Below are 57,020 nucleotides of genomic sequence, written 5' to 3'. Positions count from 1 at the left end.
TCCGTCTTGTGGAGGATGTCCGGTGACACGATCTTCAGTACCACGGGGAGGCCGATCTCCTCCGCCTGTGCGACGGCCTCCTCTGCGGTGGTGGCCAGCCGTTCCGCCGGGGTCGGGATCCCGTAGGCCTCGCACACCTGGCGGCCTTCCGGCGCGGTGAGCGAGGTTCGCCCCTCGGCGGCGACCTTCTCGAGGATCTTCTCGACGATCTCTTTGTCTGCCATGCGTTCTCCTCAGATCACGCCGGCCGCGCGCAGCCGGTCCAGGTCGTCCGCGCCGTAGCCGAGTTCGCCGAAGACCTCGGCGTTGTGCTCGCCGAGCAGCGGCGAGCGTTCGACCTCGACCGGCGAATCCGACAGTTTCAGCGGGCAGCCCACGGTCTTGAAGGCACCGCGTTCGGGATGGTCGACTTCGACGACCGAGCCGAGCTCGGCCAAGGTGGCGTCCTCGGCGAGCTCCCTGGTGGACAGGATCGGACCGCAGGGGATGTTGTGGGCGTTGAGCGCCTCCATCACCTCCCATTTGGTGTGCTTCTCGGTCCACTCCTCGATCATCGAGAATGCCTTGTCCAATTTGGACAGACGCGCCTCCGGGGTGGCCCAGTCCGGATCCTCGGCCAGTTCGGGTTTGCCGATCAGCCGGGTGATCGGCTGCCAGCCGACCGGCTGGATGATCACGTAGATGTAGTCGTTCGGTCCGCCCGGCGCGCATTTCACCGCCCAGCCCGGCTGACCACCACCGGACGCGTTGCCCGAACGCGGGACCTCGTCGCCGAAGACGTCGTTCGGATACTCGTTGAGCGGGCCGTGCGCGAGCCGTTGCTGGTCACGGAGCTTGACCCGGCAGAGGTTCAGCACGGCGTCCTGCATCGCGACCTGGACCCGCTGCCCGCGACCGGTGTTCGTCCGCTGGTAGAGCGCGGCCAGGATCGCGGCGACCAGGTGGATCCCCGTGCCCGAGTCCCCGATCTGCGCGCCGGTCGCGGTCGGCGGGCCGTCCTCGAAGCCGGTGGTGCTCATCGCGCCGCCCATCGCCTGCGCGATGACCTCGTAGGCCTTGAAGTCCGCGTACCGGCCGGGCCCGAAGCCCTTGATCGAGGCGTAGATCAGCCGCGGGTTCAGCTCCGCCAGCCGTTCCCACGGGTAGCCGAACCGGTCGACCACGCCGGGCCCGAAGTTCTCCACCAGGACGTCCACACTGGACACGAGCTGGTCGAAGACCTGCTTTCCCTGCTCGCTCTTCATGTTCAGGGTGATGCTGCGTTTGTTGGCGTTGAGCATCGTGAAGTAGAGGCTGTCCACCCCGGGCAGGTCCCGGAGCTGGCCGCGGGTGATGTCGCCGCGGCCGGGGGTCTCCAGTTTGATCACGTCCGCGCCGAGCCAGGCCAGGATCTGCGTGGACGAGGGTCCTGATTGGACATGCGTCATGTCGAGGACGCGGACGCCGTCGAGTGCCTTTCCCATCGGTGATCCCTCCCGGCTACTTGTACATGGTCTGGTTCATGGTTCCGGGCGCGTACACGTCCGGGTCGATCCAAACGTTGATCAGCGAAGGCTTTCCGGACTCGCGGGCCCGCAGCAGCGCCGGGCCGATGTCTGCGGGGTCGCGCACGGCCTCGCCGTGCCCGCCGAGCATCCGGGCGAATTCGTCGTAGGGGACGTCGCCGAGTGTGTTGCCGACACGTTCCCGGCCGAGGCCGTACTTCGCCGCCTGGCCGTACCGGATCTGGTTCATCGAGGAGTTGTTGCCGACGATGCCGACGAACGGCAGGTTGAAACGCACCAAGGTTTCGAAGTCCCAGCCGGTCAGGCTGAACGCGCCGTCGCCGAAGAGGGCGACGACCTCCTTCTCCGGCCGCGCGTGCTTCGCGGCGAGGACGAACGGGATCCCGACGCCGAGTGTGCCGAGCGGCCCGGGGTCCATCCAATGTCCCGGCGACTTCGGCTGGACGACCTGGCCGGAGAACGTCACGATGTCGCCGCCGTCGCCGATGTAGAGCGAATCCTCGGTGAGGAATTCGTTGATCTCGTGCACCAGCCGGTACGGGTGGATCGGGCTCGCGTCGGAATGCTGCAGCGGCAGGCGCTTCTGTTTCGCCTTCGCCTCCACGTCCTGCAGTTCTTCCAACCAGACCTTGCGCGCGACGGCACCGTTGTCGACTCGCCCGGTGGCCGCCTCCGCGACCGCGGCCAGCACTTGACCCGCGTCGCCGACGATGCCGAGGTCGACGTCCCGGTTCTTCCCGACGGTGCGGTAGTCGAGGTCGATCTGCACGACGGTCGCGTCCGGCGAGAGCCGTTTGCCGTAGCCCATCCGGAAGTCGAACGGCGTGCCGACGATGACGATCACGTCGGCGTTGTCGAAGGCGTACCGGCGCGAGAGCTGGAAGTGGTGCGGATCGCCGGGCGGCAGCGTGCCGCGGCCGGCGCCGTTCATGTACGCCGGGATGTTCAGCCCGTGCACCAGCTCGGTCGCCGGTCCGGTGGCACGGGTCGTCCACACCTGGCTGCCGAGCAGGATGGCCGGCTTCTTCGCGTGGACCAGCAGGTCCGCGAGTTTCTCGATGTCGGCCGGGTCGCCGGCGTTCCGGGTGGACGCCCGGTAGCGGCCCTCGGTGGGGATCCGCGCCTTGTCCACCGGGACCTTCGCGTCGAGGACGTCCCTGGGAATCTCCAAAAAGGACGGACCGGGCGCGCCGTGGTAGCACTCGCGGAACGCCATCGAGACCAGATCCGCGACCCGCGCGGTATGCGGGACGGTCGCGGAGAACTTGGTGATCGGCGCCATCATGTCGACGTGCGGGAGATCCTGCAGTGAGCCCATCTTGTGCTGCGTCAGCGCTCCTTGCCCGCCGATGAGCAGCATGGGGCTCTCGGCGCGCAGCGCGTTCGCGACACCGGTGACGGCGTCCGTGGTCCCCGGCCCCGCGGTGACGACCGCGCAGCCGGGACGGCCGGTGATCCGCGCGTAGCCGTCGGCCGCGTGCGCCGCGACCTGCTCGTGCCGGACGTCGATGACTTCGATGCCCTCGTCGACGCAGCCGTCGTAGATGTCGATGATGTGCCCGCCGCACAACGTGAAGATCGTGTCGACGCCCTCCGCCTTGAGCGCCTTGGCCACCAGGTGGCCGCCGGAGATCAGGTCCGGGGCGGGTTCGGAACCGTTGGTGGTGGCCTTCGTCGCGGTGTCCCCCGCAGCGGTGCCGGTCGTTGGCGCCATCGTTCAACTCCTCTTTCTCGCACGCCGGACCTCTCTGATCCGTGCGCTCGTTTCCGGATCTGCTCCGTCCGCCCGCCCCTGCTCGAAGCCCCTGGTCGCGGCAGACTGTAGATTGCATACCGTATGAGGTAGGCATATAGTTACTCTTCGAACGCTCCGGTGTCCAGGGCCGCAAGCAGGTTTTCCCGGCCGCCCCCGGGGCTCGTCCTCTTCCGCGGAGAAAGGACTTCACGTGGACCTTTTCGAGCACGAGGCACGGGATCTCTTCGAGCGGCACGGCGTCCCGGTCCCCCGGGGAAAGGTCGCCACCACACCGGAATCCGCGAGGGCGGTCGCCGCCGAACTGGGTGGATCCGTCGTGGTCAAGGCACAGGTGAAGACCGGCGGACGCGGTAAAGCCGGCGGTGTGAAAGTCGTCCACTCCCCCGACGACGCCGAACAGGCCGCCGAGGACATCCTCGGCATGGACATCACGGGACACCTCGTCCACCAGGTGCTCGTCACCGAAGCCAGCGCGATCGCCGAGGAGTACTACCTCTCCTTCCTGCTCGACCGGGCCGCCCGGACCTTCCTCGCGATGGCGTCGGCCGAAGGCGGGATGGACATCGAGACGGTCGCGGCCACGAAACCCGGGGCGCTGGCCCGGATCCCCGTCGATCCGCTGACCGGTGTGGACACCGCCCTGGCGAACCGGATCGTCAAAGCCGCCGGGCTGCCCACCGCCGCCGCGGACGCGGTGTGTGCACTGTGGACGGTCTTCACCGAGGAAGACGCCACGCTCGTCGAGGTCAACCCGCTCGTGCTGACCACGGACGGGACGGTCGTCGCGGTCGACGGGAAGGTCACCCTCGACGCCAACGCCGCGTTCCGGCAGCCGTCCCACGCCGGGTTCGTCGATTCGCCGGACGAGAACCCGCTCGAACGCAGGGCCAGGGAGGCCGGGCTCAACTACGTCAAACTGGACGGCGACATCGGCGTGATCGGCAACGGCGCCGGCCTGGTGATGTCCACTTTGGACGTCGTGGCCGCGGCCGCGGCGGAAGCGGGCGCCCGAGGGCCCGCGAACTTCCTCGACATCGGCGGCGGCGCGTCGGCCGAGATCATGGCGGCCGGGCTCGGCGTCATCCTGGACGACGAACAGGTGCGCAGCGTCTTCGTCAACGTCTTCGGCGGGATCACCGCTTGCGACGCCGTCGCCGCCGGGATCGTCCGCGCGCTCGCCCTGCTAGGCGACCGCGCGGCCAAACCGCTCGTGGTGCGGCTCGACGGCAACAACGTCGCCGAAGGCAGGCGGATCCTCGTCGAGGCAGCGCATCCCCTGGTGACCCTGGTGGACACGATGGACGACGCCGCTTCCGCGGTGGCGAAACTGGCGGCCGCGGAACCGGAGGCGTGAGATGGCGATCTTCCTCGACGAGCACAGCAAGGTCGTCGTCGCGGGCATGACCGGCGCCGAAGGGCGCAAGCACACCGCGCGCATGCTGGCCGCGGGTACGAACGTCGTCGGCGGGATCAACCCGCGCAAAGCCGGACAGGACGTCCTGCTCTCCGGGCGCGCTCTGCCGGTGTTCGGCAGTACCGCCGAGGCCGTCGCGGCGACCGGCGCGGACGTCTCGGTGCTCTTCGTCCCGCCGCCCGCGGTGAAGGACGCCGTCATCGAGGCCGTCGACGCCTGCGTCGGGATGGCGGTCGTCATCACCGAAGGGGTTCCGGTGCACGACGCGGCCGCTTTCTGGGCACACGCGAAGGAAAGCCCGACACGGGTGATCGGGCCGAACTGCCCGGGTGTGATCAGCCCCGGCCGGTCCAACGCCGGCATCATCCCGGACGGGATCACGAAACCCGGCAGGATCGGGCTGGTCTCGAAATCCGGCACGCTGACCTATCAGTTGATGCACGAACTGCGCGAACACGGGTTTTCGACCTGCGTCGGCATCGGCGGCGACCCGATCATCGGCACCACGCACATCGACGTCGTCGAGGCGTTCGAAAAGGACTCCGAGACCGACGTGATCGTGCTCATCGGCGAGATCGGCGGCGACGCCGAGGAACGGGCCGCCGAGTACATCCGGGCGAGGGTGAGCAAACCCGTCGTCGGCTACATCGCCGGATTCACCGCGCCGGCGGGCAAGACGATGGGACACGCCGGCGCGATCGTGTCCGGGACCGGCGGAACGGCCGAAGCGAAGAAGAAGGCGCTGGAGGCGGCCGGGATCCAGGTCGGCCGCACGCCGAGCGAGACCGCGGCGATCGTCCGGGAAACCCTCCTCCGGTGAGCGAGATCGACGCGCTGCTGGTGAACGCGCGCGCCTACAAGGAAACCGTGGGCGACGCAACGAGGCGGCCGCGGCGGCGGATCGCCGTCGTGGCCTGCATGGACGCGCGGATCAGCGTGTACCGGCTGCTCGGGCTCCGCGAGGGCGAGGCACACGTCATCCGGAACGCGGGCGGCGCGGTGACCGAGGACGCGATCCGGTCCCTGACCGTGAGCCAGCGTCTGCTCGGCACCCGCGAGATCGTGCTCATCCACCATCACGACTGCGGGATGCGGATGTTCACCGACACCGATTTCGCCCGCCAGATCGAGGCGAGCACGGGGATCCGGCCGCCGTGGGCGGCGGAGACGTTCACCGACTCCGCTCAGGACGTCCGGCAGTGCATCGCACGGCTTCGGACGTCGCCGTTCCTGCTCCACACCGCGTCGGTACGCGGGTTCGTGTACGACGAGCGGACGGGGAAGCTCTCCGAAGTTTCCTAGGCGATGGACAAGCCGAGGCGATCCGGGCGGCTGTAGACGTTCATCGACGTGCCCCGCAGGAACCCCACCAACGTCAGGCCCATCTCCGCGGCGAGGTCCACGGCCAGCGACGACGGCGCGGAAACCGCCGCCAGCACCGGGATCCCGGCCATGACCGCCTTCTGCACCAGCTCGAACGACGCCCGTCCGCTGACCATCAGCACCGTCCCGGACAGCGGGAGCCTCCCCTGGCGTGCCGCCCAGCCGACCACCTTGTCGACGGCGTTGTGCCTGCCGACGTCTTCCCGCAGGCACAGCAGCTCCCCGGTCGCGCTGAACAGACCCGCCGCGTGGAGCCCGCCGGTGCGGTCGAAGACCAGTTGCGCGGCGCGGAGTCGATCCGGCAGTTCGGCCACTGTGGACGGTGAGATCACCAGAGCGTCGCCGTCCACCGGCCAGGTCGCGGTCGTCCGCACGGCATCGAGGCTCGCCTTGCCGCAGAGTCCACACGACGACGTGGTGTAGAAGTTGCGCTCCAAGGAGGCGTCGGGTGGAGCGACGCCGTCGGCGAGGACGACGTCCAGCACGTTGTAGGTGTTGGACCCGTCGGCCGTCGCGCCCGCGCAGTACCGGATCGACCGGATGTCATCGCTCGACCGTGAAACCCCTTCGCCCACCAGGAAACCGGCCGCGAGATCGAAGTCGTGACCGGGAGTGCGCATCGTGATCGTCAAGGGTTTGCCGCCGACGCGGATCTCCAGCGGTTCTTCGACGGTCAGCGTGTCCGGTCGGGCACCGGGCACGCCCTCCACGACGCGGACCACCCGCCGCCTGCTCGTCACCCGACCCATCAGCGGATCGCGGGCAGCAGTGATTTCGGCCGTCCCGGCTGGGAAAGCCGTCCGCCGAGCAGAGCACCGAGAACGCTCAGCGCGCCCGCGACGGCGAACGCGCCGAGATAGCCGTGGGTGGACACGACGAACGCGGCGAGGCCGACTCCGAGCAGTGCCCCGACGGCTTTGGCGGAGTACAGCACCCCGAAGTTCTGCAGCGCGGACTCCTCGCCGAAGTAGTCGCGGACCAGGGACACCAGCAGCGAGTAGCAACTCCCGTTGCCGAGCCCCGCCAACGCGGCACCGGCGACAAGCCCCACGGCGTTGTGGCCCGCGTAGAGCAGGACGAACTGGGCGATCCCGCCCGTGGCCAAGGCCAGGCGCAGGATCCGGCGGCGGCCGAGCCGGTCGGAGAGTCCGCCGAGCAGGACCCGTCCGGCGCCGGTCACCCCGGCGAGCACCGCGAGCGCGACGGCGGCCAGTACCGGCCCGCCTCCTTGCGCCGCGACGAACGTCGCGAGATAAGCGACGTCGAAGAGCAGGACCGCGGCGGCCAGCACGACGATGAGGTACATCGCCACCGCGGTCGGGCACCGGAGCACCTCCGACGGCCGGTACTCGCGCAGGGCGGGCCGGTTGACCGCGACGCCGCGATTGCGCACCTTGTCGGCCGCCCACACGCGCGGATCCGGGTGTTCCGGCCACCATCGGGGCGGCGGATCACGCAGCAGCACCGCGGTGCTCGCGATCATCATCAGCACGGCCACCGCGACGACGTCCAGGAGCGGCCGCCGAGTGGCCTCCGTCAGCCAGAAACCCCCGGCCAGCACGAAAACCACGCTCCCATAGGCGAAAGCCCCGCTGACGGCGCCGACCCTGGCCGGGACGCGATCGGGGAACCAGTTCATCACCGTGCCGACGCAGGTCGCGTAGACGACGCCTGTCCCGATCCCGCCGAGCACCGAGTAGCCGATGAACATCGTGAGCAGAGTGCTCGCGTGCCCCAAGGTGAACATGCCGGTGGAACAGAGCACCCCGCCGATGATCACCGCCACCGCGGGCGGGAACATCCCGCGCTCACGCAGCCTGGCGACCGGATACACCACGCACGCCTGGCACACCGTCCAGAGCGCGAAGGACACGACCACTTCCGGGAACGTCCATCCGTAGGTGGCCATCAGGACCGGCGCGACGACACCGAAGCCGTACTGCTGGATCCCGGCGGCGAACATCGCGGTCCAGCTCAGCCACGACATCCACGACCGCGGCTTGCCGAGCAGGTCCACGTCGCTTTCGCCGACGCGATACCGGCGGCCGTAGTGGTCTCGCAGAATTCGAGGATCGGGCATGGGTCCCACCCCGCTCACGGCAGATTGTATACAGTATGTAGTTTGGTTATAGCACTCGCCCCGCCGGAAGTCCACGAATTGTCGGACCCCCTCGTTAGCGTCGGCCGTCATGGACACCACGCCCTTCCGAGCCCGGATCCCGGAGGCCGATCTCGAAGACCTCCGCGGCCGGCTCCGTCGCGCCCGCTGGCCCGAGGAGGAGACCGTCGACGACTGGTCACAAGGCGTTCCCGCCGCTTACCTGCGCGAATTGTGCTCGTACTGGGCCGATTCGTACGACTGGCGAGCCGCGGAGTCCAGACTCAACGCGTTCCCCCAGTTCCGAGCCGAGATCGACGGGCTCGGCATCCACTACCTGCACGTCCGCTCCCCGCATCCCGGCGCGCTGCCGCTGATCCTCACCCATGGCTGGCCGGGTTCGGTCTTCGAGTTCCTCGACGTGCTCGGCCCGCTCACCGATCCGGTCGCCCACGGCGGGGACGCGGCGGACGCCTTCCACGTCGTCGTCCCGTCGCTGCCCGGGTACGGCTTCAGCGACAAACCCGCCCGCGCCGGCTGGTCGATCCAGCGCATCGCCGACGCGTGGATCCACCTCATGGACGGTCTGGGCTACGAGCGCTTCGGCGCCCAGGGTGGCGATTGGGGCACCAGCATCACCACGCTCATGGGGCGGAAGGCGCCCGAGCGGCTGGCGGGAATCCACCTCTCCCCGCCGCTGGCCGCGCCGGATCCGGCGACGTTCGGCGAACTGACCGAGTCGGAACGGAAATCGCTCGACGACCTCGAAGGCGCCAAGGCGGACGGTTCTGGTTACGCGATCCAGCAGGCGACGAGGCCGCAGACGATCGGTTACGCCCTGGCCGACTCGCCGGTCGCGTTGTGCGCGTGGATCGTCGAGAAGTTCCAGGCGTGGACCGATTGCGACGGCCATCCGGAGAACGCGCTGAGCCGGGACGCGATGCTCGACGACATCACGCTGTACTGGCTGACCGGCACCGGCGCCTCGTCCGCCCGCCTGTACTGGGAGAGTTTCGCCGAGGTGTCGGGCTGGTTCTCCGAATCCACTGTGGACACGATCGCCGTGCCGACGGGCTGTTCGGTCTTCCCGCGCGAGATCCCGCGTCCGTCCCGCCGGTGGGCCGAACGCCGGTTCACAGACATCCGGTACTGGAACGAACCGGACCGGGGCGGCCACTTCGGGGCGTTCGAGCAGCCCGGCGTCTTCACCGAGGAGGTGCGTTCGTTCTTCCGGCTCGTGCGGTGACCGTTGACTGTGACACCGTGTCAGGCTGTCTGGTGGGAGGACCATGTTCGGTATCGGAGACTTCGCCAAGCACGGCCGGGTGTCGGTCCGGATGCTGCGTCACTACGACGCCATCGGGCTGCTGCGGCCCGCCCACGTCGACCCGTTCAGCGGCTACCGGTCCTACACCGGCGAGCAGCTGGCCAGGCTCAACCGGGTGATCGCGCTCAAGGACCTCGGCTTCACGCTCACCCAGGTGCAGGAGATCCTCGACGCGGAGATCGGCGTCGACGAGTTGCGCGGAATGCTGCGGCTGCGGCGTGCCGAACTCGAAGCGGCCATCGCGGCCGACGAGGCCCGGCTCAAGGCCGTCGAAGCGAGGCTCCGGTCGATCGAAAGCGAGGGAACCATGCCTTCCGAAGACGTCGTCGTCAAAAGCCTGCCCGCGGTGCGCGTCGCCGAGCTCACCGGGACGGCGGGCGGATACGTGAACGAGGAGATCGGGCCCGTCGTGCAAGGGCTCTACAAGCAACTGTTCGGTGCGCTCGGCCCGATCACGCCGTCCGGACCGCTCATCGCCTACTACGAGGACGACCCCGACGGCGAACGGGTGCTGATCCACGCCGCCGTCCCGATCTCGGCCGAAACCGACGGCACCGAAGGCTTCTCGACCGTCCGCCTCGCCGAAGTCGCGACCGCGGCGACGATCCTGCACCGCGGCTCGATGGAGACCGTGCTTTCCAGCTACCAGGCGCTGGCGAAATGGGTCGACGCGCACGGTTACCGCGCGAACGGCCCGGCGCGGGAGTTCTACCTCGAGTGCCCGGACGACGGGGACCAGTGGGTCACCGAGCTGCAGCAGCCGATCACCAAGGCCTGACCAGGTCGTGGAGTGCCCGCGCCTCGTGAGTGGCAAGGACGGTTGGGTCAGGAGTCGTCCATGATCACCCGTGTCGTCCACGCACGACCGCTGGGTGCCGGCCTTGACCGGGTTGCGAAAGCCACTTTCGCAACGTTGAAGGTTGCGAAAGTGGCTTTCGCAACGTCGGCCGTGGCCGGGCCCATACCTCCCTGGCGATCGTGTCGCGAAAGCCACTTTCGCGACGTCTGATGTCCCGAAAGTGGCTTTCGCGACACACCTCCCGAACCCTCACGAACCGAAGCGTGGGACCGACACAGCCGGAAGCCGGTAGGCGGCCAAGACACCCTCGGTTATTGAGCGGTAAGGCAAAGGGGTCGGTGGTGGGTGAAGGCTCCCTTCACCGCGTCTAACGCGGTGAAGGGAGCCTTCACCCCGGTCACTCGCTCGCGCCGACGACTTCGCCGCTGGCGCCCGTGTCGCGAAAGAGCGCGGTGACCCCCTACGCCACATTTGACTTACCCCTCAAGCGAACCGTCACGAGGCCGCGAGGAAATCGGTCACCGCGGCCCGGAATTCACCAGGCGCCTCAAGCCAAGGCACGTGCCCGACCCCGTCGAACCGCACCCGGGTCACCGAAGGCAACGCCTGCTCCAGCGAGTCGACGGCCCACCGTGGCCGGGTGTCCGCCATCCCGTCCACGATCAGCGTCGGCACCCGCAGCGACCGGCAGGCCGCGACGAGTTCCGCCTCCGGCACCGTCCGCATCTCCTCGCTCAGCGCCGCGTTCGCCTCGTAGTTGACCGGAAACCAAGGCGTGGCCATCGCTTCGGCGTGGCGCTCGCCGTCGGTCACGAAATCGGCGGTCCATTGCCGTACCGCGCGTTCGCGGCCTTCCCCGCGGAGCTCCTCCCCCAGCACCCGCTCGAAGTTCCGTTTGAACTCCGCGTGCCATTCGTGCCCGAGGCCAACACCCGACACGTAGACGAGCGCGCTCACTCGTTCCGGATGTGCGAGCGCGTACAGGAGGGCGAGGTGCGCACCCCACGAATGCCCGAGGACCGGGACGCGATCCAGGCCATGCCATTCCCGGACGGCGTCAACGTCGGCGACCATCCGTTCGAGTGTGTACGGGCCGCGTGCTTCCGAACGCCCGGCACCACGCTGATCCCATCGGATCAACCGGAATCGCGGACCGAGGTCGAGGGTGCCGAACATGTCCCACAGGCCGGGCCCGCCGTGGCAGCACAGGATCGGCTCACCCCGGCCGGTCGCCGAGGTCCACAGTTCACATCCGTCGTCGGTGATCACCACGGGATTATCCGATGGGCGACGGCGCCTTGATTGGCTATCTTCCGCGGCATGACGACCTACACGCCACCGCAGCGGGCGGCCACCCTCGCCGACGCGCCCGCCATCTCGGCGCTGATGCGGGCCTCGGTGCTGGAGTTGTTCCCCCGGTTCTACGACGAGCGGCAGACCCTCAGCGCGGCCGAACATATCGCGAGCCTCGATCTGCGGTTGATCGAAGACGGCACCTACTTCGTCCACGAGGCCGACGGCGAGATCGTCGCCTGCGGGGGTTGGAGCAGGCGCAACAGAACGCACGCCGGCGCGGGCGACGCGGCGGACGACGACCGCCCTCTCGATCCGGCCATCGAACCGGCGCGGGTGCGCGCCATGTTCGTCCGCGCCGACTGGACCCGGCGCGGGCTCGGGCGCGCGATCCTCGAGTCCTGCCGTCTCGCGGCGAAGGCAGAGGGCTTCAGCTCGCTCACCCTGACGGCGACGCTGCCCGGCGTCCCGCTGTACCTCGCGTTCGGCTTCACCGAGGTCGAACGGGTGACGGTGACGACGCCCGACGGCGTGGACGTGCCGGGCGCCGTGATGGCCAGGGACATCGACGAGCCGGATAGCATCGAAGCATGATTTCCGGGGCCACCGCACTCTCGTTCGTCTTGATCTGCCTGCTCGGGGCGATGGCGCCGGGCCCGGATTTCCTGGTGGTGACCCGCAGCGCGATCCTCGGCGGGCGCAAGGCCGGCATCTCCGCCGGACTCGGCATCGCGCTCGGCGTCTTCGTCTGGGTGGTCGCGATCGCGCTCGGGGTCGCGGCGATCCTCACCGCTTCGGCGATCGCGTTCACCGTGGTGAAACTGATCGGCGCCGCGTATCTGATCTTTCTCGGCGTCAAGGCGTGGCTGGCGGTGCGCCGCGGCGACTACAGCGAACTCAAGGACAAGGTCGCACCGGTCATCGCGCCCAAGGAGGCGTTCCGGCAGGGACTGCTCACCAACCTGCTCAACCCGAAGGTCGCGATGTTCTTCCTCGCGCTCATCCCCCAGTTCCTCCCGCATTCGGCCTCGACCGCGCAGACCCTGCAGCTCGCCGTGCTGGCCACCACCGTGGCCGTCGTCTGGACGTTCGTCCTCGCGACGCTGGTCGGTTCGCTGCGGCGATTCTTCAGCTCCGGCCGCGTCCGGCGCATGATGGACGCGGTGATGGGCACCTTCCTGGTCGGACTCGGCATCCGGGTCGCGGTCCAGAACTGACGAAGGCGCCCATCACCCGGCGTCAGAGCGCTTCGGCGGCGAGACGCGTCCCTTCGACGCGGGCGGCGATCTTGGCGAACGCGATGTCCCGCGACGTCGAGGTGTCGTCGGCGAACGGGGAGAACCCACAGTCGTCACAGGTGCCCAGCCGCTCCGGCGGGAGGTATCGCGCCGCCTGCAGAACCCTGTCCCGGACCTCCTCGGCGGTTTCGACCCGCGGGTCGATCGGGTCGGTCACGCCGACGAAGACCCGCTGGTCCGGCCCCGCATGCTCGGCGATCACGCGCAACGCCCGTTCGGGATCCGCCTCACTGGCGAGCTGGACGTAGACGTTGCCGACCTTCAGCTGGAACAGCGTCGGCAGCAGTCCTGCGTAATCGACATCGAGGCTGTGCACGGAGTCCTGGTCTCCACCGGGACAGGTGTGCACGCCGATCTTCTTCCGCTCCTCGTCGGAGAAGCGGTCCAGAACCGCGTTGTTCAAGTCCACAAAGGACTGGAGCAGGCCGCCCGACGGATCGAGCTTCAGCGACAACCTGGCCTCGGTGAAGTCGATCTGCACGCTGTCCGCGCCCGCGTCGAGACTGCGGCGGATATCGGCCTCCGCTTCGTTCACCAGGTCGGCGATGAACTGTTCTTTGTCATATCCCGCCAATTCCTCACCGGGATAGACGAGACTGATCGCCGAAGCCGCGATCACCGCCTGCTTCACCGGTTTGGTCGCATACTTCTTCGCCTCACGCAGATAAGAGTCGGCGTAGGCCTGATAGCGGAACGGTCCGGCGGTGAGCCTCGGGAGCTGCCGGGTGTGCCCGTCGGCGAACGGGATCACGACACCGTCCGGAGCCAGCGAAGTCAGGCCCGCCAAGGGATACGTGGCGAAGCTCGGCTTGCCCTGTTCTCCGTCGGTGATGACCGGGGAGCCGGTCTCCTCCAGGCGCTTGATGGTGTCCACGAGAGCTTTTTCGTGCAACTCGCCGAGTCCGTCGGCGTCGAGCCGCCCTGCCGCGTGCTCGCCGAGCGCCTCGACGAGATAGCCGGGCCGGGGAATGCTGCCGATCGGTTCGGTGGGGATGGTCATCGCTCAGGTCCTCCCAGATGGCGCAAGCGCGGCCACCCTGGCCACAGGCGCAGAAGCTACCGAGATCTCCCTTCCGTGACGATCTTTTCCCGTGCCGAAACCCCTAATGGCGCAACCATTCGATCGAAATCGACCTTGCTTTCGCCCGTGCGTATAGGTCGTTATACGAACGAGAGTGAAATTCGATGCTTATCCAGCCTCGCTCCTGGGTATTCCGTCGTTGTCGACGGCCGGGGCGCGCCGAAGGAGAAACCGATGCTGAGCCATCACGATCGGCAAGAGCTGGAGAAGATCGAGCGCTGGTTCGAGCTCACCGAACCGGCGCTGGCCGCCCGGCTCCGCGCAGGCAGGCCCGCCCGGCCCCCACTCCTCCGGCTCGCCGTCCTCCTGAGCCTCGACATCACCGCGAGCCTGTTGATGCTGCTCGGCTTGATGCTGAACAGCCCGGCCCTACTGCTGACCGGGATGATCACCGTGACCACGGCGGTGATCGTCCATCTGTCCCGGTTCGGGCGCGACTGATCGTCTTCCCCACCGCCGGTAGAGTCCGGGCGAAACGTCCGGTTCACTGGGAGGAAGACGTATGCGGTTCATGATCATCATCAAGTCGGACGAAGATTCCGAAGCCGGGAAGATGCCGCCGATGGAGGCCTTGACCGCCATGGCGAAGTTCAACCAGGAGATGCTCGACGCCGGAGTACTGGTGGGCGGCGAAGGGCTGCAGGAGAGTTCGAAGGGCGCGCGGGTCACGCTCAGCGCTGCCGGGGCGACCGTCACCGACGGCCCGTTCACCGAGGCCAAGGAACTCGTCGGCGGCTTCTGGATCGTCGATGTCCCGTCGCGCGCCGAAGCGATCGAGTGGGCGAAGCGCTGCCCCACTCCCCCGACCGGCGACACCGTGCTCGAGGTCCGCAAGATCCTCGAAGCCGAGGATTTCGGTGAGAACTTCACGCCCGAACTGCAGGAGAACGAGCAGCGGATGCGCGACGAGATCGCGGAACGGGCCTAAGGTCGGCTCATGGCCGGCCGGGAGTGGGTGCTTCACGTCGACCTCGACCAGTTCATCGCCGCGGTCGAGGTCTCCCGGCGGCCTGAGCTGCGCGGTAAGCCCGTGGTCGTCGGCGGCACGGGCGATCCGTCCGAACGGGCCGTGGTGGCGACGGCGTCATACGAGGCGCGGGAGTTCGGCATCCGGTCCGGGATGCCGTTGCGAACCGCCGCGAAACGCTGCCCCGACGCGATCTTTCTCGCCACGGACGCGCCCGCGTACCAGGAAGTCTCCGATCGCGTGATGGCGACACTGCGGGAATTCCCGGTGGTCGTCGAAGTGCTCGGCTGGGACGAAGCGTTCCTCGGCGTCACCACCGCCGATCCCGAAGCGCTCGCCGCCGACATCCGGCGGGAGGTGGCCGACGAGACCGGGCTCTCCTGTTCGGTCGGCATCGGGGACAACAAGCTGCGCGCCAAACTCGCCACCGGCTTCGCCAAACCGGCGGGGATCTTCCGTCTCGTCCAGGACAACTGGTGGGAGGTCATGGCCGAAGAGCCGACGGACGCGCTCTGGGGCATCGGCAGCAAGACCACGAAGAAGCTCGCCGAGGCCGGCTATCACACCGTGCTGGAACTGGCGGGCGCCGATCCGGCGGACCTCGCGGCCCGGTTCGGCCCGAAGCTCGGCCCGTGGTACCGCATCCTCGCCGGCGGGCTCGGCGACGCCGAGGTCACCGCGACGCCCTATGTCGCACGGTCCCGTAGCCGCGAGACGACTTTTCAGCAGAACATCACCGATCCCGAAGTGATGTCCGCGGAGATCGCCGCGCTGGCGAAACGGGTCTCAGAAGACGTCGCCGAGGAAGGCAGGCCCGCCGCCAGGGTCGCGGTCAAGGTCCGGTTCGCGCCGTTCCAGACCCATACGCACAGCATGACCCTGCCCGCGCGAACCTCGGATCCCGCCGAGATCGAGAAGGCGGCGCTGGCCGTCCTCGGCATGTTCGACCTCGGCAGGCCGGTCCGGCTGCTGGGCGTGCGCGCCGAATTCCTCTCGGCTGCGGAGCGATCCGCGTCGCCTTGACAGCGCTCGCGGCGCTTTGCCATTCTGGTTCCGGGTCGAGAGGCGCTGCGACGGAATTCTTCCGCCACGCTCGGCCCGCCGCGACAGACGTAAGGGCGCCTCCCACTGTGGAGGTGCCTTTCTTGCGTCAGAACCCTTTTCCGGCCTTCGAGGCCGTGCGCTGAACCCCCGTACTGACACCGTCTTTCCCGCCACCGGCGAGAAGGACCGCTCCGCCCTGCCTTCCTCGATGAATGGAGAACCAGTGAGCCCCACCCTGTCCAAGGTCAACGGGATCGAATTCGCCGTCGCCGACCTTTCCCTCGCCGAGGCCGGCCGCAAGCAGCTGCGCCTCGCCGAGGTCGAGATGCCCGGCTTGATGGCGCTGCGCCGCGAATACGCCGACTCGCAGCCGCTGAAGGGCGCCCGGGTCGCCGGTTCGCTGCACATGACCGTCCAGACCGCCGTGCTGATCGAGACGCTCGTCGCATTGGGCGCCGAGGTGCGCTGGGTGTCCTGCAACATCTTCTCCACGCAGGACGAGGCCGCCGCGGCCGTCGTCGTCGGCCCGGAAGGCACCGTCGAGAACCCCTCGGGCTCCTCGGTGTTCGCGTGGAAGGGCGAGACGCTCGCCGAATACTGGTGGTGCACCGACCAGCTCTTCGACTTCGGTGACGGCCGCGTCCCGAACATGGTCCTTGACGACGGCGGCGACGCGACCCTGCTGATCCACAAGGGCGTCGAGTTCGAGGCGGCGGGCGCCGTCCCGCAGGCGACCGAGGAGGACGGCGAAGAGTACGGCCTCGTCCTGGAGACCCTGCGCGAGAGCCTCGGCCGCGACACCGGCCGGTTCACCCGTATCGCCAAGGAGGTCCGCGGGGTCACCGAGGAGACCACCAACGGCGTCAAGCGGCTCTACAAGCTCGCCAAGGAAGGCGAGCTGCTCTTCCCGGCGATGAACGTGAACGACTCGGTGACGAAGTCGAAGTTCGACAACAAGTACGGCATCCGCCACTCGCTCATCGACGGTCTCAACCGCGGCACCGACGTGATGATCGCGGGCAAGGTCGCGGTCGTCTGCGGCTACGGCGACGTCGGCAAGGGCGCGGTGGAATCGCTGCGCGGCCAGGGCGCCCGTGTGGTCGTCACCGAGATCGACCCGATCTGCGCGCTGCAGGCGGCGATGGAGGGCCTCGACGTCGTGGAACTCGACGACGTCGTCGAGCGCGGCGACATCTTCATCACCACCACCGGCAACTTCGACATCATCATGGCCGACCAGATGGCCAAGATGAAGCACAACGCGATCGTCGCGAACGTCGGCCACTTCGACAACGAGATCGACATGGCGGGCCTCGCGAAGATCCCGGGCATCCAGAAGATCGAGGTCAAGCCGCAGGTGCACGAGTGGGTCTTCCCCGCGACGGCGGACCGCGAGGCGCACTCGATCATCGTGCTCTCCGAGGGCAGGCTGATGAACCTCGGGAACGCGACCGGCCACCCGAGCTTCGTGATGTCGAACTCCTTCACCAACCAGACGATCGCGCAGATCGAGCTGTTCACGAAGCCCGGCGAGTACGCCACCGACGTCCACGTGCTGCCGAAGCACCTCGACGAGAAGGTGGCCCGCCTGCATCTGGACGCGCTGGGTGTCCGGCTGACCAAGCTGACCAAGCGCCAGGCCGAGTACATCGGCGTGGACGTCGAGGGTCCGTACAAGCTGGACCACTACCGGTACTGAGTGCTTCACGCCACAGCGGCCCTTGCTCGCTGAAGTACATGAAGGCCCCCTTCCTTGCGTCTAGCGCAAGGAAGGGGGCCTTCATGTACTCGGGCAGGCGCGGGGGCACTTGAAGCCGTTAGGCCGAATGCGTGAAAACTTCGGCCGGATGGACCTGTTTCTCGCGATTTCGGGGCGGGAATCCCTTGCGTAGCCACACCCCGGCAGCACTCGGGCCGGGCGACTACGAAGGAGAAGGTGTTCCCGTGATCATTCTCGGCGTCATCCTGATTGTCGTCGGTGTCATCGCCAGCATTCCCGTCCTGTACTCGATCGGGATCGCGCTGGCGGTCATCGGCATCATCCTGGCCGTTCTCGGGAACACCGGGAAGGCCATCGGCGGTCGCGCCCACTGGTACTGAGCACCGAACCGAAACCGGTACCGAGCCCCCCGGTGCCGGCGCTGAAACAGCCCGGGCACCCGGCGTTCCCCTCACGCCGGGTGCCCGGGCTGTTTCCGTCCTCCGTCGGCCGGGTATCCGCACCGGACAAGGAGAAGGAGGGAGAGCCGATGGCAGGAACAGACCCGCGCCCGTACTTGACGGAGGCGCGTTATCCGTGCGGACGCGACGAACTCCTGCGGGCCGCCGCCGCGGCTGGCGCGGGCGACGAGGTGCTCGGCCCACTGGGTGCCCTTCCCGCGCGTGACTACGCGGACGGAGACGGGGTCTGGGACGCGGTGTGCGCCTGCGACGGCGCTTCGATCCACGACACCGCGAAGGAAGCACCGTGACATGAACCCGTGACATGAAGGGGTCCCCCGGCTCCGAGGGGGAGGGAGAGCCGGAGGACCCCGTCATAGTTAACACATTCCCGGCCGCGATGTACACGAACGCCTACACCTTCGAGTGGCAATCGGTCTCGATCACCCGAATCGGGCCGGATTGGTGTATTGGCCGCCGGTCAAGAAGCCCGCAGCAGCGCCTGGGCCGAAACCTCCGCGCACGAGCAGCCACCGTCGACGTCGAAGCAGTCGATCGTCAGCGTGTGCCGCGCGAAGTCGAAGTCGACGCAGCCGTCTTCGCTGCATTCGGTGAAGCCACCGTCGAGGTGGACCACCAGGGTGCCGTGGCAGTGGTCGAGTCCGACGGCGCAGAACGCGCACTCCATGCTCATACCGCCTCCCGCGCTCAGGAAAGTTCTCCTCGATTGCCTTACTACCACCGAGGGACGACAGATCCTGGCATACGCGCGGCGTGTCGCGGCACCCGGCGGGGTGACACCGGGCACAACAGTCCACAAAGGAGGGTCAGGCACTCTTCGGGGTTCGCTTGCCGGACGCGGGTTTCTTCGCCGCGGTGGCCTTCTTGGCCGTCGACGGCTTCCGGCTCTTCTTCGCCTCGCTCACACTGGCCTGCAAGGCCTCCATGAGGTCGACGACGTCGGCCTTCGCGCCGACGGCCTTCGGCTTGGTCGTCTCGTTCCCCGCGGCCTTGGCCTCGATCATGGCCTCCAGCGCCTCACGGTAGGAGTCCGTGTACTTGTCCTGTTCGAACACCGGCTCCGACAGCGAGTCGATCAGCGAGCCCGCCATCGTCAGTTCCTGCGGCCGCACCTGCGGCGGATCGTCGTGCAGGAAACCGAAATCCGGGACGCGGACCTCGTCGGGCCACAACATCGTCGTCATCGTCAGGACGTCGCTGTGCACCCGCAGGATCGCGAGCGTCTCCCGCTGCCGGATGGCGACCTTCGCGACCGCCACGTGGCTCGCCTTCTGCAGCGCGTCACGCAGGACCACGTACGGTTTGACGGCGTTCTTCTGCGGTTCGAGGTAGTAGGTCTTGTCGAACTGGATCGGGTCGATGGACTCCAGCGGCACGAACTCGAGCACGTCGATCGCCCGCGACGACGCCAGCGGCAGTTCGGACATGTCCTCGTCGGTGAGCACGACCATCTCGCCGTCGGGCAGTTCGTACCCCTTGGCGATCTCGGCGTAGGGCACTTCCTCGCCGTCGATCGTGCAGAACCGCTTGTACTGGATTCGGCCGCCGTCGGCCTCGTGCACCTGGCGCAACGAGACGTTCTTGTTCTCCGTGGCCGCGTAGAGCTGGATCGGGATGCTCACCAGCCCGAAGGACACCGAGCCCTTCCACATCGAACGCATCGAGCCGCACCTCCGCTGCCGTCACCGACCGTACTCACGCACGGTGACAACGGTAGCCCGAAACGGCGCACCGCGACAGTCCCGCACACTCGGACGCGGGACTGTCGCACTACCGGAATCAGGCCTCGGCCAGGTACTTCTCCGCCTTCGCGGGATCGAGGAACCAGTGCTGGAAGTCGGTCGGATCGGAGAACCCGTTCGCGAACCGCTTCGCCACGGCGGGGTTCTCCCCCGCCGCGCCGATGATCTGGAGCACGTGCGGGGGCGGCGGCTGCAGCATCGCGTTCGTCCAGGTCGTGACGTGCTGGGCGTACTCCCAGTACTTCTCGAACGACGCGGTCATCCACTCCTCGTCGAACGGCTTGTCCCCGCGTTCGAGGATCGAGTCCAGATAGGACGCCGCGCAGTGACTCGCGTTGTTGGAGCCCTGGCCGGTGATCGGGTCGTTGGCCACCACGACGTCGGCCATGCCGAGCACCGCGGTCCCCGAGCCCAGCTTGCCGACCGCGTTCCGCACGACCGGCGTGTACCCGCCCGCCAGCGTCGCCTTGTCGTCGGTCAGCACGGCATTCCGCGAACGCTCGTACTCCCACGGGAGGAACTGCTTCATCAGCGACAGGATCCGGTCGAGATGCTGCTGGGGCGTCGGCCTGTCGTCCCAGCAGTCGAGCGGGCCGCCGGGAATCCCTTCGAAGAACAGGATGTCGCAGTTCCCGCTCAGCGTGTACGCGGGGATCATGAACAGTTCACCCACACCGGGGATGATGTTGAACCGCACCGCCGCCTTGTCCGGGTGCTCGGGCCGGCGCTCCAGCCCGTGGACGTACGCGAGCGAAAGCGCGCGCTGGGGTTCGGTGTACGGCGAACGCTCCGGGATCCGGTCGAACAGCTGGACCAGTTCGCCCTTGCCCGCCGCGATGACCACCAGGTCGTACAGCTTCGCCAGCGGAGCCAGATCCGAGGTGGTGACGCCGTGGATGACGACCTTGCCGCCGCGGTCCTCCACCAGTTCCAGCCAGGCCGCCATCTTCACCCGCTGGTCGACAGACTGCGCGTAGTGCTCCAGCGGCCCGAACCAGTCCAGCACCCGGCTGGAGTCCGGGCCGGCGATGGAAACGCCGAGTCCCTCGACCTTGACGGTCTCGTCCTCCCACAGGTTCAGCTTGTGGTCCCGCTCGTGCTGCAAAGCCGAATGGAACATGCACTGGGTCGACATCACCTTGCCGGAGCGGATCTCGTCCGGCGTCCGCGCCGACATCACCGTGACGTCGTAGTCGTGGGACAGCAGGCTCAAGGCCAGCTGCAACCCTGACTGCCCGGCACCGACGATCAGAACCTTGCGCATCCTCTGCGTTCCTCCCAGAACCGTTCAGCCAAGTGAGGCAAATTCCCGCCCTGGCCCGGAGACCACGGCGAGGGACAACGTGTGCGACACCAGTTCCTGCAGCGTCGCGACCGCCGACTTCGGGTCGCGGGCGTCGCAGGTGACCAGCGGGATGTCCGGGGAGAGCGCCAGCGCGTCGCGGACCTCTTCGAGGTCGTGCACCGGCATCCCCTCGAACTGGTTGACCGCGACGATGAACGGCAGCTCCGAATCGTTCTCGAAGTAGTTGATCGCGGCGAACGACTGGTCGATCCGGCTGGTGTCGACCAGCACGACGGCACCGAGCGCGCCGCGCGAAAGGTCGTCCCAGAGGAACCAGAACCGGGCCTGGCCGGGTGTGCCGAACAGGTACAGGAGCAGGTCTTCACGCAGGGTGATCCGGCCGAAGTCCATCGCGACCGTGGTGGTGGATTTGGTTCCGGGTGGCACCAGCTCGTCGACCCCGGCCCCGGCCTCGGTCATCCAGGCTTCGTTGCTCAGGGGCGGGACCTCGGAGACGGAGCCGACGAACGTCGTCTTGCCCACGCCGAATCCACCGGCGACCACGATCTTGGCGGAGATCGCCAGCAGATCGGCGTCAGACCGGGAGGCGCTTGAGTCCATCGAGGATCCTCTCGAGCACGTTCGTATCGTGGTTGTAGGCGTGGGCCGTCGGGTGCACGAAGACGGCGCCCTGGGTGGCGAGGTCGCCGATGAGCACCCGGACCACACCCAGTGGCAGATCCAGTCCCACCGAAAGCTCGGCGATCGACGAGCGTTCGCGGGCGCGCTCGTACAGCGAGCGCGATTCGGGCATCAGCGCCTCGGCCAGCGACGGGTCGTAACGCGGGACCGAGATCAGGGTCTCCACCAGCAGCAGCTGGCTGCTCTTGGTCCGGCCGCCGGTCAGCGCGTACGGCCGGATTCTGCGGCTGCGCATCTTGACGGGCCGGTCCGGAGATTGGTCGCTGGACACGGTCATCCCTTCCTTCTCCGGATTCTCAGGCCTGCGGCCGTCGGGCGGTCAGGACCTGCCGGAGCCCCGCTCGCACCTCGGGGGTGAGGGCGTGACCGGCGTTGGTGATGAACTGGGTCATCTCGTAGGCGACGACCTTCATGTCGCAGTCCGGTTCGGTGAGCACCGCGAGCCCCGCTTCGGCACCGATCCCCATGAACAGGAAGTACCCGCGGGTCAGCCGGATGATGATCTGCTCGCAGTTGCCCTTGCCGAACAGCGCGGCGCTGTTGCCCGCGAGGCTGAGCAGGCCGCTCGCGATGGCGGCGAGCTGCTCGGCGTCGTCACTGGACACCGATTCCGACGCGGTCAAAGGGAAACCGTCGACGGACATGATCAGCGCGTGGCTGGCGCCGTGCACCTTGCGCACGAAGTCGTCGAGCAGCCACGTGAAATCCGTGGTCGCGTCCTGGGCGGTCACTGGGTGTTTCCTCCGGTCTCACGCTCGTGCCGGTCGTCGAGAGCGGCACGCTCGCCGTCGGTGAAGGCATCGAGGTCGGCCAGCAGCGCCTCGTGCCCGTCCGCCGCGTCGGCGGGCGGGGTGGTCGGCGGGGCCGGTTCGTCGGGCAAAGTCCTGATACTGCGGGAAACCCGGCGCGGAAGACCGCTGGCCGTGGTGCCGCCGTCGGCGGGCGGCTGGAAGGCCGAGCGCGGACGCGGGCTGGGCTTCCGTTCGGGTTCCGGCTCCACCGAGGGGGCCGGGCGGCGCCTCGGCAGCCCGGACGGCGTCGCGACCGGCCCGCCCACGGGCGCGCCGTTGGTGATCCTGGCCTGCGGCAGCACGACGGTCTGCGAACCGGACCACTGCTTCTCGGCCAGTTCCGAGACCACCGGGACCGGCAGCAGCACGGTGGCGACCGTGCCGTGCGGGGTGCGGCGGTCGAGTTTGACGGTGATCTCGTGGCGGTCGGCGAGCCTGCCGACGACCGCGAGTCCCATATGCCGCACGGAATCGTCGTCGAGCACCGGGCCGGCCGCGAGCCGCTCGTTCAGCACCGCGAGCCGGTCCGGCGGCATGCCGATGCCCTCGTCCTCGATCCGGATCAGCACGCTCCCCTGTTCGGTGAGATGCGCGCTGACGCTGACCGGAGAACTCGGCGACGACTGGTTCGCCGCGTTGTCGAACAGTTCCGCGAGGATCCGGCTGACGTCCTCGGCGGCGAAGCCGACGACACCGAGCGAAACGACGCGGCCGATCGTGATCCGCGAGTAGTGGTCGATCGACGACATCGCCGCCCGCATCACGTCGAGCACGGAAGAGATCCCGGCGGTCGTGTCGTCGGCGTCCCGGCCGGCGAGCACGCGCAGGTTCTCCGCGTTGCGCCGCAACCGGGTGGCCAGGTGGTCGAGCCGGTAGAGCTCGGCGAGGCGGTCGGAGTTCTCCTCCCCCGCCTCCATCGTCTCCAGCTGCGCGAGCAGCTGGTCGAGCAGATTGAGGTCGCGCAACGCGACGTTGGAGCAGACACCCGCGAGCGCGCCGGCGTCCGGCGCTTCCACGGCAGGCCGCTGCTCCACTTCCGGTTCGACCGGTGGAGCCGACGGAGCGTGCCGGGGCGGTGCGGCGAGGAACTGCGCCGCGGCGACCCTGGAACGGTCCAGAAGAACCCGTGAGCGGTCAAGCAAGCCTCGAGCCCGCGTCACCATGTGCTTCCACTTCTTTCTCTTCGCATACCCGGACCCGTGTCGCACTCCCCAGCACAACGACGGCCATGCAAGCAGAAGTCACTATCCGTGTCCACAGTCGGTTTCCGTTCAACCGCTGGCAGTGACCTGGTCACGAACGCGTTACGGCTGGTGAGCGCGGCGCGCTAGGCCATTCGGCTGCATCTTGCGTGTTGCACGCCACGGGTGATGTCCGAAAAGTGCGGACTGCGCATAAATTTGCGTGCCCCGCAACTTTTCCTTACTCTTGACGCCGTGACCTCCCACCCGGCCGCGCCTTTGGGGCTGCGAGAACGCAAGAAGCGCGCGGCCCGTCGCGCCATGGGCGAGGCAGCGCTCAGGCTCGCGATGGAGAAGGGTGTCGAGCAGGTACGCGTCGAAGACATCGCCAACGCCGTGGGTGTCTCGCCGCGCACGTTCAACAACTACTTCTCCAGCAAGGAGGAGGCGATCTGCTCGTTCATCGTCGAGCGGCAGGAACTCCTGCGCGAGGCGCTGCGCGAGCGGCCTTCCGAAGAGACGCTGTGGGAAGCGGTCGGAACCGCGACGCTGGAAGCCTACGGCAGCTTGGGCGAACCGAATCGCGACGCGGTCGAGCTGGCCAGGTCGCTGCTCCTGCACCCGTCGATGCAGGGCGAATTCCTCAAGGCGCACGCCAAGGTCGAACAGGTGCTGGCCGACGCCATCCTGGAACGGGCGGGCGCGGGCCCGGAAAACGCGTTGAACGCCCGGCTGATGGCGGCCATCGTGGAGTCCGCGGTGAAGACCGCGTTCTTCAGCTGGTTGATCAACGAGGGCACCGGGCGGTTCCTGGAGACGCTCGAGGTCCTCCTGCACGAGGCCGCCGCGGGCGTCCCGTCCCTCACCGGACCCGAACCGGTGAAGAAACCGAACAAGCAGTAACACCCTACCCACCACTGGGGAGAAACCGTTGTGCTGACGAAGTTGTTGCGCATTCACCTGCGCCCGTACCGGCGAGACCTGTGGCTGATCGTGCTGCTGCAGTTCGTCCAGACCCTCGCCGGGCTCTACCTCCCCACCTTGAACGCCGACATCATCGACTCCGGGGTCGTCAAGGGCGACATCGACTACATCCTCGGTGTCGGCGGCGTCATGCTGCTGGTGTCGCTGGTGCAGATCGCTTGTTCGATCGGCGCCGTCTACTACGGCGCCCGCACCGCGATGGCGGTCGGCCGGGACGTCCGCGGCGCGATCTTCCACCGGGTCCAGGACTTCTCCGCCCGCGAGGTCGGCCAGTTCGGGACGCCGTCCCTGATCACCCGCACGACCAACGACGTCCAGCAGGTGCAGATGCTGACGTTGATGGCGTTCACCCTGATGGTGTCGGCGCCCATCATGTGCTTCGGCGGCATCATCATGGCGCTGAACCAGGACGTAACGCTCTCGTGGCTGCTGGTGCTCGCGGTGCCGATCCTCGGTGTCTCGGTCGGGGTCATCATCGCCAAGATGCGGCCGGCGTTCCGGCTGATGCAGGAGCGCATCGACAAGATCAACCAGATCCTGCGCGAGCAGATCATGGGTATCCGCGTGATCCGCGCGTTCGTCAAGGACACCCACGAGCGACGGCGGTTCACGAAGGCCAACACCGAACTGCTGGACGTCTCGCTGGTCGTCGGCAGGCTGATGGCCCTGATGTTCCCCATCGTGATGCTCGTGATGAACGCGTCCAGCGTCGCCGTGCTGTGGTTCGGCGGGCTGCGCATCGACGACGGCAGCATGCAGATCGGCGCGCTCACCGCGTTCCTGTCGTACCTGATGCAGATCCTGATGGCGGTCATGATGGCCACCTTCATGTTCATGATGGTGCCCCGTGCCGAGGTCAGCGCCGAGCGCATCACCGAGGTGCTGGACACGCACACCAGCGTCGTCCTCCCGGAGAATCCGGTGAGCCCAGGCGAGGTGCACGGACGGCTCGAACTGTCCGATGTGGAATTCCGCTACCCCGGCGCCGAGAAGCCGGTGCTGCAGGAGATCTCGCTGCTGGCCCTGCCCGGTGAGACCACCGCGATCATCGGCAGCACGGGCAGCGGGAAGACCACGCTGCTCAATCTGATCCCCCGGCTGATGGACGCCACCGACGGCTCGGTGCGCGTCGACGGCGTCGACGTCCGCGAACTGGACGCGACCGTGCTTTCCGACGCCGTCGGGCTGGTGCCGCAGAAGCCGTACCTGTTCGCCGGGACGGTCGCGAGCAACCTTCGCTACGGCAAGGCCGACGCCACCGACGAGGAACTCTGGCACGCGCTGGAAGTGGCGCAGGGCAAGGACTTCGTCGAACGGATGCCCGAGGGGCTCGACTCCCCCATCGCACAGGGCGGGACCAACGTCTCGGGCGGGCAGCGGCAGCGGCTCGCGATCGCCAGGATGCTGGTGCGGCGCCCCGAGATCTATCTCTTCGACGACTCGTTCTCCGCGCTCGACTACGCGACCGACGCCGCGCTACGGCGGGCACTCGTGGCCGAGACCGCCGAGGCGACCGTGGTGATCGTCGCGCAGCGGGTCAGCACGATCCGCCACGCGGACCGCATCGTCGTGCTCGACGAAGGCCGCGTCGTCGGCACCGGCACGCACACCGAACTCATGGACGGCAACGAAACCTACCGGGAGATCGTGCTGTCCCAGCTGACCGAGCAGGAGGCCGCCTGATGAGCGCGCCCGAATCCACTACGAAGGCCAAACCCCTGGGCGAGCGCGCGAGCGCGGCACGGGGACCCGGCCCCGGCGGAGGCGGTCTCGGCCGCGGCCCCGCCGCCTTCATGGGCGGGCAGTCCGCCGAGAAGGCCTTGGACTTCAAGGGATCCTTGAAACGGCTGCTGCGGCTGCTCCAACCGCAGCGCGCCATGCTGTACGGCATCCTGGTGTTCGGCGTCGCCAGTGTCGCGCTGAGCGTCATCGGGCCGAAAATCCTCGGCATGGCGACGGACCTCATCTTCGCGGGTGTCGTCGCGAAGGACATGCCCGCGGGGGTGAGCAAAGAGCAGGTGATCGCCGGCCTGCGGGCTGAAGGCAATAACACCCTCGCCGATCTCTTCTCGGGGATCGACTTCGTCCCGGGCCAGCGCATCGATCTCGACGCCGTCGGCCAGGTCCTGCTGTGGGTGCTGCTGCTCTACATCGTGGCGTCGTTCTTCTCGCTGCTGCAGGCGCGGCTGACCACGAACCTGGTCCAGCGGGCGGTGTTCGACCTGCGGGAACGGATCGAGGAGAAGTTCGCCAAGCTCCCGCTGAGCTACTTCGACCGCCAGCCGCGCGGCGAGGTGCTGAGCCGGGCGACCAACGACATCGACAACCTCGCGCTGTCACTGCAACAAACCCTCGCGCAGATCGTGTCGTCGCTGCTGATGGTCGTCGGCGTGCTCGTGATGATGTTCGTCATCTCGCCCGTGCTCGCGCTGGTCGCGCTGCTTTCGGTGCCGGCGTCGGTGATCGTCGCGGCCAAGATCGGCAAGAAGGCGCAGCCGCAGTTCATCAAGCAGTGGTCCACCACCGGACGGCTCAACGCGCATATCGAGGAGATGTACACCGGGCACTCGCTGGTCAAGGTGTTCGGCCGCCGCCAGGAGGCCGAGGAGGTCTTCCGCGAGCACAACGACACGCTCTACGGCGCGAGCTTCAAGGCGCAGTTCATCTCGGGCACCATCCAGCCCGCGATGATGTTCATCGGCAACCTGAGCTACGTGCTGGTGGCCGTGATCGGCGCGCTGCGGGTGGCGTCCGGGACGCTGTCGCTCGGTGATGTCCAGGCGTTCATCCAGTATTCACGGCAGTTCAGCCAGCCTGTCACCCAGATCGCCAGCATGGCGAACCTGCTGCAGTCCGGTATCGCGTCCGCGGAGCGGGTCTTCGCGCTGCTCGACGCGGACGAGCAGGAGCCGGAACCCGCCGAACCCGCGCGGGTCGAGCAGGTGCGGGGTCAGGTCGAGTTCGAGCACGTGTCGTTCCGGTACGCCGAGGACACACCGCTCATCGAGGACCTGTCGCTCACCGTCGAACCGGGGCACACCGTCGCCATCGTCGGCCCGACCGGCGCGGGGAAGACCACCTTGGTCAACCTGCTCATGCGGTTCTACGAACTCGACGGCGGCAGGATCACCCTCGACGGCGTCGACATCGCCGGGATGGACCGCGAAGACCTGCGCGCCAAAACGGGCATGGTGCTGCAGGACGCGTGGCTGTTCGGCGGCACGATCGCGGAGAACATCGCCTACGGTTCCGCGGGCGCCACGCAGGACGAGATCGTGGCGGCGGCCAAGGCGACCCACGTCGACCGGTTCGTCCGCACCCTTCCGGACGGCTACGACACGGTGATCGACGACGAGGGCGGCACGGTCAGTGCCGGCGAGAAACAGCTGATCACCGTCGCACGGGCGTTCCTGGCGAAGCCCGCGATCCTCATCCTCGACGAGGCCACCAGTTCGGTCGACACGCGGACCGAGGTGCTGATCCAGCGGGCGATGAATTCGCTGCGCGAGGGACGGACGAGTTTCGTCATCGCGCACCGGCTCTCCACCATCCGCGACGCGGACGTCATCCTGGTGATGGAGAACGGGTCGATCGTCGAACAGGGCGACCACGAAACGCTGCTGCTCACCGGTGGTGCGTACTCCCGGCTCTACGCCGCCCAGTTCGCGGAGGCGCTGGCCGAGACCGACTGAACCACATCGGCGCCGAAGGTCCCTTTTCCTCCTTTTACCGTGGGAAAAGGGACCTTCGGCGCACGGAAGGACGGTGAACGGCGCTAGGCTTGCGTGACCCGATCCGGAAAGGGGTGCGCCGGCCGACCATGGCGGAGAAACTCGGCGAATACCGCCGTAAGCGCAGACCTGGGCGAACTCCCGAACCCCTGCCGGATCACGACGGGAAGTCCGGGGCCGACGATCTCTTCGTCATCCAGGAACATCACGCGAGCAGCCTGCACTGGGACATCCGCCTCGAACGGGACGGGGTCCTCGTCTCCTGGGCGGTGCCGAAGGGCCTGCCGATGGCGCCCGACCAGGAGCGCCTGGCCGTGCACACCGAAGACCACCCGATGGAATACCTCACCTTCGAAGGCGAGATCCCGGCGGGCGAATACGGCGGCGGCACCATGACCATCTGGGACACCGGCCGGTACGAAACGCTGCACTTCAACGACCACAAGGTCGAAGTCGTCTTCCACGGCGCACGGGCACGCGGGAAATACCTGTTCCTCAACGTGAAGAAGGACGGACGGGACAACGGCTGGCTGCTCAAACGGCTCGACCCCGCCGACCCCGGCCGGAAGGAACTCCCCTCTTTCCTCGCCCCGATGCTGACCAAACCGGGCCGTCTCCCGTCGACCGGCGAAGACCCGGAATGGGCTTACGAATTCGACTGGTCCGGGCGCCGCACGCTGATCCGCGTATCCGGGGGCCGGATCACCGCCTACGACGATTCGGGCGACGACGTCACCGGGCTGTATCCCGAATTCCGCGGTCTCGGCGAACAACTCGGGGCCACGGAAGTCTTCCTCGACGGGGAAATCGTCGTCTTCGACGGCGGCAAGCCGAGCGCGGAAGGGCTAGGGCACCGCGCGCGGGCGACGAAGAACTCGGCCAAACGGCTCACCTCACGGTATCCGGCGTTCTACCTGGTGAACGATCTCGTGCATCTCGACGGCCGCTCGTGTGTCGGGACGCCCTATGTCGAACGACGGGAACTGCTCGACGAACTCGGGCTCGCCGGACCGCACTGGCAGGTTCCCCGGTACTACCTCGGTGACGGTGGCGCGGTCGCGAGGGCGGCTCGCGAACACGGACTCGCCGGCGTCGTCGCCAAACGGGCCGACTCCGCGTACCACCCCGGAAAGCGCACCGGGGAATGGCTTTCCATCACGGGAACCCTGGTGCAGCAAGTGGTACTGGGCGGCTGGCGGCCGGGTGGCGGCAGCCGGGCCGGCACGTTCAGCTCGCTGTTGCTCGGCGTCCCGCACGAAGACGGCTTGCAGTACATCGGAAACTGCGGTGTCGGCTTCGCGGGTGACGAGCTGGAGGAACTCTCCAAACAGCTGTTCCGCTTGGAGCGCAAGACATCCCCGTTCCATTCCGTTCCGGACAAACAGGCTCGGGACGCGCGCTGGTCGCGGCCGACCATCGTCGGCGAGGTCGTCTTCGGCGGCTGGACCGACGCGGGCTGCCTGCGCAATCCGCGGTGGCGTGGCCTGCTGCCGGACGTCTCCGCCGACGAGGTCGAGCTCGACTAGAGCATCACGTCCTCGACGTCCCACCGGACGTCGAGGTCGGCTCCGACCCCGCTGACGTCCAGAATCCGTGACACCAAAGCGGTCTTCACGATCACCGAGAATCGGGGTGACGCCGCGTTGGCCTCTTCGAGTGCCTGCAACCCGGCACAGCTGAGGAAACCGACGCCGGAAAGGTCGAGGATCACGTGCCTCCCCTTGACGCAGGCACCGCTGAGCTCGGTGCGGAAGCGTCCGACGGTCGCCGCGTCGATCTCCCCCACCGCGGTGAGGATGAGGACGCCGTCCTTGCGGCGGCAGGTGCTCACGGCCAGGTCCGGCTTTTCGCCGGGTACGCGCTGGCCAGGCAACATTGGGGCGCCTCTCTCCAGACCACCAAGTTCCCTCGACGTTACTCGGCGACGGCGGCAGGTCAACCCGGGCTACCTCATTTGAGCCATTTCGGACGAGAACCTTTACCCACCTTTTGCCATTCCCCGGCGAAGCGCCGGTGCGCGGCGTCGGCGACGGCGACCGAACGACCGTGCAGAAGCCCGTAGGTGAAAGCGTTTTCGTTCTCGGCGTAGGCACGGAGGCCGAGGAGACGCAGGACCTCCCGGCTGACCACGATGTCGTGATGCTCGCCGAGCGTGCTCTGCACCGCCTTGACGTTCTTTCGCCATTTTCGAAGCTTCTTGCCGGTCACCGGCCGGACCGCGTCCGCCGCATAGCGGGCTCGCTTGGCCTTCTTGCGCGCCTCGTGCAAGGCGGCGTCCTGCTCCGCGCCGGGCTCGAGCTCGCTCGCCGCGGCCACGGCCTTGCTGAGCTTCCGGCCCGACCGTGCGACGGCCTTGCGCAGTTCCTTCTTGTCGTCCTTGATCTTCCGCGGTTTGCCTACGAGCTTTTCCAGTGCTTGCAACAGCTTCGTGTACCGCTTGCTGTCGAGCGCCCGGATGGCACGCGCCTTGGCCTCTTCGGCTTCGCGTGCGAAGTGGCGCGTCATCAGCTGCTCGACGTTCCCCAGCACCAGCTCGGCCGGGAGCGCCTTGACCTCGTCGTGCAGGCGCGCGACCATGACCTCGCTGTCCCTCGCCGGCCCGAGTTCGCCGCCGAGCCAGCGGAGCTCCTCGGCGAGCCCGGCCGCGACGTCGGCGTCCAGCGAGCGACGGAAGGTTTTCAAGGCGCTCCGCAGCCGCCTGCTCGCGACGCGCATCTGGTGTACCGCGTCCTCGACGTCCCGGCGGACCCCGATGTCGTTGCGTCGCAGCGCGTCCAGCTGCTCGGCGAGGTAGTCCGCCAGTACCGAGCCCGAAGCTCCCCTGGCCGGAGGGACGAGCTCGTCGGTCAGCCGCCGGAGCTTCGACGGCCACCTCGACCGCTCGGCGCCTCCTTCCACGACCGCTTGCTCCAGGCTTTGGAGCAGTTCGGGGTCGGCGCCGGGCGAGAGTTCGATCTCGATCTCCCGCCAGCGGTCGAGGTGCGCCTTGTCGCCGCCCGCCTCGCCGGTGACGACGTCGTCGGTCAGCGTCGCGAGCTCACGCCCGTCGGCGTCGAGCAAGGCGTACGAGGTGCGCTCGGTACGCAGATGCGCGGCCTGGACGAGTTTGGCGCCGAGCGTATGCGCCCGGACCAGCTTCGCCAGCGCGCCGGGCACCTTGTCCGGTTTCCCCGCCAGCGGGAGGCGGAGTTCCTCTCGCCTGTCCTCGCCGACCGGGAGTTTGAGATGCCAGCCCTCGTCGCTTCCGCCGAGCCTCCGCCGCAGCGTGATGCCGGCCTGCGCGAGCCGGAAGTCGGCGGTGTCGAAGTACGTGGCGTCGAGGACGTCGACCCTCGGATCGGCCTGGTTCGTCACCGGACCGGCCGGGACCAGCGGCGGGATGGGCCTGTCGGCCGCCAGGTCGTACTTCCGCTCGATCTCCGCCTCGGCGACCGGGGCACCACCCTGCGTCTTCGTCACCACGAACTCCTTCTCCTCGGCTACCCGGAAGGATTACCCCCTGCGGAGGCGGCGGGAAACCCCGGACGGATCATTCCTCCATCCGGTCGTACCGGTCCGCCCATTCGGCGAGCATTTGCCGTGATCTTTCCTCGGTCAGGGTATCGCTTTCCAACCTCGCGACGAGCGAATAATAGGCCTCGACCGCCACCCTGTCGTCGATGAACACTCCGGCCGCATAGGAATCCGTGTACACCACCGCCGGATGTTCGGTGAATTCCATGATGGTGAAGGAATTCTCGAGCACCCTGCCCACTTCGTCGCTTTCGGGGACGATGCGAATGGAGCAATAGGGCAGGTTCGCCGACAGGACGAGGTGGAGCAGTTGTTCGTGCATGATCCGGGGACCGCCGACGACCGACCGCAAGGCACGTTCGTGCACGAAGAACCGGCAGCGCGGCGGACGATCCCGCCGCAGCAACCGCTGCCGTTCCAGCCGGGCGTTGACGACCTGGTCCAGCTGGGCCTGGTCGCGGTTGCCGATCAGTTCGAAGGCGGTGCGGGCGTACGGTTCGGTCTGCAGCAGGCCGGGGAGCGTCAACGACTCGTAGCGCACCAGCGTATGCGCGAGGTTTTCTTGGATCTCCAGGGATTTCATCGGGTCGACGAGCTCGTCGAAGTACGGCCGGACCCAGTACAGGTCGCCGCCGGGCTCGGTCAGTTCCAGCAGCAGATCGCGTTCGGGCTCCGCCTCGCCGCAGGTCGCGAGATACAGCGCCGCGTCCACCACGGACAGCTCGCGCAGCCCTTGTTCCCACCTCGTGACCTTGCTCTGCAACCAGCCGTTACGGCGGCTGACGTCGGCTCCGCTGAAGTGCCTGCGCTGCCGGAACGCCTTCATGCGGTGGCCCAGTTCCCGGGTCCGCGCCGTCGAATCCTTCTCAACCATGCGGGACAAAGTAGGGCCGAACTCCGGCCGCGCGGTGATTGCCACGCGGCAATTCACCTCAAGTGCTGATCAGTTGCACTCCCGCACGTATCTTAAACGCTGCTTCGCAAGCGAAGCGCCTTCGCGCGCGAAGGGTCCTTTAAAGCTTTATAGCGGAAGAAGGAAATGGGATCCAGTTATTCGTCCGTGGATTTCTTGCGGTGTCGCAGCCTTCGGTGCGGGTCCGTGAAGGCCTCCTTGCCTACCCTGAAGGTAGTGAAGGAGGCCTTCACGGACTCGGGAGGGACAGGGACCCACAGCCGCAGCGGGCGCGCGTGAAGGCCTCCTTCCCTAAGTACATGAAGGCCCCCTTCACTGCGTCTAGCGCCAGGGTCCCGGCAAAGTCGCCGATCCGCTGGTCAGGTGGGCAACAGCTGGCTCGTCACAGTGGCCCGGCACCTTCTCGACCGTCCATAAGGAACGCCCTTTGCGCTGACGGTGTCCGACTTGCGCACTTCGCGTGGGGGTCGTGAGTGACGTTTCGGGTTCTAACCCGAAACGCCACTCACGACCCGCGCTCGACCAGGGCCGAAGGCTCCCTTCACCGCATTAGACGTGGTGAAGGGAGCCTTCACGCCATCGCTGGCCCCGGCCGCGAACACGCCACATTTGACCTTCGCGTCAATAGAGTCCGAAACGCCACTCACGCCCCCCCGCACCGACCAACGCTTATACGACTTTGCCGAGACCTTGGCGTCTAGCGCAATGAAGGGGGCCTTCATGTACTTATGAGGGAGCGAGCCAAGATCACACCTGACATGCGGTTTGAAGCTTTCGCGCTACATCCCCAGGCCAAATCGAGCCAAGTTTCAACCGGAACATCAACGATATGCTTGAATCTCATGAGTCAAGACATCCGAGACTTCGTCACCCCCTCCTGCGACCTGCTGGCCCTGGGCGAACCGACGCACGCGACCCCGGTCTTCGCGGAGATCCGCAACGAACTGTTCGCCCAGCTCGTCGAGCGCGGCTTCCGCTCGATCGCCCTCGAAACCGATCGCGTGGCCGCCCTGGCCGCGAACGACTACGTCCAAGACGGCACCGGAACCCTCGACCTCGCGATGAGCGAAGGCTTCTCACACGCCTTCGGTGGCGTTGAGGCGAACAGGCGACTGATCGCGTGGATGCGCGAGTACAACGAAAACCGGCCTCCCGAGGAGCGCCTCACATTCCACGGTTTCGACACCCAGACCGAGAACACGTCCGCGCCCAGCCCACGGCGATACCTCGAGTACGCCCGCGACTTCCTCGGGCTGGACGTGGACATCGCCGGTCCGGCGGGCGACGACGAACGGTGGGGCCGCGAGGAAGCCGTCTTGGACGCGGCTTCCTCGCCCGGAGCCACGGCCGACGCCTACCGCCTCCGTGCGATCGCGGCCGATCTGCTCACCGCGCTTCGCTCCAGGGCGCCCGAATCGGACGCGTGGTCGCGCGCGGAGATCCATCTCATGGCGGGGATCGATCTGCTGCGTTACCACCGGCAATGCGCCGAGCCTCTCGAACCGCACGAGCGCTACATGCCCCTCGTCGCGGCCAGGGACGCCTTCATGGCGCGGAACCTGCTGGACATCCGCGCCGCCGAAGCGGGTCGCGGCCGGACGCTGGTCTTCGCCCACAACCTCCACCTGCGGCGACAGGCGAGCACGATGCGGGTCGCCGACACCGAGACCAGCTGGTTCCCCGCCGGCGCGCTGGTGGCGCCGCTGCTCGGCGACCGCTACACGTTCGTCGCGACCAGCCTCGGCGGAAGCGAGGACATCGCGCTCGCGGAGCCGGAGCCCGACACCTACGAGGGGTTCCTGCAGAAGCACGTCACCACGGCTTGGGGGCTGCTCCCCGCCTCCGACGTCCCGCCCGCGAGCGTCCGGACCGATCCCACCCCGCGGCAGGGTTACTTCCCGCTCGACCAAGGGATGCTGAACGACGCGGACGCGATCCTGCACGTCCGCCGCTAGGCAGTGTCTCTCGAGGCGCGCTTTCGGAGTCCCGCAGCCGGGCCGCGGCATCAGCCGGCCACTCACTCAGCCGTGTCAGCGGCCCGCCTTCGCGACTCCGAGGCCTCCGGCCGAAAAGAAACGCGCGCGCGTGTCCTCACCTGATCAGCCGACTCCGGATTGAGACACACCCCAGCTCTGCGAACCGGGTGACGCCTCCTGCCCTCTGAAGGCGTCACCCGGCCACGAGCACGCGCCGCCACCCCCAGTTCCGCGAATTCGGGGCGGCGCGAAGTCCGCTCACATGAGCAGCAGTCAACACACCGTCGCCATAACTTCGCCAAACGCCGCGGCCGTGAACCCTCCGCCGGGCTATGCCGGAGTCACTCCGAAGCGGATCTTCGTCAAGGCTTCACGAGCCCGATCCCGCTGGCGTCCGCTCTCGTCGACGGCAGAAAGGCCCTGGAGGGCACGTAGTTCCCACACCGGGAATCCCAGCTCCCGGAACAGTCCCGCCGCGGTTCGGAGCCCTTCGGCGGCTTCGGTCGCGATGCCTTCATCGGCCCGTAGACGTCCGAAGCTGAGCAGGGCGTATCCGCCGCCCCGGCGGTCTCCGAGCTCGCGGAACGTACTCATCGCCAGGCTCAGGTGTTCGGCGGCACGGCCGTGTTCACCCGCCAGGCGCAAGGACTCGCCGAAGCTGCGATGCGTGTAGGCGGCGGCGTGCCGGTGCCCGACGTCCTCGAAGAGTTCCAGCGACCGCGAAAGGCATCGTTCGCTCTCCCCCGCGTCGCCGGTTTTGGCGTGGAGGTCACCAAGACTCCGGAGGACGTGCGCCTCCCAGTGGCGTTCACGCGAGCTGCGCGTGCCGATCAGGGCGCTCGTCAGCAGCGCGCCGGCCTCGTCCACGCGGCCGTTCCGTCGCAGGACGTCGGCGTACCGCTTGGCGGACCTGTCGTGTTGCTGCCCGTCTTCACAATGGAGCGAAAGCAGCAGGCTCGCGTCGAAGCATTCCTTCGCCCGGCGGAAGTCGCCGAGGTCGTCCCACAGCGAGCCGAACTGCGCCGACGCCATCGCCTGCCCGGCGAGGTCACCGCAGTCCCGCAACAGGTCCAGCGCCTCCCGCAGCGCGTGGACCGCCGCACCGGCCCGGCCGGAATCCGCGTCGACGTCGGCGAGCGCGACGAGCGCGGACCCGGTGCCCGGATGATCACCCACGGAGCGGAACCTGGTCTCCGCCAACAAGAAACAGGTCCTCGCCCGGGCCAGATCCCCCGCGTCGGCGTGGGCGTGCCCGAGCTTCAGCAGTTTCTCGGCCTCCGCGGGGACATCGAGACGATCACGCACGATGCCGAATCCGAGCCAGGCGGAGGAACCGCCTTTCCGGGGACCGACGAGATCGCTGTAGGCGTCGGCCAGCCTCATGGCCAGCCCGGTCCAGCCATGGTTCTTCGCGGTACGGACGGCGAGCGCGAGGTTCGCGGTTTCCGCGACCCGCCATCCGTTCGGGTCGGCCGCGACGCGGTCCGAAACAGCGGCCGGGACGTCATCGCGCCGTGAGGGCGGGTACTCGGCGCCGAGCGCGGCGGAAGCGTGTTCGGCCAACGCCGCCATCACCGTCAGCCCGCGTTCGAGGGCTCCGGGATCCGGCGGTTCCCGGAGCGCGAGCCGGGTCAGCCCCGGCAGCCGGTACCGGAGGAAACCCGCCTGATCCGGTTCGGCGTGGAGCAGGTGGTCGTCCACGAGTTCGTCGAGCAGTTCCGCCGCCTCGCGGGACGGACGGCCCAGCATCGCCGTCGCGAACCAGTCGGCGATTTCGGTCGCGCCGGGAAAACCGAGCAGCCGCAGGGAGTTCCGTTGTCGCGACGGCAGCTCGGCGAGGGCTTCGGCGAGCACCGGGCGGACGGCCAGGTCACCGGCGGCGAGTTCGTCGAGGCGCAGCCGCTCGTTCTCCAGGCGGGTCGCGAACTCGGCGACACTCAGCCGAGGCCGCTGCAGCAGTTTCGTCCCCGCCGCCCGCACCGCCAGCGGAAGGCCGTCGCAGCAGGCCAGCACCCGGCGGACGGCGTCGGGTTCGCCGGACAACCGGGCTTCTCCGGCGATCTCGCCGAGCAGCGTCCGTGCGTCCTCGTAGGACATTGGCCCGACTTCGACCGGCCTGGCGCCGACGAGACCCGCCAGCCGTCGCCGTGTCGTGACGATCGTCGCGCAGCCGGGACCACTCGGCAGCAACGGCCGCACCTCGGCTTCGGACCGGGCGTTCTCGAGGATCACCAGCAGCCGCCGGTCGGCGGAATGGCTCTGCCACAACGAGAGCAGCCCGGCCCGGTCCGCGGGGAGTTCCGCTTCCGCAAGCCCGAGCGTGCGAAGGAACCCGGCGAGGACATCACCGGGTTCACGCAGGTCGGCGACGAGCTGGCCATCCGGGAACCGCTTGCGCACGCGCCACGCGGCTTGGACGGCCAGCGCGCTCTTCCCCGCTCCCACCGCCCCGTGCAGCACGATCGGCGCGGGCGACCGCACCGCGCGTGCGACTTCCGCCAGCTCTGCCGCCCTGCCGGTGAAATCCGGCGTCGCGGCAGGCAGGCGGCATGGCGCGCCGCCCGCCGACCAGCCGGTTCCGGAAATCCGGCGGTGGACCGCGAGCAGGTCGTCCCCCGGTGAGACTCCAGTGTGTTCCCACAGCGCCTGACGGCAGCGGTCGAGGACGGCCAGCGCCGCGTCCCGCCGGCCGAGACCGTGCAACGCCTCGGCCAGCCACCCGGCGAGTCGCTCGTCGCCGGGCCGGGCGGCCAGCTCCGGTCCCAGCCGGTCCGCGACCGACTTGTGGTCACCGGCGGCCAGGTCCAGTTCCACGAGCCTGCCCAACACCGAACAACGCCGGTCTTCGAGCCACAACCGGTGCGCCTCCACCAGCGGACCGACCGGCACGTCGGCGAAGGCCCGGCCACGCCACAACCCCAGCGCCCGTTCGAGCAACGCCTTGCGTTCGTCACCGGTCGCGCTCGCGGCGGCGGCCGTCAGCTCCGAGAAACCGGCGACGTCCAGCTCGCCGTCCGCCACCGTCAGCCGGTAGCCGCTCCGGCCGGACCGCAGCCGCTGCCGCTCGTCGTCCACCGGTATGCCGGGTGACAACGCCTTGCGCAGCTTGGAAACCGCCATCTGCACGACCGCCGCCGCACTCGACGGCGGTCCCTGCGGCCAGAGTTCGTCCACGAGGGTGTCCCGGTGGACGAACTCGTTCGGCCGGGTCAGGAGCACCGCGAGCACCCGACGGGGCTGAGCCGCCGACGGCAGCGGGACCGAGGCCGCGAGCGGGCCGAGCACCTTGAACTCCACGAACCACCTATCACCTGGACGGATGACCCGAATGTAACCCGGTGCTGTCCCCGAGACGTCGATTTCTCACCCGGATGGCCGTCCCCCTTATTTCCCGGTGTGCGCGAGGAGCCTGTCCCGCAACGCGGGTTCGTCCGCGAGCGCCTCGTTCAGCGTGTGCTCCAGCAAGGGCTTGAGGTCCCCGTACGGACGCTTGGACCAGTCCAGCGGGCCCTGCGGCGGCTCCGGGTCGTACTCGATGACGAACTGGATCGTCCTGGCGATCTCGGCGCCGACGAGCCGCTCGACCAAGTGCAGCGCGAGGTCGATCCCCGCCGACACCCCGGCGGCGGTGATCACGTTCCCGTCCTCGACCCAGCGCTCCGCGACCGGTTCCGCGCCGAACGCGCCCAGCAATTCCCGGAACATCCAGTGCGTCGCGGCCTTGCGGCCCTTCAACAGTCCTGCCTGCCCCAGCAGCAGCGATCCCGTGCACACCGACGTCACGAGCTCGGCGTTCGCCGCCGCGCCGCGCAGGTAACCGACCAGCTTCTCGTCGGCGAGCGCCTTCAGCGTCGGTGCGGCGCCACCGGGCACGAGCAGCGCGTACGGCGACGGGACCTCGTCGTAGGTGTGGGTCGCCACGAGCTTCAGGGGGTTGTCGGTGATGACCGGGTCCTTCGTCTCGCCGACCACGACCGTCCGGTATTCCTGCGCCGTGCTCGCCATCCCCTCCAGCACGGTCAGCGGCCCGACCATGTCGAGCGGGGTCATCCCCGGGTACACCACGAACGCGATCGTCTTCTTGTCGTCTGTCATGGGGACAACGGTGTCGGAGCGGCGGGCCCACGGTGGCCCGGATGTCCGGATTCCTGCGAACAACGTCCGACGGCCGGGCACTACTGGTAGCGTTCGATCATGCCGGGTTCACCCAGACGAGTGTTGATCGTCGGCTACAGCAACGCCGAGTTGCTCGACATCGCCGGTCCGTCGGACGTCCTGGACGCCGCCACCAAACTCGGCGGCAAGCCGGGGTACGAGATCATGCTCGCCAGCGTCGACGGACGCGGCATCCGCTGCGAGTCCGGGCTGACCCTGCAGGCACAGCATCGGCTCGACCAGATCACCGGCGGGCTGGACACGCTGATCGTCGCGGGCGGCACCGGACACGAGGCCGCCGCCGCGGACGCGCGGTTCGTCACCCACGTCCGCAGGCTCGCGCAGCAGAGCCGCCGGGTCGCCTCGGTGTGCACCGGCGCCACCGTGCTCGCCGCATGCGGACTGCTCAACGGCCGCCGCGCCACCACCCACTGGCGGTTCGCGAACCGGCTCGCGACGAACTATCCGCAGGTGAACGTCGACCCGGTGCCGCTGTACGTGCGCGACGGCAACGTCTACACGGCGGCGGGGGTCACCAGCGGGATCGACCTCACCCTCGCGTTCGTCGAAGAGGACCACGGCCCGAGTGTCGCCAGGGAGGTCGCCCGCATGCTCGTCACCTACCTGCAGCGGCCGGGCAACCAGGCGCAGGTGAGCATGTTCCTGTCCGGTCCGCCGCCGGAGAACCGGCTGGTCCGCGACATCACCGCGTACGTCGCCGAACACCTCGCCGGTGATCTCGGCACCGCCGCCCTCGCCCAACGGGCCGGGATCAGCCCCCGGCAGCTGACCAGGTTGTTCGACGCGCACTTGAGCACCACACCCAGCAGGTACGTGCGGGCCGCGAGAACCGAGAACGCGGCGAAACTGTTGTGCGGCACCGAACTTCCGCTGTCCTCGATCGCGAGGCGATGCGGTTTCGGCTCGACCGAGACGCTTCGCCAAGCCTTCCTCGACCACTTCGACACCCCGCCTTCGGCCTATCGCCGTGTCCACCTTCGGCAGGCATTCGGATAGGCCGTGTGCGGCACGCGCCGCCGACTGTGGAGGATGTGCGGGTGAACCGCCGCGACATCTCCGACGACGACACCGGCCCGATTCGCCGGGTAACGGACACCCCGTCCGATCGTTCGCCCGGAACGTCCCGTTCGCCGCGCCGGACGCCGCCGCCCGAGGGCACGCGGCGCCCGCGCCCACCGGCCCAGCGGCCGCGACCGGCGGAACCGGGCAGACGTCGCGCCGCCGAACCGAAGCCCGAACCCGAGCAGGTCGGCCACGGGCACTCGCACGGTCACGGACCGGCGGCGCCCGCGTCGCGCCGGGTCAGGCAGTTACTGATGTGGTTGCTGATCCCGCTCGCCGTCGCGACCGTCGCCGGGATGGTCTTCCTCTATCCGTGGGGCAAGGATCCGGCGAAAAGCGTCTTCCCGCAGGGAACCCCGGTGAACGCGACGGTCACCGGCACGATCACCGGACCGTGCCTCGCCGAAGGACAGGTGCAGGTCGGCGAGCCGCCGCCGGACGCGAAGCCGTGTCTCACCAGCGAGCTCACGATGACCGACGGTCCCGCGTCCGGGAAGCCGTTGAAGCTCACGTTGCCCATCGAGCCCAGCACGCCGCGGTTCGCCGCGGGCGACGAGGTAGTGCTGTCCTACAACGGCGGCGACGTCGCGAACCCCGCGTCGTTCCAGATCGTCGACTTCCAGCGGGGTACGCCGCTGCTGCTGCTCGCCGGGTTGTTCGCGCTCGCGGTGATCGTCCTCGGCCGGTGGCAGGGGGTCGCCGCGTTGATCGCGCTCGGGCTGAGCTTCCTGGTGCTGGCGCTCTTCGTACTGCCGTCGATCCTCGCCGGCGAAAGTCCGCTGCTGGTGGCGATCGCTGGCGCGGGGGCGATCATGTTCGTCGCGCTGTACCTGACGCACGGGCTGTCCGCGAGAACCTCGGTGGCGGTGCTCGGCACCCTCGTGAGCCTGGTCCTGATCGGCGTCCTGTCGGCGATCTTCTCGGCCGCGGCGTCACTGACCGGCCTCGACGACAGCACCTCCCAGCTGATCGGCTCGCTCGGGCACGGGATCGACGCGCGGGGACTGCTGCTGGCGGGTGTCGTGATCGGCGCGCTCGGTGTGCTCGACGACGTCACGGTGACGCAGACGAGCGCGGTGTGGGAACTCCGGCGGGCGAACCCGGCGCTCGGCTGGCGTGAGCTGTACGGCGCCGGCCTGCGGATCGGGCGCGATCACGTCGGCTCGGCGGTCAACACGCTCGTGATGGCGTACGCGGGCGCGGCGCTGCCGGTGCTGCTGTACACGTCGCTCTCGGGCGTCGGGCTCGGCTCGATCCTTGGCGCGGAGAACATCGCCCAGGAGATCGTGCGGACGCTCGCCGGAAGCGTCGGCATCGTCGCGGCGGTCCCGGTCACCACCGTGCTGGCCGCACTGATCGCCTCGCGGGAGCCCCAAGAGTCCCTGTAGCCACAAGCGCCCCAAAGCGCGAGCCCGCCGCGCGGGCACGGGCCGGAGTCGGGTACGAAGAGGCCGCACCCGAGGTTCGCCGCGTGATCGGAGGGGCCATGTTCGACGCCGTGTTCGCCGTCCCGAGACAGCTGACCGCCGTCGCGCGGCGCGTGCTCGTCTCTACGCTCGAAGCCGTCGAGGCGGTCCCCAAGATCGCCGCCGCGCTCGACGACGTCCGGGCGACGCTGAAGCACTCGGAGCGGCTGGCGACCTTCGCCGCGGGCGAACTGCCGGAGATCGTCTACCAGCTGGAGGAGATCAAGGCCCGGCTGGAGAAACTGGAGACCCGCACCGTCAGTCCAGGGTCGCCACGAAGCGGCTGACCGCCTCCATCGTGAACCGCTGGATGTACTTCCCGGCGGGCGCCGCCGAGGCCAGCCGGTAGAGCGGCCGCTCCGCCGCCGCGTCGCCGCGTGCCTCCGATTTCAGTTGCGCCACCAGCAGTTCCGAGAACACGAGACCGTTCGCTTCGGTGTTGTTCAGCAGCGCGTTCGCCAGCTTGCGCAGCTGGAGGATGCCCAGTTCCCTGCCACCCGCGCCCGAGTAGACGGCCAGATCGACCTTCGCGACCTTGCGGCGCTTGCCCGCGTTCACCAGCAGGCTGACCGTCCGGGTCCCGCGCACGTCGCTGATCACCAGGTCGATGCGCTCGGCCGCGGTCAGCTCGATCCGCCGTACGCCCCAGGTCCGCACGATGAGCGTGTCGCCTTCGAGCCACACCCGGCGGCGCAGGTTGTAGAACATGACGTACAGCAGCGGCAGCGCGATCACCCCGGCGACCACGAGCCCGGCGATCTCACCGCCGATCAGCCCGGCGATCCCGCCGAACGCGGCCGCGAAGATCACGACACCGGCGACGCTGGAGCAGCCGCGCTTGCGGCGGAGCTTGGGGTCGTCGTGGAACAGCGGGAGACGTTCGGGGGTCTCCGGGGTCCCGGTGGGCTCGGTCATCACGCGCCCGTCCCGGCCAGGAACGGGTTCCCGGCCCGCTCGCGGCCGATCGTGGTGGCCGGACCGTGGCCCGGCAGGACGACGGTGTCGTCGGGCAGCGTCATCACCTTGGCGCCGAGGGAACGCACGAGCTCACCGCCGTCACCCGAGGACCGGCCGATCGAACCGGCGAACAAGCTGTCCCCGGTGAGGACGATCCGCCCGCCTTCGGCCGCGGTCAGCCCGAAGACCACCGAACCGGCGGTGTGCCCCGGTGTGCCGGACACCGTGATCTCCAGCCCGGCCAGCCTCAGCGGGCCATCGACGAGTGGCACGATGCCGTCCTTCCGTTGACCGGCGTCCTGGCCGAGCAGTGGCCGGTCCGCCTCGTGCAGATAGAGAGGTACCCCGTGGCGCGCGCCGACCTCACCCGCCGAAGCGACGTGATCGGGGTGGCCGTGGGTGGCGAGCATCGCGACCGGCGTCAGACCGTGCTCGGTGAGCGCGGCCTCCAGCGGCTCGGCGGCTTCCTCGCCGGGATCGACGATCACGCACTCGCTCCCGCCGTCCAGGGCGAGCAGGTAGCAGTTGGCTTCGAGGGGGCCTGCCGGAAAACCGACAACCAGCACGAAATGCCTCCTCAGATCTTCCGCCGAACAGGTGACAGGATGGCCCTGATCACGATCAAGTAAGCCTAGCGGCCCCTGTACGGGGGCCTCACAGGCTGTGCCAATAGACTCCCGCTACCTCAGACGTGTGACATCGAGTGGAAACCGGGAGGGCGGGTGCCGACCAACCAGCAGCGCCGCGAAGCCGCGAAGCGCAAGCTCGAGCGACAGATCGTGCGACGGGCCGAGAAGGCCAAGCGGCGCAGGATCGTCGGCTCGGTGGCGGTCGTCGGCGTCGTCGCCATCGTGGCGGGCGCGGTGTGGTGGATCGTCAGCAGTAACAGTGGTGACGATGCCGCCTCCGACGCTTCCCCGAGCTCGGCTCCTCCGACCCCCGAGGTCACCATCCCCACGGAGCGCACTCCGATGCCGAAGCGGCCGACGCCGCTGGCGAACCCGGTGACTTGCGACTACAAGGACGACGCCAGCAAGCAGGCTTCGAAGAAGGTGAACAAGCCGGAAGGCAAGGACGTCTCTTCGAACGGCACGGTGAACGTCGTGCTGAAGAGCACCGCGGGTGACATCCCGCTGACGCTGGACCGGGCGCTCGCCCCGTGCGCGGTGCAGAGCTTCATCAGCCTTTCCCAGCAGGGCTACTTCAACGACACCAAATGCCACCGGCTCGGCACCACCGGCCTGCAGATGCTGCAGTGCGGTGACCCCGAGGCCAGCGGCATGGGCGGCCCGGGCTACACCATGCCGGACGAGGCGTTCAAGGAGATCAAGTACGGCCGCGGCATCCTCGCGATGGCGAAGACGCAGCAGCCGAACTCCGGCGGAAGCCAGTTCTTCATGGTCTACGGCGAAGCCGAACTACCCGCGGACTACTCGGTCTTCGGCAGCATCTCCGACGAGGGCCTGAAGGTGCTCGACAAGGTCGCCAAGGCGGGCGCGAACGCGCAGGCAGGCAACGGCGACGGCACCGGCCCGCCCAACACCGAGGTCAAGTTCACCGGCGTCACGGTCAACGCCTGACGTGAAGCTGGAGATCAACGGCGCGCCCGCCCGGTCGGAAGACCTGGCGGGCGCGTTCGGTTACGGCCATTTCACCGCGATGCAGGTCCGCGACGGCAAGGTCCGCGGCCTGGACGTCCACCTTCGCCGCCTCGTGACGAGCACGCGGCGCATGTTCGGCAGCGACCTCGACACCGACGCGGTGCGCGAGTACGTACGGCAAGCCGTACGGGGTGAGGGCGCTCTTTCGGTGCGGGTGCTGATCTTCTCCCGCGCGATGGACTGGTCCGATCCCGGCGCGCCCGCGGCGCCGGACGTCCTCGTGCGGACCGGGCCACCCCAGGAGCACGAGATGACGCCGCTGCGCCTGCGGTCCGTGCGCTACGAACGGGTGCTTCCGGAGGTCAAGCACGTCGGCACGTTCGGACTCCTTCACCACGCGCGTGAGGCGAAGCTGGCGGGATACGACGACGCGTTGTTCATCGACTACGACGGCCGGGTCAGCGAAGCGTCGATCTGGAACGTCGGGTTCCTCGACGGCGGCACGGTGGTCTGGCCGCAGGCCCCGGTGCTCGACGGCATCACCCAGCAGCTCGTGCGACGCGGCCTGGAGCGGAACGGGATCCCGCAGGAGATCCGCGACGTCCGCCCCGCCGACCTGCCGGAGTTCGACGCCATGTTCCTGACCAATTCGGAGTCGGTCGGCTGGCCGGTGGCGTCGGTGGACGACGTCGAGCTGTCGTACGCTCCGGAAACGGGCCGGATCCTCGCCGAAGCGTACGACAGCAATCCCTGGGACGAGATCTAGCTCGGCGCCTGGAAGCCGCCGATCGTCTGCTCGAGCAGTTCGGCCAGCCGCAGCGGGGTGCGGTCCTCGAACGCCGGACCGATGAGCTGCACTCCCACTGGCAGGCCCTCGGCGGACCGGCCGGTCGGCACCGCGGTGGCGGGCAGACCGGGCATGGTCGCCACGCCCGCCCAGACGAGCTGGTCGAAGTACGGATACTCCACACCGTCGATGTCGAGCTTGCGGCCCAGCAGATCGGGACCGTGATCATGCGGGAACGCGGGGGTCGGCGTGATCGGGCAGACCACCGCGTCGAACTCGGCGAACAGCTGCCGCCAGCCGTGACGGTGCCGTTCGCGGTGGTCGTACACCGCCAGCCAGTCGCGGTGGGTGAACACCATGGCACGTAGCCGAGCCGCGTCGAGACTCCGGTCGTCCGCGCTCAGCCCGGCCGCGCTGGCCTGCAGTTGCTCGTACGCCTCGACGGGAAAACGCGCGACCGTGCTCGAGAACAGCAGTTGCGTGTAGAGCGTCGCGGACTCGGTCAGATCGGGGAACAACGGGCTGTACCGTTCGACGCGGGCCCCACCGTCGACCAGCGCGTCGGCCACCCGGTTCACGCCGGCCCGCACGGCGGCCCCGGTCGGGATGAGCGGATGGTCCTCGATCACCAAGACCCGGAAGTCGCCGAGCCGCTCATGGCGCGCGGGCGGCAGCTTCACCTCGTACGCCATCCCGTGTGTCAACGGGTCCGGCCCGGCCATGACGTCGAGCAGGAGCGTGAGGTCGCGGGCGGTACGTGCCATCGGTCCGGCGACGGCCAGGTCGAGGTCGATCGGCAAGGCGGGCGCCGGCGGCGGGACCATACCGCGGGTCGCCGCGAGCCCGACCGTCGGCTTGTGCGCGTAGATACCACAGAAATGCGCGGGGGTGCGCAACGAGCCGGCGAGGTCGGAGCCGATGGACAGCGCGCCGAAGCCGGACGCCAGCGCCGCCGCCGATCCGCCGGACGACCCGCCCGAGGTGCGATCGTGATCCCACGGGTTGTTCGTGGTGCCGTAGAACTCGTTGAACGTCTGAATGTCCTGCAGCCCCAACGGCACGTTGGTCTTCCCGAGCACCACCGCCCCGGCGGCCTTGAGCCTCGACACCTGCACCGCGTCTTCGGCGGGCATGAAGTCCTGGTGCTGCGGCATTCCCCAGGTCGTGGGCAGGCCGGTCATGTTGAAGGACTCTTTGACCGTCACCGGGATCCCGAGCAGCGGCCGATCCTCGCCGCGGGCGCGCGCCTGGTCGGCATCACGCGCGGCGGCCCGCGCCCGGTTGAAGTCCGGCACGCAGATCGCGTTGATCGCCTTGTCGTCCTGTTCGATCCGGGCGATCGCCTCGTCGGTCAGCTCCGCCGACGTCACTTCACCGGAACGCAAAGCGGTCGTGAGCTCTTCGGCCGTCTGAAATTTCCACTCCATGAAACGACCATAAACACCTCTGGCTCAAGCCATAAAAAACTTCTTCGCGCAACAAGGCCGCCGATGGGAAACGAGCCGCGGAGGCACAGAAAGCGGGATGCCACAAGGGTTTTCGGGACGATATTCGAAGCAGAAGTGGTGCCACCGCGACTGTCCACACGGAACGCCGTCCGAAGTGCCGCGAAAGCCACTTTCGGGACATCTGATGTCGCGAAAGTGGCTTTCGCGACATGGTCGCCGGCGGGGTCACGTGCGGACCGCCATCTGGGCGCGAAAGCCGTGAAGGCCTCCTTGAGGGACCCTGGGTCCCTCAAGGAGGCCTTCACGGAACACCGATGAAGCGTGGCCTCAGCGATAAGTGAACTTCGGCGGCCGCCGCGCCAGGAACGCCGCCACCCCTTCGGCATAGTCCTCGCCATGCAGCGCACCGAGCCGGATCTCGTCCACTTCGGCGTCGGATTCCTGTTGCCCCGCCACGATCTTCTCGATGATCCGGTTCATCCCGCGCACCGAGGCCTGCGAACGCGAAGCCAGCGTCTCGACGAACTTCGCCGTCGAGGCCTCCAGCTCGTCGGCCGGGAAGACGTCGTTGAGCAGCCCGATCTCCCGCGCCCGCCGCGCGTCGACGAGCTCGCCCGAGAGCAGGAAGTACTTCGCGTTCGCGGCGCCGACCAGTGAGACGAGCTGCCGTGTCGAGTCGAAGTGGTAGACGATCCCGAGCTTCGCCGGCGTGATACCGAAGCGCGAACCCTCCGCCGCGAACCGGAAGTCGCAGGCGACCGAGATCTGGCATCCGCCGCCGATGCAATTGCCCTGGATCATCGCGACCGTCGGCTTCCGCGACGCCGTCAGCGCCGCCACGGCCCCGTCGACGGCCTTGTCGTAGGTCTCGGCAGCGTCGGCGGTCGACCGCAGGTCCCGGAACTCGCTGATATCCGCGCCCGCCGAGAAATGCGCGCCCGCGCCGGTCAGCACGAGAACCTTGATCGCCGGGTCCGCCTCCACCCGCGCCACCACGTCCGGGATCGCCGACCACATCCCGTAGGTGATCGCGTTCATCTTCTCCGGCCTGGTGAACGTCAGCCGTGCGACCTCGCCGTCGCGAGTGAATTCGAACCCGTCAGTCATCCTCGGACTGTAGCCGGGACCCACCGGCGGTCACGAAGCCGAAGTGACCCGATACACGTCGTAAACGCCTTCGACGCCCCGGACCACCTTCAGCACGTGTCCGAGGTGCTTCGGGTCGCCCATCTCGAACGAGAACCGGCTGACCGCGACCCGGTCGCGCGACGTCGTCACCGACGCGGACAGGATGTTGACCTTCTCGTCCGCGAGCACCTTCGTGACGTCGGAGAGCAGACGGTGCCGGTCCAGCGCCTCGACCTGGATCGCGACGAGGAACACCGAAGACGCCGACGGCGCCCATTCGACCTCGACCAGCCTCTCGGGCTGGGCCCGCAGGTCGTCGGCGTTGGTGCAGTCGGTCCGGTGCACGCTGACGCCACCGCCGCGCGTGACGAAACCGAGGATCTCGTCGCCCGGCACCGGCGTGCAGCAGCGGGCGAGTTTGGCCCAGATGTCGCTGGCGCCCTTCACCACGACGCCGACGTCGTTCGAGCCGCGGCGGCGGGTGACGGTGGACGGGGTCGCGCGCTCGGCGAGCTCCTCCTCCGCCTCGTCGACGCCGCCGATGAGCGCGACCAGCCGCTGCACGACGTGCTTCGCGCTGGTGTGCCCCTCGCCGACGGCCGCGTACAGCGAGCTGATGTCCGGGTGCCGCAGTTCGGTGGCGACCGCGCCCATCGACTCGGCGGAGACCAGCCGCTGGATCGGGAGGCCGACCTTGCGGACCTCCTTGGTGATGGCCTCCTTGCCGCCCTCGATCGCCTCGTCACGGCGTTCCTTGGCGAACCACTGCCGGATCTTCGCGCGCGCCTTGGGCGAACCGGCGAACTGCAGCCAGTCGCGGCTCGGCCCCGCCGTCTCGGCCTTCGACGTGAAGATCTCGATGACCTCGCCGTTCTCCAGCTTGCGCTCGAGCGCGACGAGCCTGCCGTTGACGCGGGCCCCGATGCACCGGTGGCCGACCTCGGTGTGCACGGCGTAGGCGAAGTCCACCGGCGTCGAATCGACCGGCAGCGTGATCACGTCACCCTTGGGCGTGAACACGAAGATCTCGCGCGAGGCGAGTTCGTAGCGCAGCGACTCCAGGAAGTCGCCCGGGTCCGCCGCTTCCCGCTGCCAGTCGAGGAGCTGGCGCATCCACGCCATCTCGTCGACGTCCATGGCGTTCCCGTTGTGGGTGCCCTTGGTCTCCTTGTACCGCCAGTGCGCGGCGATGCCGTACTCGGCGGTGCGGTGCATCTCGTAGGTACGGATCTGGACTTCCAGCGGTTTGCCGTCTGGACCGATCACGGTGGTGTGCAACGACTGGTACACACCGAAACGAGGCTGCGCGATGTAGTCCTTGAACCGGCCGGGGACCGGCTGCCACAGCGCGTGGACGACGCCCATCGCGGCATAGCAGTCACGGACGTCCTCGACCAGGATCCGCACGCCCACCAGGTCGTGGATGTCGTCGAGGTCGCGGCCACGGACGATCATCTTCTGGTGGATCGAGTAGTAGTGCTTCGGGCGGCCCTCGACCTTGGCGGTGATCCGCGAGCCTTCGAGATTGCCGGTCAGCTCGGTGATCACCGACCGCAGGTACGTGTCGCGCGAAGGCGCGCGATCGGCGACCAGGCGGACGATCTCGTCGTACTTCTTCGGCTGCAGGATGGCGAAGGCCAGGTCCTCCAGCTCCCATTTGACCGTCGCCATGCCGAGCCGGTGCGCCAGCGGGGCGAGGACCTCGAGGGTCTCGCGCGCCTTGCGGGCCTGCTTCTCCGGCGGCAGGAAGCGCATCGTGCGCATGTTGTGCAGCCGGTCGGCCAGCTTGATGACCAGCACGCGCGGGTCGCGCGCCATCGCGATGACCATCTTGCGGATGGTCTCGGCCTCGGCGGCCGTGCCGAGTTTGACCTTGTCCAGTTTGGTGACGCCGTCGACGAGCTCGCCGACCTTCTCACCGAAGTCGGCCTTCAGGCTTTCCAGCGAATAGCCGGTGTCCTCGACGGTGTCGTGCAGCAACGCCGCGACCAGCGTCGTGGTGTCCATGCCGAGTTCGGCCAGGATGGTCGCGACGGCGAGCGGATGCGTGATGTACGGGTCGCCGGACTTGCGCCGCTGCTCGCGGTGCAGCTCTTCGGCGACGTCGTACGCGCGCTGGAGCTGCGCGAGGTCCGCGTTGGGATGCAGCTCGCGGTGGATGACGGCGAGCGGTTCGAGAACCTGCTTGACCGGCGCGGCGCGCTGCGCGGTGATCCGGCGGGCGAGGCGGGCGCGCACGCGGCGCGTCGCGGACGGTGTCGGCGCCGCCCCCTGTCGCGCCGCACCGTTCTGCTCGGTGCCGTCCTTCGAGGACACCGCGGCATCGAGCTCTTGGCTCACCCGCACCTCCTGCGCTTCGTGCGGCCTTCGGACATCAAGGGTAACCGCTCCCCCTGGCGGCTCACTTGGTGCGCCCGGTCAACACACCCGGAGGGCCTCCACACGACGCCCCTCGAGCACGGAACGACCGCCGAGCGCGCCGAGTTCCATGACCACCGAAACACCGGTGACCTGCGCCTTCGCGTCTTCCAGCAGTTTGCAGGTCGCCGCGACCGTGCCACCGGTGGCGAGGACGTCGTCGAGGATCGCGACACGCTGGCCGGGAACGACGACACCTTCGGGCAATTCGACGGTCGCGGTGCCGTACTCCAGCGTGTAACCGACCCTGCCCGCGACGCGGGGCAGCTTGCCCGGCTTGCGGATCAACGCGACACCGAGGCCACGGGCGTAGCCGACGGCGGCGGCCAGCAGGAATCCGCGCGCCTCCACCCCGGCCAGCAGATCGACCTCGGGATCGACGGTGGCGGCCAGCCCGTCGGTGACGGCCTTGAAGCCCGCCGCGTCGGCGAACAGCGGACTCAGGTCCCGGAACAGCACGCCGGGTTCCGGGAAGTCCGGTACGTCGGCGATGAGGTCGAGTGCCTTGGCCAGCTCCATGTGCTTCCTGCTCTCCAGTCGTGCTTCCGGGTCCCTGAACGCTAGGAAAGGTCCTTTCATTGCAAATTTTGCAATGAAAGGACCTTTCCTAGCGTTCGACGGCCGGGATTACCTCTTGCGCTTACCCGACGGACGGCCCTTGTGAGCCTTCTGGTTCCGCGCGGGAACGCTCGCCGCCGCGGCGTACGCCTTCTCCTTGCGGAGCTCGGCGGCCAGCGCGTCCTCGTCGTTCGGGTCGAAGTCGTCGTCGCGCTCGGCGGCCTTGCGGGCCTGGTTCGCGCGCCGCGCGGCGACCCGGTCGGCCTGCTGACGGAACTTCGGGTCACGCATCTTCAGGTCCACCAGCAGCGGGGTGGCCAGCGCGACCGAGGACAGCACGCCGACCAGGGTGCCGGTGAGCTGCACCAGCGCGAGGTCCTGCAGTGTGCCCGAGCCGAGCAGGATGTACCCGACGACGAGCAGGCCGAGGATCGGCAGCATCGCGATCAACGCCGTGTTGAACGACCGCATCAGCGTCTGGTTCAGCGCCAGGTTGGCGGCCTCGCCGAAGGTACGGCGGGTGAGCCCGAGCAGGCCACGCGTGTTCTCGCGGACCTTGTCGAACACCACCACCGTGTCGTACAGCGAGAACCCGAGGATCGTCAGCAGACCGATCACCGTCGCCGGCGTGACCTCGAAGCCGATCAGCGAGTACACACCCGCCGTCACCACGATGTCGTGCAGGAGCGAGATCAGCGCCGCGGCGGCCATCCTGGTGTCGAAGTACAACGCCAGGAACAGCGTGACCGCCAGGAGGAACACCCCGAGCGCGATCAACGCCTGGCGCGAGATCTCCCCGCCCCAGGACGCGCTGACCGCGCTGTCACTGATGGCCTGGACACTCGGCTGCCCGTTGGACCCGATCGGGCCGAGGTCGCGGAACAGCGCTTCCTTGATCTTGGCGACCTCGGCGGCGTCCAGGGTGTCCGAACGGAGCTGGATGGTCGACGAAGCGCCGCTGCCGACCTTCTGCGCCTCGTCGGCCGGGCGGCCGAGCGCCTCGGAGAAGACGTCCTTGGCCTGCTGCTCGCTGATCTGCCCGTTCTTGCCGTTGGCGGGCAGCTGGATCTGGGTGCCGCCTTCGAAGTCGATCCCGAAGTTGAAGCCCTTGATCCCCATCGACGCGATGCAGACCAGCACCAGCGCGCCGAAGAAGAGGTACCAGCGCTTGCGCTTGCCGACCACGTCGAACGCGCCCGTGCCCACGTAGAGGCGGCGGAAGATGCTGTCGCGCTTGCCCGCGGTGGTGGTGTTTTCGTCGACCACGGTCACGCCTCCTTGACGTTCGGGCGGCCGGCGGCCGGACGGGCCGCCTTACGCTCCGAGCCCACCTGCTGAACGGCACCGAGGCCGAGGTTCTTGGGGTTGGACAGGAACTTCGACTTCGACCGCGACACCATCGAGACCAGCGGGTGGGTCACGAGGTAGACCACGACGAGGTCGAGGACCGTCGACATGCCGAGCGTGAACGCGAAGCCCTTGACCTCACCGACGGCCAGCCAGTACAGGATGGCCGCGGCGAGGAAGCTGACCGCGTCCGACGCCAGAATCGTGCGCTGGGCACGAGACCAGCCTCGCGGCACCGCGGAGCGGAACGTCCTGCCTTCCCGGATCTCGTCCTTCAACCGTTCGAAGTAGATGACGAACGAGTCGGCGGTGATACCGATCGCGATGATCAGGCCCGCCACGCCGGCGAGGTCGAGGGTGTACCCGATCCACCGCCCCAGCAGCACCAGTACCGCGTAGACCAGCGAGAACGACAAGGCGAGCGACAGGATCGTCAGCACGCCGAGCAGCCGGTAATAGAACAAGCAGTAGATGAACACGATCAGGAGGCCGAGGCCACCGGCGATCAGGCCCGCCTGCAGCGACGCGAGACCCAGCGTCGCGGACACCGTCGTCGCGTCCGAGGACTCGAACGACAGCGGCAGCGAGCCGTACTTCAGCACGTCCGCCAGGTCCTTCGCCTCGGTCTGGCTGAACCGGCCGGTGATCTGGGTCTGTCCGCCCAGGATCGCGGACTGGATGGTCGGCGCGGAGACGACCTGCGTGTCGAGGACGAACGCCGCCTGCTTCTGGACGTTCTTCGAGGTGAAGTCGCCCCAGATCCGGGAACCCTCGCCCTTGAAGTTCAGGTTGACGACCCACTGCGAGTTCTGCGTGTCGTAGCCCGAGGAGGCGTCGGAGATCTCCGTTCCGGGGAGGAACTCCGGCTCCAGCAGGTACTTCATGGTGTTCTTGTCACCGCAGGCGACCAGCGGCTTGTCGGTGAGGTCGTTGCCGACCAGCGGGTCCGACACCTTGGGGTCGCAGTTGAGGGCCGCGAAGGCCTTCTCGGCGGCCGCGGCCTGCTTCGCCTGGTCCGTCGAAAGAAGATCGGGGTTCTGCCGGAGGTTCCGGGCGTTCTCGATCTCCTTCTTCGTCTGCTCGTCGGAGTCCGCGCCCGGCTGCTGCTGCGGCGCGCCGGCGGCGCCACCGCCACCGTTGGCCGGGCTGCTCGGCGGGGCGCTCACACCCGGCGAGGACGGCGGTGCCGAAGACGGCGTGCCGGAAGCGGGCGGGGCCGTCGGCTGCTGGACCGGGGTCACCGGCTGCGACGTCACGACCTTCCGGAAGCCCAGCTTCGCGGTCTTGCCGAGGGTCTTGGCCTGGTCGCCCTGCTCACCGGGGACGGTGATGACGACGTTGCTGCCGTCGAGGACGACCTCGGTACCGCTGACGCCGATACCGTTGACCCGGCGCTCGATGATCGAGCGGGCCTGTTCGAGGGACTCTCGCGGAGGGTCGCCGCCGTCGGGGTTTCGGGCGGACAGGGTGACCCTCGTGCCGCCTTGCAGATCGATGCCGAGCTTCGGCGTCGGCTTGCCGCTACCGGTGAAGAACACCAGGGCGTACAGCGCGACCACGATCAGGGCGAAGAAGGCGAGATAGCGTCCCGGGCGGAGATGCCCGGCCGGTGCGGCCACTGTGCTTCGGTCTCCTCGGACGGACTGGGTTTTTCCCCAATGGACTTGGCTGTTCACTCATCCGGACGGGAGCCCGGCGGTACCGCGAACGAGCACGACTATGACGACGGACACGCACGCAGCACCGAGACACTACTCGGTGCTGCGTGAGCCCGGCGTTGGCCCCGCACCTACGAAAGTCTGGTGTCGGGGATGGCCTTACAACCGCTACTTCTTGCCGTGCTCCAGCGGAGGAGCGATCTGCGCGCCCGACTTCTCCTCGACGCGCTCGTCGTCCTTCGACTCGACGACCGGCGCCTCGACGACCTCGTCGGTGTCGGTGGAGTCGGTGGCGTCTTCGTCCGTCTCGACGGCCGGCTCGACCTTCTCGCGGACGGCCTGGCGCAGCCAGGTGGTCACGACGCCCTCGGCGATCTCGAGGTCGATCGTGGTGTCGGCGGAAGCGTCGGCGACAGTCGCGTAGAGACCGGAGGTGGTCATCACCCGGTCACCGGGAGCCAGGCTCGAGAGCAGCTCCTGCTGCGCTGCCGCCGCCTTCTTCTGCTTACGGGTGCCCATGACGAGCGGAATCGCCACAACGAGCATCAGGAGCAGCGGCAGCAATAACTGGTTCATGATTCTCCATTTCGAGCGGACGCCGCGCGGTGCGCTGTTTTGTCCGGTTTGGCGGGGTGTGCTCTCCCCGAGTGTGCCAGGTGCCAGCGGAAACTCCACCACCACCCGTCGTCACCACGGGCCTCGAACCGCGTGAACGGTCCGTTCAGTCCTGGTCGAACAGGTTCGGGCCGCCCTGATCGCCGCGCGTGGCACCGGCCGGGGCCGGCAGGCCGAGGTGCTCCCACGCGGCCGCTGTGGCGACCCGGCCGCGAGGAGTGCGGGCGAGCATACCGGCGCGGACCAGGTAAGGCTCACACACCTCTTCGACGGTGGTCGGTTCTTCCCCCACCGCGACGGCCAGCGTCGACACGCCGACCGGGCCGCCGCCGAAGGAGCGGACCAGCGCGGTCAGCACCGCGCGGTCGAGCCGGTCGAGGCCGAGTTCGTCGACGTCGTAGACCTCCAGCGCGGCACGCGCGATCTTGCGCGTGACCTTGCCGTCGGCCCGGACCTCGGCGTAGTCGCGCACCCGGCGCAGCAGCCGGTTCGCGATCCGGGGTGTGCCGCGGGACCGGCGGGCGATCTCCGCGCAGCCGTCCCGGTCGATGTCGATGTCGAGGATCGTGGCGGCGCGGCGGGCGACGAGTTCCAGTTCGGCGTCGCTGTAGAACTCCATCTGGCCGGTGAAGCCGAACCGGTCGCGCAGCGGACCGGTCAGCGAACCGGACCGCGTCGTGGCCCCGACCAGCGTGAACGGCGCGATCTCCAGCGGGATGCTGGTGGCGCCGGGGCCCTTGCCGACGACGACGTCGACGCGGAAGTCCTCCATCGCGAGGTACAGCATCTCCTCGGCGGGGCGGGCGATCCGGTGGATCTCGTCGATGAACAGGACGTCGCCGGGCGCCAGGTTGGACAGCATCGCGGCCAGATCGCCCGCGCGTTCCAGCGCGGGACCGGAGGTGATGCGGATGGCGGCGTTGAGTTCGGCGGCGACGATCATCGCCATACTCGTCTTGCCCAGTCCCGGCGGGCCCGAGAGCAGGACGTGGTCGGGTGGGACACCGCGGCGCCGCGCGCTTTCCAGGACGAGTTCGAGCTGTTCACGCACCCGCGGCTGGCCGACGAACTCGTCGAGCTTGCGCGGGCGCAGCGTGGTCTCGACCTCGCGTTCGCCCGTCTGCGGCAGCGCCGAGAGCGTCTCGTCGGTTTCGAACTCCGTCACGGCCTCATAGTCCATGTGGCCGGTTACCGCTTACGCCCGAGGGTGGCCAACGCGGCGCGCAGCACGGACGACGTCGTGTGGCCGTCGCCCTCGCCGAGCACCTTGTCGACGGCCTGTTCGGCCTGCTTGGCCGGGAAGCCGAGGCCCGCGAGCGCCTCGACGACCTCCCCCCGCAGCGCACCGGGCGCGACGACCGCCGGGGACCCGTCGGTCGGGCCCGCGAGCGCGGTGACCTTGTCGCGCAGTTCGAGCGTGAGCCGCTCGGCGCCCTTGCGGCCGATGCCGGGCACCTGGGTGAGCACGGTGATGTTGCCTTCGACCAGCGCGGACCGCAGCTTGTCGGGATCGAGGACGGCGAGGGTCGCCAGCGCGAGCCGCGGCCCGATCCCGGAGACCGTCTGCAGCAGACCGAACAGTTCGCGGGCGTCCGCGTCGGCGAAACCGAACAGCGTCAAGGAATCCTCACGGACCACGAGCGCGGTGTGCAGCATCGCCTGCTCTCCGCGGCGAAGCGTCGCGAGGGTGGCGGGGGTGGCCTGCACGGCGAAGCCCACTCCCCCGACCTCGATCACGACGTGGTCGAGACCGATGGAGAGGATTTCACCGCGTACCGAGGAGATCATCGAGCCGCTCCTTGCGCTTTCGCTTCTTTGGCCGCGGCGGCGAGCCTGGCCTTGTGGTTCTTGGCGATCTCGGCCGCCCTGGCCTCGGCTTCGGCGAGCCGGACGCGCATCGGCTCGCGCCACAAGTGGCAGATGGCGAGCGCGAGCGCGTCCGCGGCGTCCGCCGGATGCGGTTTGACCTCGAGGCCGAGCAGCCGCATGACCATACCGGTGACCTGTGCCTTGTCCGCACGACCGGAGCCGGTGACGGCGGCCTTCACCTCGCTCGGAGTGTGGAACACGACCGGCAGCCCGCGCCGGGCCGCGGCGAGCGCGACGACGCCGCCCGCCTGCGCGGTGCCCATCGCGGTGCGCACGTTGTGCTGCGCGAAAACCCGCTCCACGGCGACGGCCTCGGGTTTGTAGCGATCCATCCAGCGCTCGACCGCGTCGGAGATCCCCAACAGGCGCACGGCGAGATCGGCGTCCGGCGAGGTCCGCACGACGTCGACGGCCACCGGGCGGACGGTGCGGCCCGTGCCGCCGTCGACCACCCCGAGCCCGCACCTGGTCAGACCGGGGTCGACCCCGAGTACCCGCACGCGTTTTCCTCCGCTCCGGCGAACATCAGTTCGAGATCCGAGGCTACCCGGAGCAGGGTCCGGGCAAGATGAGGACATGCCGAGTCCCGACGAGTTCACCGCCCATCTGGGTCTTCAGCCGCTGCCCGTGGAGGGCGGCCGCTGGGCGCAGAGCTGGCGCGACGAAACCGCGTCCGCGATCTACTACCTGCTCGCGCCACCGGAAACCTCGGCGCCGCACCGGCTGGACCGCCTGGAGATCTACGCCCACCACGCCGGCGCGCCGGTGCGGATGCTGCTGCTGTTCCCCGGCGGACGTGTTTCGCGGCCGGTGCTGGGGCCGGACGTCGCGGCCGGTCAACGTCCGCAGGTGGTGGTGCCCGCCGGGGTCTGGCAGGCGTCGGTGAGTACCGGTGAGTGGAGCCTGGTCGGGACCGTGGTCGTGCCGCCTTATACGGACGACAGCGTGGAGTTCCGGTCGGCGGCC

General features: G+C 68.5%; 55 protein-coding genes (2 of these 55 running past the window's edge). 24 read left to right on the top strand and 31 right to left on the bottom strand.

The annotated features are described in order from the left end of the window. The 3 genes in view from AJAP_RS16740 to AJAP_RS16730 are tightly spaced (at most 16 nt apart) and all read right to left on the bottom strand, a layout consistent with a single transcriptional unit that may run on beyond the window. Positions 1–224, bottom strand: partial view of an acetate--CoA ligase family protein gene (locus AJAP_RS16740; RefSeq protein WP_038512617.1) — the 5' end (the start) only. It extends 1,906 nt beyond the left edge of the window; 224 of the gene's 2,130 nt are visible here — the first part of the coding sequence; the start codon lies at positions 222–224; its stop codon lies off the left edge, out of view. 9 nt (positions 225–233) lie between these two features. After that, positions 234–1,463, bottom strand: coding sequence for a formyl-CoA transferase (gene frc, locus AJAP_RS16735; protein ID WP_038512615.1), 1,230 nt, complete (start codon positions 1,461–1,463; stop codon positions 234–236). A 16-nt stretch (positions 1,464–1,479) separates the two neighbouring features. Then, the gene (locus AJAP_RS16730) at positions 1,480–3,219 is read right to left on the bottom strand and encodes a thiamine pyrophosphate-binding protein (RefSeq protein WP_202965569.1); all 1,740 of its coding nucleotides are present in this window, start codon (positions 3,217–3,219) and stop codon (positions 1,480–1,482) included. A 232-nt stretch (positions 3,220–3,451) separates the two neighbouring features. On the opposite strand from AJAP_RS16730, the gene sucC reads away from it, so the two are divergent. Genes sucC through AJAP_RS16715 form a run of 3 tightly spaced genes read left to right on the top strand, consistent with a single transcriptional unit; the run spans position 3,452 to position 5,977 of the window. Further along, the gene (gene sucC, locus AJAP_RS16725; RefSeq protein WP_038512612.1) at positions 3,452–4,615 is read left to right on the top strand and encodes an ADP-forming succinate--CoA ligase subunit beta; all 1,164 of its coding nucleotides are present in this window, start codon (positions 3,452–3,454) and stop codon (positions 4,613–4,615) included. 1 nt (position 4,616) lies between these two features. Continuing rightward, on the top strand, positions 4,617–5,495 hold the full coding sequence (gene sucD, locus AJAP_RS16720) for a succinate--CoA ligase subunit alpha (RefSeq protein ID WP_038512609.1): 879 nt from the start codon (positions 4,617–4,619) through the stop codon (positions 5,493–5,495). Then, complete coding sequence (locus tag AJAP_RS16715) at positions 5,492–5,977, top strand: beta-class carbonic anhydrase (RefSeq protein ID WP_038512605.1); 486 nt, start codon at positions 5,492–5,494, stop codon at positions 5,975–5,977. The genes sucD and AJAP_RS16715 overlap by 4 nt, the downstream gene beginning before the upstream one ends. Here AJAP_RS16715 and fdhD read toward each other — a convergent pair. Together fdhD and AJAP_RS16705 are read right to left on the bottom strand one after the other, a co-directional pair. Further along, positions 5,974–6,807 carry a formate dehydrogenase accessory sulfurtransferase FdhD gene (fdhD, locus tag AJAP_RS16710; protein WP_084098196.1) on the bottom strand — a complete coding sequence of 278 codons (834 nt, stop codon included), beginning with the start codon at positions 6,805–6,807 and terminating at the stop codon, positions 5,974–5,976. The genes AJAP_RS16715 and fdhD overlap by 4 nt on opposite strands. Next, complete coding sequence (locus AJAP_RS16705; RefSeq protein ID WP_038512603.1) at positions 6,807–8,138, bottom strand: OFA family MFS transporter; 1,332 nt, start codon at positions 8,136–8,138, stop codon at positions 6,807–6,809. The genes fdhD and AJAP_RS16705 overlap by 1 nt, the downstream gene beginning before the upstream one ends. A gap of 109 nt (positions 8,139–8,247) precedes the next feature. Here AJAP_RS16705 and AJAP_RS16700 point away from each other — a divergent pair, with 109 nt between their 5' ends. Together AJAP_RS16700 and AJAP_RS16695 are read left to right on the top strand one after the other, a co-directional pair. After that, on the top strand, positions 8,248–9,402 hold the full coding sequence (locus AJAP_RS16700; protein ID WP_038512600.1) for an epoxide hydrolase family protein: 1,155 nt from the start codon (positions 8,248–8,250) through the stop codon (positions 9,400–9,402). A gap of 43 nt (positions 9,403–9,445) precedes the next feature. Beyond that, the gene (locus AJAP_RS16695; protein ID WP_038512597.1) at positions 9,446–10,261 is read left to right on the top strand and encodes a MerR family transcriptional regulator; all 816 of its coding nucleotides are present in this window, start codon (positions 9,446–9,448) and stop codon (positions 10,259–10,261) included. Between the two features lie 516 nt (positions 10,262–10,777). On the opposite strand, the gene AJAP_RS16690 is transcribed toward AJAP_RS16695, so the two are convergent. After that, positions 10,778–11,551 carry an alpha/beta fold hydrolase gene (locus AJAP_RS16690; protein WP_038523230.1) on the bottom strand — a complete coding sequence of 258 codons (774 nt, stop codon included), beginning with the start codon at positions 11,549–11,551 and terminating at the stop codon, positions 10,778–10,780. 51 nt (positions 11,552–11,602) lie between these two features. Between AJAP_RS16690 and AJAP_RS16685 the strand changes: the two genes are divergently transcribed. Beyond that, positions 11,603–12,169: a GNAT family N-acetyltransferase gene (locus AJAP_RS16685; protein ID WP_038512595.1), complete on the top strand. Its 567-nt coding sequence runs from the start codon at positions 11,603–11,605 to the stop codon at positions 12,167–12,169. Continuing rightward, positions 12,166–12,792, top strand: coding sequence for a LysE family translocator (locus tag AJAP_RS16680; protein WP_037338861.1), 627 nt, complete (start codon positions 12,166–12,168; stop codon positions 12,790–12,792). The genes AJAP_RS16685 and AJAP_RS16680 overlap by 4 nt, the downstream gene beginning before the upstream one ends. A 22-nt stretch (positions 12,793–12,814) precedes the next feature. Here AJAP_RS16680 and AJAP_RS16675 read toward each other — a convergent pair whose 3' ends face one another. Next, positions 12,815–13,873 (bottom strand): cobalamin-independent methionine synthase II family protein, encoded by a 1,059-nt coding sequence (locus AJAP_RS16675; RefSeq protein WP_038512591.1) that lies wholly within the window; start codon positions 13,871–13,873, stop codon positions 12,815–12,817. 255 nt (positions 13,874–14,128) lie between these two features. Between AJAP_RS16675 and AJAP_RS16670 the strand changes: the two genes are divergently transcribed. The 6 genes from AJAP_RS16670 to AJAP_RS16650 all read left to right on the top strand — a co-directional run bounded on the left by AJAP_RS16670 (position 14,129) and on the right by AJAP_RS16650 (position 18,436). Next, the gene (locus AJAP_RS16670; protein WP_038512588.1) at positions 14,129–14,395 is read left to right on the top strand and encodes a DUF3040 domain-containing protein; all 267 of its coding nucleotides are present in this window, start codon (positions 14,129–14,131) and stop codon (positions 14,393–14,395) included. Between the two features lie 61 nt (positions 14,396–14,456). Continuing rightward, a complete protein-coding gene (locus AJAP_RS16665; protein ID WP_038512586.1) occupies positions 14,457–14,882 on the top strand; it encodes a YciI family protein in 426 nt (141 codons plus the stop codon). A 9-nt stretch (positions 14,883–14,891) separates the two neighbouring features. Further along, entirely contained in the window at positions 14,892–15,944 is a 1,053-nt protein-coding gene (locus AJAP_RS16660; protein ID WP_038512583.1) for a DNA polymerase IV, read from the top strand. Positions 15,945–16,188: 244 nt separating this feature from the next. Continuing rightward, positions 16,189–17,664: an adenosylhomocysteinase gene (gene ahcY / locus AJAP_RS16655; protein WP_038512580.1), complete on the top strand. Its 1,476-nt coding sequence runs from the start codon at positions 16,189–16,191 to the stop codon at positions 17,662–17,664. Between the two features lie 245 nt (positions 17,665–17,909). Next, a complete protein-coding gene (locus tag AJAP_RS44370; RefSeq protein ID WP_007034891.1) occupies positions 17,910–18,065 on the top strand; it encodes a DUF6131 family protein in 156 nt (51 codons plus the stop codon). 149 nt (positions 18,066–18,214) lie between these two features. Continuing rightward, positions 18,215–18,436, top strand: a complete 222-nt coding sequence (locus AJAP_RS16650; protein ID WP_037340145.1) for a DUF2795 domain-containing protein — start codon at positions 18,215–18,217, stop codon at positions 18,434–18,436. Positions 18,437–18,606: 170 nt separating this feature from the next. Here the strand turns inward: AJAP_RS16650 and AJAP_RS16645 are convergent, their stop codons facing one another. The 7 genes from AJAP_RS16645 to AJAP_RS16615 form a co-directional block, all read right to left on the bottom strand. Beyond that, the gene (locus AJAP_RS16645; protein ID WP_084098194.1) at positions 18,607–18,819 is read right to left on the bottom strand and encodes a hypothetical protein; all 213 of its coding nucleotides are present in this window, start codon (positions 18,817–18,819) and stop codon (positions 18,607–18,609) included. 133 nt (positions 18,820–18,952) lie between these two features. Continuing rightward, positions 18,953–19,807 carry a non-homologous end joining protein Ku gene (gene ku / locus AJAP_RS16640; protein ID WP_016334728.1) on the bottom strand — a complete coding sequence of 285 codons (855 nt, stop codon included), beginning with the start codon at positions 19,805–19,807 and terminating at the stop codon, positions 18,953–18,955. 118 nt (positions 19,808–19,925) lie between these two features. Beyond that, positions 19,926–21,152: a styrene monooxygenase/indole monooxygenase family protein gene (locus AJAP_RS16635; RefSeq protein WP_016334729.1), complete on the bottom strand. Its 1,227-nt coding sequence runs from the start codon at positions 21,150–21,152 to the stop codon at positions 19,926–19,928. 24 nt (positions 21,153–21,176) lie between these two features. Next, positions 21,177–21,794 (bottom strand): GTP-binding protein, encoded by a 618-nt coding sequence (locus tag AJAP_RS16630; protein WP_037338873.1) that lies wholly within the window; start codon positions 21,792–21,794, stop codon positions 21,177–21,179. Further along, on the bottom strand, positions 21,769–22,152 hold the full coding sequence (locus AJAP_RS16625; protein WP_016334731.1) for a DUF742 domain-containing protein: 384 nt from the start codon (positions 22,150–22,152) through the stop codon (positions 21,769–21,771). Before AJAP_RS16625 ends, AJAP_RS16630 begins: the two co-directional genes overlap by 26 nt. Before the next feature lie 19 nt (positions 22,153–22,171). Continuing rightward, complete coding sequence (locus AJAP_RS16620) at positions 22,172–22,606, bottom strand: roadblock/LC7 domain-containing protein (protein WP_005159022.1); 435 nt, start codon at positions 22,604–22,606, stop codon at positions 22,172–22,174. Next, positions 22,603–23,829 carry a sensor histidine kinase gene (locus AJAP_RS16615; RefSeq protein WP_038512576.1) on the bottom strand — a complete coding sequence of 409 codons (1,227 nt, stop codon included), beginning with the start codon at positions 23,827–23,829 and terminating at the stop codon, positions 22,603–22,605. The genes AJAP_RS16620 and AJAP_RS16615 overlap by 4 nt, the downstream gene beginning before the upstream one ends. A 273-nt stretch (positions 23,830–24,102) precedes the next feature. Here AJAP_RS16615 and AJAP_RS16610 point away from each other — a divergent pair, with 273 nt between their 5' ends. From AJAP_RS16610 to AJAP_RS16595, 4 genes are all read left to right on the top strand, one after another. Next, complete coding sequence (locus AJAP_RS16610; protein WP_038512574.1) at positions 24,103–24,750, top strand: TetR/AcrR family transcriptional regulator; 648 nt, start codon at positions 24,103–24,105, stop codon at positions 24,748–24,750. Positions 24,751–24,780: 30 nt separating this feature from the next. After that, positions 24,781–26,514 carry an ABC transporter ATP-binding protein gene (locus AJAP_RS16605; RefSeq protein WP_038512571.1) on the top strand — a complete coding sequence of 578 codons (1,734 nt, stop codon included), beginning with the start codon at positions 24,781–24,783 and terminating at the stop codon, positions 26,512–26,514. Continuing rightward, positions 26,514–28,523: an ABC transporter ATP-binding protein gene (locus tag AJAP_RS16600; RefSeq protein ID WP_038512568.1), complete on the top strand. Its 2,010-nt coding sequence runs from the start codon at positions 26,514–26,516 to the stop codon at positions 28,521–28,523. The genes AJAP_RS16605 and AJAP_RS16600 overlap by 1 nt, the downstream gene beginning before the upstream one ends. A gap of 128 nt (positions 28,524–28,651) precedes the next feature. Further along, positions 28,652–30,088, top strand: coding sequence for a DNA polymerase ligase N-terminal domain-containing protein (locus AJAP_RS16595; RefSeq protein WP_051972486.1), 1,437 nt, complete (start codon positions 28,652–28,654; stop codon positions 30,086–30,088). Here the strand turns inward: AJAP_RS16595 and AJAP_RS16590 are convergent. The 3 genes from AJAP_RS16590 to AJAP_RS16580 form a co-directional block, all read right to left on the bottom strand. Further along, the gene (locus tag AJAP_RS16590) at positions 30,085–30,438 is read right to left on the bottom strand and encodes an STAS domain-containing protein (protein ID WP_038512566.1); all 354 of its coding nucleotides are present in this window, start codon (positions 30,436–30,438) and stop codon (positions 30,085–30,087) included. The two genes, AJAP_RS16595 and AJAP_RS16590, sit on opposite strands and share 4 nt — an antisense overlap. 74 nt (positions 30,439–30,512) lie before the next feature. After that, positions 30,513–32,021: a CYTH and CHAD domain-containing protein gene (locus AJAP_RS16585; protein WP_228694961.1), complete on the bottom strand. Its 1,509-nt coding sequence runs from the start codon at positions 32,019–32,021 to the stop codon at positions 30,513–30,515. A 70-nt stretch (positions 32,022–32,091) separates the two neighbouring features. Continuing rightward, on the bottom strand, positions 32,092–32,949 hold the full coding sequence (locus AJAP_RS16580; RefSeq protein WP_038512559.1) for a helix-turn-helix domain-containing protein: 858 nt from the start codon (positions 32,947–32,949) through the stop codon (positions 32,092–32,094). Between the two features lie 881 nt (positions 32,950–33,830). Here AJAP_RS16580 and AJAP_RS16575 point away from each other — a divergent pair. Further along, entirely contained in the window at positions 33,831–34,943 is a 1,113-nt protein-coding gene (locus AJAP_RS16575) for an erythromycin esterase family protein (protein ID WP_038512556.1), read from the top strand. A 351-nt stretch (positions 34,944–35,294) separates the two neighbouring features. Here AJAP_RS16575 and AJAP_RS16570 read toward each other — a convergent pair whose 3' ends face one another. Both AJAP_RS16570 and AJAP_RS16565 read right to left on the bottom strand, forming a co-directional pair. Then, a complete protein-coding gene (locus tag AJAP_RS16570) occupies positions 35,295–38,261 on the bottom strand; it encodes an AfsR/SARP family transcriptional regulator (protein WP_038512554.1) in 2,967 nt (988 codons plus the stop codon). 87 nt (positions 38,262–38,348) lie between these two features. Continuing rightward, entirely contained in the window at positions 38,349–39,059 is a 711-nt protein-coding gene (locus AJAP_RS16565; RefSeq protein WP_038512552.1) for a DJ-1/PfpI family protein, read from the bottom strand. A gap of 99 nt (positions 39,060–39,158) precedes the next feature. Here AJAP_RS16565 and AJAP_RS16560 point away from each other — a divergent pair, with 99 nt between their 5' ends. The 3 genes from AJAP_RS16560 (at position 39,159) to AJAP_RS16550 (ending at position 41,955) form a co-directional block, all read left to right on the top strand. Next, entirely contained in the window at positions 39,159–40,136 is a 978-nt protein-coding gene (locus AJAP_RS16560; RefSeq protein ID WP_038512549.1) for a GlxA family transcriptional regulator, read from the top strand. A gap of 41 nt (positions 40,137–40,177) precedes the next feature. After that, on the top strand, positions 40,178–41,590 hold the full coding sequence (locus AJAP_RS16555) for a YibE/F family protein (protein ID WP_038512546.1): 1,413 nt from the start codon (positions 40,178–40,180) through the stop codon (positions 41,588–41,590). An 83-nt stretch (positions 41,591–41,673) separates the two neighbouring features. After that, on the top strand, positions 41,674–41,955 hold the full coding sequence (locus AJAP_RS16550; protein WP_378417714.1) for a hypothetical protein: 282 nt from the start codon (positions 41,674–41,676) through the stop codon (positions 41,953–41,955). On the opposite strand, the gene AJAP_RS16545 is transcribed toward AJAP_RS16550, so the two are convergent. Continuing rightward, on the bottom strand, positions 41,927–42,583 hold the full coding sequence (locus AJAP_RS16545) for a hypothetical protein (RefSeq protein ID WP_038512540.1): 657 nt from the start codon (positions 42,581–42,583) through the stop codon (positions 41,927–41,929). The two genes, AJAP_RS16550 and AJAP_RS16545, sit on opposite strands and share 29 nt — an antisense overlap. Next, positions 42,583–43,191, bottom strand: coding sequence for an MBL fold metallo-hydrolase (locus AJAP_RS16540; RefSeq protein WP_038512537.1), 609 nt, complete (start codon positions 43,189–43,191; stop codon positions 42,583–42,585). The genes AJAP_RS16545 and AJAP_RS16540 overlap by 1 nt, the downstream gene beginning before the upstream one ends. Before the next feature lie 156 nt (positions 43,192–43,347). Here AJAP_RS16540 and AJAP_RS16535 point away from each other — a divergent pair, with 156 nt between their 5' ends. Both AJAP_RS16535 and AJAP_RS16530 read left to right on the top strand, forming a co-directional pair. Beyond that, the gene (locus AJAP_RS16535) at positions 43,348–44,205 is read left to right on the top strand and encodes a peptidylprolyl isomerase (RefSeq protein ID WP_038512535.1); all 858 of its coding nucleotides are present in this window, start codon (positions 43,348–43,350) and stop codon (positions 44,203–44,205) included. Between the two features lies 1 nt (position 44,206). Then, on the top strand, positions 44,207–44,992 hold the full coding sequence (locus AJAP_RS16530) for an aminotransferase class IV family protein (protein ID WP_038512531.1): 786 nt from the start codon (positions 44,207–44,209) through the stop codon (positions 44,990–44,992). Here the strand turns inward: AJAP_RS16530 and AJAP_RS16525 are convergent. From AJAP_RS16525 to ruvC, 10 genes are all read right to left on the bottom strand, one after another. Then, a complete protein-coding gene (locus tag AJAP_RS16525; RefSeq protein ID WP_038512529.1) occupies positions 44,989–46,440 on the bottom strand; it encodes an amidase in 1,452 nt (483 codons plus the stop codon). The two genes, AJAP_RS16530 and AJAP_RS16525, sit on opposite strands and share 4 nt — an antisense overlap. A gap of 348 nt (positions 46,441–46,788) precedes the next feature. Beyond that, entirely contained in the window at positions 46,789–47,568 is a 780-nt protein-coding gene (locus AJAP_RS16520; RefSeq protein WP_037338920.1) for an enoyl-CoA hydratase/isomerase family protein, read from the bottom strand. 30 nt (positions 47,569–47,598) lie between these two features. Further along, positions 47,599–49,929: a RelA/SpoT family protein gene (locus AJAP_RS16515; protein ID WP_038512526.1), complete on the bottom strand. Its 2,331-nt coding sequence runs from the start codon at positions 49,927–49,929 to the stop codon at positions 47,599–47,601. A 78-nt stretch (positions 49,930–50,007) separates the two neighbouring features. Beyond that, positions 50,008–50,526, bottom strand: coding sequence for an adenine phosphoribosyltransferase (locus tag AJAP_RS16510; protein WP_038512523.1), 519 nt, complete (start codon positions 50,524–50,526; stop codon positions 50,008–50,010). Positions 50,527–50,634: 108 nt separating this feature from the next. Further along, a complete protein-coding gene (gene secF / locus AJAP_RS16505; protein ID WP_038512520.1) occupies positions 50,635–51,837 on the bottom strand; it encodes a protein translocase subunit SecF in 1,203 nt (400 codons plus the stop codon). Continuing rightward, a complete protein-coding gene (secD, locus tag AJAP_RS16500) occupies positions 51,834–53,531 on the bottom strand; it encodes a protein translocase subunit SecD (RefSeq protein WP_038512517.1) in 1,698 nt (565 codons plus the stop codon). Before secD ends, secF begins: the two co-directional genes overlap by 4 nt. A 207-nt stretch (positions 53,532–53,738) precedes the next feature. Continuing rightward, positions 53,739–54,146 carry a preprotein translocase subunit YajC gene (gene yajC, locus AJAP_RS16495; protein WP_038512514.1) on the bottom strand — a complete coding sequence of 136 codons (408 nt, stop codon included), beginning with the start codon at positions 54,144–54,146 and terminating at the stop codon, positions 53,739–53,741. Between the two features lie 145 nt (positions 54,147–54,291). Further along, entirely contained in the window at positions 54,292–55,365 is a 1,074-nt protein-coding gene (ruvB, locus tag AJAP_RS16490; RefSeq protein WP_038512512.1) for a Holliday junction branch migration DNA helicase RuvB, read from the bottom strand. A gap of 8 nt (positions 55,366–55,373) precedes the next feature. Continuing rightward, the gene (gene ruvA / locus AJAP_RS16485; protein WP_038512509.1) at positions 55,374–55,973 is read right to left on the bottom strand and encodes a Holliday junction branch migration protein RuvA; all 600 of its coding nucleotides are present in this window, start codon (positions 55,971–55,973) and stop codon (positions 55,374–55,376) included. Next, entirely contained in the window at positions 55,970–56,554 is a 585-nt protein-coding gene (ruvC, locus tag AJAP_RS16480; RefSeq protein WP_038512506.1) for a crossover junction endodeoxyribonuclease RuvC, read from the bottom strand. The genes ruvA and ruvC overlap by 4 nt, the downstream gene beginning before the upstream one ends. Before the next feature lie 76 nt (positions 56,555–56,630). On the opposite strand from ruvC, the gene AJAP_RS16475 reads away from it, so the two are divergent. Beyond that, on the top strand, positions 56,631–57,020 hold the 5' portion of the coding sequence (locus AJAP_RS16475) for a cupin domain-containing protein (RefSeq protein WP_038512503.1). Its footprint extends 57 nt past the window's final position; 390 of the gene's 447 nt are visible here — the first part of the coding sequence; the start codon lies at positions 56,631–56,633; the stop codon falls past the right edge of the window.

Source organism: Amycolatopsis japonica (genome assembly GCF_000732925.1).
Lineage (GTDB): Bacteria > Actinomycetota > Actinomycetes > Mycobacteriales > Pseudonocardiaceae > Amycolatopsis > Amycolatopsis japonica.
This window is presented reverse-complemented; position numbering and strand designations above follow the sequence as displayed.

Coding starts and splice junctions, on each gene's coding strand:
- fdhD (WP_084098196.1), bottom strand. CDS start 6,807: ATGGGTCGGGTGACGAGCAGGCGGCGGGTGGTCCGCGTCGTGGAGGGC.
- ku (WP_016334728.1), bottom strand. CDS start 19,807: ATGCGTTCGATGTGGAAGGGCTCGGTGTCCTTCGGGCTGGTGAGCATC.
- ruvA (WP_038512509.1), bottom strand. CDS start 55,973: ATGATCTCCTCGGTACGCGGTGAAATCCTCTCCATCGGTCTCGACCAC.
- AJAP_RS16695 (WP_038512597.1), top strand. CDS start 9,446: ATGTTCGGTATCGGAGACTTCGCCAAGCACGGCCGGGTGTCGGTCCGG.
- ruvB (WP_038512512.1), bottom strand. CDS start 55,365: ATGGACTATGAGGCCGTGACGGAGTTCGAAACCGACGAGACGCTCTCG.
- AJAP_RS16670 (WP_038512588.1), top strand. CDS start 14,129: ATGCTGAGCCATCACGATCGGCAAGAGCTGGAGAAGATCGAGCGCTGG.
- AJAP_RS16600 (WP_038512568.1), top strand. CDS start 26,514: ATGAGCGCGCCCGAATCCACTACGAAGGCCAAACCCCTGGGCGAGCGC.
- AJAP_RS16630 (WP_037338873.1), bottom strand. CDS start 21,794: ATGGACTCAAGCGCCTCCCGGTCTGACGCCGATCTGCTGGCGATCTCC.
- AJAP_RS16525 (WP_038512529.1), bottom strand. CDS start 46,440: ATGGAGTGGAAATTTCAGACGGCCGAAGAGCTCACGACCGCTTTGCGT.
- AJAP_RS16660 (WP_038512583.1), top strand. CDS start 14,892: ATGGCCGGCCGGGAGTGGGTGCTTCACGTCGACCTCGACCAGTTCATC.
- AJAP_RS16520 (WP_037338920.1), bottom strand. CDS start 47,568: ATGACTGACGGGTTCGAATTCACTCGCGACGGCGAGGTCGCACGGCTG.
- AJAP_RS16700 (WP_038512600.1), top strand. CDS start 8,248: ATGGACACCACGCCCTTCCGAGCCCGGATCCCGGAGGCCGATCTCGAA.
- AJAP_RS16595 (WP_051972486.1), top strand. CDS start 28,652: ATGGCGGAGAAACTCGGCGAATACCGCCGTAAGCGCAGACCTGGGCGA.
- AJAP_RS16705 (WP_038512603.1), bottom strand. CDS start 8,138: ATGCCCGATCCTCGAATTCTGCGAGACCACTACGGCCGCCGGTATCGC.
- sucD (WP_038512609.1), top strand. CDS start 4,617: ATGGCGATCTTCCTCGACGAGCACAGCAAGGTCGTCGTCGCGGGCATG.
- AJAP_RS16565 (WP_038512552.1), bottom strand. CDS start 39,059: ATGACAGACGACAAGAAGACGATCGCGTTCGTGGTGTACCCGGGGATG.
- AJAP_RS16680 (WP_037338861.1), top strand. CDS start 12,166: ATGATTTCCGGGGCCACCGCACTCTCGTTCGTCTTGATCTGCCTGCTC.
- AJAP_RS16635 (WP_016334729.1), bottom strand. CDS start 21,152: ATGCGCAAGGTTCTGATCGTCGGTGCCGGGCAGTCAGGGTTGCAGCTG.
- AJAP_RS16575 (WP_038512556.1), top strand. CDS start 33,831: ATGAGTCAAGACATCCGAGACTTCGTCACCCCCTCCTGCGACCTGCTG.
- AJAP_RS16665 (WP_038512586.1), top strand. CDS start 14,457: ATGCGGTTCATGATCATCATCAAGTCGGACGAAGATTCCGAAGCCGGG.
- AJAP_RS16730 (WP_202965569.1), bottom strand. CDS start 3,219: ATGGCGCCAACGACCGGCACCGCTGCGGGGGACACCGCGACGAAGGCC.
- AJAP_RS16580 (WP_038512559.1), bottom strand. CDS start 32,949: ATGGTTGAGAAGGATTCGACGGCGCGGACCCGGGAACTGGGCCACCGC.
- frc (WP_038512615.1), bottom strand. CDS start 1,463: ATGGGAAAGGCACTCGACGGCGTCCGCGTCCTCGACATGACGCATGTC.
- AJAP_RS16590 (WP_038512566.1), bottom strand. CDS start 30,438: ATGTTGCCTGGCCAGCGCGTACCCGGCGAAAAGCCGGACCTGGCCGTG.
- yajC (WP_038512514.1), bottom strand. CDS start 54,146: ATGAACCAGTTATTGCTGCCGCTGCTCCTGATGCTCGTTGTGGCGATT.
- AJAP_RS16510 (WP_038512523.1), bottom strand. CDS start 50,526: ATGGAGCTGGCCAAGGCACTCGACCTCATCGCCGACGTACCGGACTTC.
- AJAP_RS16650 (WP_037340145.1), top strand. CDS start 18,215: ATGGCAGGAACAGACCCGCGCCCGTACTTGACGGAGGCGCGTTATCCG.
- AJAP_RS16545 (WP_038512540.1), bottom strand. CDS start 42,583: ATGACCGAGCCCACCGGGACCCCGGAGACCCCCGAACGTCTCCCGCTG.
- AJAP_RS16615 (WP_038512576.1), bottom strand. CDS start 23,829: ATGGTGACGCGGGCTCGAGGCTTGCTTGACCGCTCACGGGTTCTTCTG.
- AJAP_RS16685 (WP_038512595.1), top strand. CDS start 11,603: ATGACGACCTACACGCCACCGCAGCGGGCGGCCACCCTCGCCGACGCG.
- AJAP_RS16675 (WP_038512591.1), bottom strand. CDS start 13,873: ATGACCATCCCCACCGAACCGATCGGCAGCATTCCCCGGCCCGGCTAT.
- AJAP_RS16625 (WP_016334731.1), bottom strand. CDS start 22,152: ATGACCGTGTCCAGCGACCAATCTCCGGACCGGCCCGTCAAGATGCGC.
- AJAP_RS16645 (WP_084098194.1), bottom strand. CDS start 18,819: ATGAGCATGGAGTGCGCGTTCTGCGCCGTCGGACTCGACCACTGCCAC.
- AJAP_RS16560 (WP_038512549.1), top strand. CDS start 39,159: ATGCCGGGTTCACCCAGACGAGTGTTGATCGTCGGCTACAGCAACGCC.